The 56404-nt window shown below is 63.5% G+C and carries 61 protein-coding genes (2 of these 61 only partly in view); 20 read left to right on the top strand and 41 right to left on the bottom strand.

The features are described 5' to 3' along the window. Positions 1-586, bottom strand: partial view of a polyprenyl synthetase family protein gene (locus V3587_RS14715; protein ID WP_166811198.1) — the 5' portion only. Its footprint begins 464 nt before the window's first position; the window shows 586 of its 1050 coding nt (coding positions 1-586); its start codon is at positions 584-586; its stop codon lies off the left edge, out of view. Between the two features lie 104 nt (positions 587-690). Between V3587_RS14715 and V3587_RS14710 the strand changes: the two genes are divergently transcribed. Further along, positions 691-1953 carry a geranylgeranyl reductase family protein gene (locus tag V3587_RS14710; RefSeq protein ID WP_442973147.1) on the top strand — a complete coding sequence of 421 codons (1263 nt, stop codon included), beginning with the start codon at positions 691-693 and terminating at the stop codon, positions 1951-1953. Between the two features lie 55 nt (positions 1954-2008). On the opposite strand, the gene V3587_RS14705 is transcribed toward V3587_RS14710, so the two are convergent. The 4 genes from V3587_RS14705 to menD all read right to left on the bottom strand — a co-directional run bounded on the left by V3587_RS14705 (position 2009) and on the right by menD (position 6012). Then, entirely contained in the window at positions 2009-2707 is a 699-nt protein-coding gene (locus V3587_RS14705) for a demethylmenaquinone methyltransferase (RefSeq protein WP_283376727.1), read from the bottom strand. A gap of 37 nt (positions 2708-2744) precedes the next feature. Beyond that, positions 2745-3890, bottom strand: a complete 1146-nt coding sequence (locus V3587_RS14700) for a glycosyltransferase family 4 protein (protein WP_283376728.1) — start codon at positions 3888-3890, stop codon at positions 2745-2747. A 68-nt stretch (positions 3891-3958) separates the two neighbouring features. Beyond that, a complete protein-coding gene (locus V3587_RS14695) occupies positions 3959-4402 on the bottom strand; it encodes a DUF3592 domain-containing protein (RefSeq protein ID WP_124568219.1) in 444 nt (147 codons plus the stop codon). Further along, the gene (menD, locus tag V3587_RS14690; protein WP_235171664.1) at positions 4399-6012 is read right to left on the bottom strand and encodes a 2-succinyl-5-enolpyruvyl-6-hydroxy-3-cyclohexene-1-carboxylic-acid synthase; all 1614 of its coding nucleotides are present in this window, start codon (positions 6010-6012) and stop codon (positions 4399-4401) included. Before menD ends, V3587_RS14695 begins: the two co-directional genes overlap by 4 nt. 69 nt (positions 6013-6081) lie before the next feature. Here menD and V3587_RS14685 point away from each other — a divergent pair, with 69 nt between their 5' ends. Further along, the gene (locus tag V3587_RS14685) at positions 6082-6684 is read left to right on the top strand and encodes a flavin reductase family protein (protein WP_283376729.1); all 603 of its coding nucleotides are present in this window, start codon (positions 6082-6084) and stop codon (positions 6682-6684) included. A gap of 58 nt (positions 6685-6742) precedes the next feature. Then, complete coding sequence (locus V3587_RS14680) at positions 6743-7570, top strand: siderophore-interacting protein (protein WP_070796627.1); 828 nt, start codon at positions 6743-6745, stop codon at positions 7568-7570. 66 nt (positions 7571-7636) lie between these two features. On the opposite strand, the gene V3587_RS14675 is transcribed toward V3587_RS14680, so the two are convergent. Genes V3587_RS14675 through V3587_RS14665 form a run of 3 tightly spaced genes read right to left on the bottom strand, consistent with a single transcriptional unit; the run spans position 7637 to position 9773 of the window. After that, a complete protein-coding gene (locus tag V3587_RS14675; protein WP_003941973.1) occupies positions 7637-8083 on the bottom strand; it encodes a DUF6918 family protein in 447 nt (148 codons plus the stop codon). A 48-nt stretch (positions 8084-8131) separates the two neighbouring features. Then, the gene (locus tag V3587_RS14670; RefSeq protein WP_283376730.1) at positions 8132-9127 is read right to left on the bottom strand and encodes an o-succinylbenzoate synthase; all 996 of its coding nucleotides are present in this window, start codon (positions 9125-9127) and stop codon (positions 8132-8134) included. A 1-nt stretch (position 9128) separates the two neighbouring features. Further along, positions 9129-9773: a PaaI family thioesterase gene (locus tag V3587_RS14665; protein WP_095970475.1), complete on the bottom strand. Its 645-nt coding sequence runs from the start codon at positions 9771-9773 to the stop codon at positions 9129-9131. Positions 9774-9856: 83 nt separating this feature from the next. Here V3587_RS14665 and V3587_RS14660 point away from each other — a divergent pair, with 83 nt between their 5' ends. Beyond that, positions 9857-10750 (top strand): 1,4-dihydroxy-2-naphthoyl-CoA synthase, encoded by an 894-nt coding sequence (locus V3587_RS14660; protein ID WP_024487301.1) that lies wholly within the window; start codon positions 9857-9859, stop codon positions 10748-10750. 29 nt (positions 10751-10779) lie between these two features. Next, positions 10780-11169, top strand: a complete 390-nt coding sequence (locus V3587_RS14655) for a VOC family protein (RefSeq protein WP_283376731.1) — start codon at positions 10780-10782, stop codon at positions 11167-11169. 64 nt (positions 11170-11233) lie between these two features. Here V3587_RS14655 and V3587_RS14650 read toward each other — a convergent pair whose 3' ends face one another. Genes V3587_RS14650 through V3587_RS14630 form a run of 5 tightly spaced genes read right to left on the bottom strand, consistent with a single transcriptional unit; the run spans position 11234 to position 16830 of the window. After that, the gene (locus tag V3587_RS14650) at positions 11234-11593 is read right to left on the bottom strand and encodes a hypothetical protein (protein ID WP_003942018.1); all 360 of its coding nucleotides are present in this window, start codon (positions 11591-11593) and stop codon (positions 11234-11236) included. Positions 11594-11595: 2 nt separating this feature from the next. Continuing rightward, on the bottom strand, positions 11596-12354 hold the full coding sequence (locus V3587_RS14645; protein WP_283376732.1) for an ABC transporter ATP-binding protein: 759 nt from the start codon (positions 12352-12354) through the stop codon (positions 11596-11598). Next, the gene (locus tag V3587_RS14640; RefSeq protein WP_283376733.1) at positions 12351-13094 is read right to left on the bottom strand and encodes an ABC transporter ATP-binding protein; all 744 of its coding nucleotides are present in this window, start codon (positions 13092-13094) and stop codon (positions 12351-12353) included. Before V3587_RS14640 ends, V3587_RS14645 begins: the two co-directional genes overlap by 4 nt. Continuing rightward, a complete protein-coding gene (locus V3587_RS14635) occupies positions 13087-15345 on the bottom strand; it encodes an ABC transporter permease (protein WP_095970347.1) in 2259 nt (752 codons plus the stop codon). Before V3587_RS14635 ends, V3587_RS14640 begins: the two co-directional genes overlap by 8 nt. A 60-nt stretch (positions 15346-15405) precedes the next feature. Further along, positions 15406-16830 carry an ABC transporter substrate-binding protein gene (locus V3587_RS14630; protein WP_124568215.1) on the bottom strand — a complete coding sequence of 475 codons (1425 nt, stop codon included), beginning with the start codon at positions 16828-16830 and terminating at the stop codon, positions 15406-15408. Positions 16831-17114: 284 nt separating this feature from the next. On the opposite strand from V3587_RS14630, the gene V3587_RS14625 reads away from it, so the two are divergent. From V3587_RS14625 to menE, 5 genes are read left to right on the top strand one after another with little or no spacing between them, the layout of a single operon-like run. Further along, the gene (locus V3587_RS14625) at positions 17115-18314 is read left to right on the top strand and encodes an inorganic phosphate transporter (protein ID WP_095970349.1); all 1200 of its coding nucleotides are present in this window, start codon (positions 17115-17117) and stop codon (positions 18312-18314) included. 15 nt (positions 18315-18329) lie between these two features. Beyond that, on the top strand, positions 18330-18593 hold the full coding sequence (locus V3587_RS14620) for a hypothetical protein (protein WP_003942079.1): 264 nt from the start codon (positions 18330-18332) through the stop codon (positions 18591-18593). A 54-nt stretch (positions 18594-18647) separates the two neighbouring features. After that, complete coding sequence (locus V3587_RS14615; protein WP_283376734.1) at positions 18648-18983, top strand: DUF3349 domain-containing protein; 336 nt, start codon at positions 18648-18650, stop codon at positions 18981-18983. A gap of 4 nt (positions 18984-18987) precedes the next feature. Then, a complete protein-coding gene (locus V3587_RS14610) occupies positions 18988-19290 on the top strand; it encodes a DUF3349 domain-containing protein (protein ID WP_095970351.1) in 303 nt (100 codons plus the stop codon). Then, the gene (gene menE, locus V3587_RS14605) at positions 19287-20426 is read left to right on the top strand and encodes an o-succinylbenzoate--CoA ligase (RefSeq protein WP_095970352.1); all 1140 of its coding nucleotides are present in this window, start codon (positions 19287-19289) and stop codon (positions 20424-20426) included. The genes V3587_RS14610 and menE overlap by 4 nt, the downstream gene beginning before the upstream one ends. 54 nt (positions 20427-20480) lie before the next feature. Here the strand turns inward: menE and V3587_RS14600 are convergent, their stop codons facing one another. Next, entirely contained in the window at positions 20481-21374 is an 894-nt protein-coding gene (locus V3587_RS14600) for a hypothetical protein (RefSeq protein ID WP_283376735.1), read from the bottom strand. 154 nt (positions 21375-21528) lie between these two features. Between V3587_RS14600 and V3587_RS14595 the strand changes: the two genes are divergently transcribed. Further along, complete coding sequence (locus V3587_RS14595) at positions 21529-22536, top strand: ATP-binding cassette domain-containing protein (protein WP_095970353.1); 1008 nt, start codon at positions 21529-21531, stop codon at positions 22534-22536. After that, complete coding sequence (locus V3587_RS14590; protein WP_095970354.1) at positions 22533-23360, top strand: ABC transporter permease; 828 nt, start codon at positions 22533-22535, stop codon at positions 23358-23360. Before V3587_RS14595 ends, V3587_RS14590 begins: the two co-directional genes overlap by 4 nt. 21 nt (positions 23361-23381) lie before the next feature. Here the strand turns inward: V3587_RS14590 and V3587_RS14585 are convergent, their stop codons facing one another. Further along, a complete protein-coding gene (locus V3587_RS14585; RefSeq protein WP_283376736.1) occupies positions 23382-26630 on the bottom strand; it encodes a BTAD domain-containing putative transcriptional regulator in 3249 nt (1082 codons plus the stop codon). A gap of 49 nt (positions 26631-26679) precedes the next feature. Here V3587_RS14585 and V3587_RS14580 point away from each other — a divergent pair, with 49 nt between their 5' ends. Next, positions 26680-27549, top strand: a complete 870-nt coding sequence (locus tag V3587_RS14580) for a 1,4-dihydroxy-2-naphthoate polyprenyltransferase (RefSeq protein WP_166811182.1) — start codon at positions 26680-26682, stop codon at positions 27547-27549. A 12-nt stretch (positions 27550-27561) separates the two neighbouring features. On the opposite strand, the gene V3587_RS14575 is transcribed toward V3587_RS14580, so the two are convergent. The 4 genes from V3587_RS14575 to V3587_RS14560 are packed head-to-tail and all read right to left on the bottom strand — an operon-like array spanning position 27562 to position 29623. Beyond that, positions 27562-27942: a phage holin family protein gene (locus V3587_RS14575; protein ID WP_003941998.1), complete on the bottom strand. Its 381-nt coding sequence runs from the start codon at positions 27940-27942 to the stop codon at positions 27562-27564. A 49-nt stretch (positions 27943-27991) separates the two neighbouring features. After that, positions 27992-28573, bottom strand: coding sequence for a Clp protease N-terminal domain-containing protein (locus V3587_RS14570; RefSeq protein ID WP_283376737.1), 582 nt, complete (start codon positions 28571-28573; stop codon positions 27992-27994). 5 nt (positions 28574-28578) lie between these two features. Next, positions 28579-28830, bottom strand: coding sequence for an HTH domain-containing protein (locus V3587_RS14565; protein WP_095970357.1), 252 nt, complete (start codon positions 28828-28830; stop codon positions 28579-28581). Between the two features lie 55 nt (positions 28831-28885). Next, on the bottom strand, positions 28886-29623 hold the full coding sequence (locus V3587_RS14560; protein ID WP_283376738.1) for a 1-acyl-sn-glycerol-3-phosphate acyltransferase: 738 nt from the start codon (positions 29621-29623) through the stop codon (positions 28886-28888). Positions 29624-29745: 122 nt separating this feature from the next. Between V3587_RS14560 and V3587_RS14555 the strand changes: the two genes are divergently transcribed. Next, positions 29746-30384, top strand: a complete 639-nt coding sequence (locus tag V3587_RS14555; protein WP_283376739.1) for a GNAT family N-acetyltransferase — start codon at positions 29746-29748, stop codon at positions 30382-30384. Here V3587_RS14555 and V3587_RS14550 read toward each other — a convergent pair. After that, a complete protein-coding gene (locus tag V3587_RS14550) occupies positions 30282-31385 on the bottom strand; it encodes a PLP-dependent cysteine synthase family protein (RefSeq protein WP_166811174.1) in 1104 nt (367 codons plus the stop codon). The genes V3587_RS14555 and V3587_RS14550 overlap by 103 nt on opposite strands. Further along, the gene (locus V3587_RS14545) at positions 31382-31768 is read right to left on the bottom strand and encodes a DUF4229 domain-containing protein (protein WP_411742233.1); all 387 of its coding nucleotides are present in this window, start codon (positions 31766-31768) and stop codon (positions 31382-31384) included. Before V3587_RS14545 ends, V3587_RS14550 begins: the two co-directional genes overlap by 4 nt. 272 nt (positions 31769-32040) lie before the next feature. Between V3587_RS14545 and V3587_RS14540 the strand changes: the two genes are divergently transcribed. Together V3587_RS14540 and V3587_RS14535 are read left to right on the top strand one after the other, a co-directional pair. Further along, positions 32041-32253 (top strand): BldC family transcriptional regulator, encoded by a 213-nt coding sequence (locus tag V3587_RS14540; protein WP_003942029.1) that lies wholly within the window; start codon positions 32041-32043, stop codon positions 32251-32253. 164 nt (positions 32254-32417) lie between these two features. Next, a complete protein-coding gene (locus V3587_RS14535; protein WP_019744349.1) occupies positions 32418-32624 on the top strand; it encodes a hypothetical protein in 207 nt (68 codons plus the stop codon). Between the two features lie 40 nt (positions 32625-32664). Here the strand turns inward: V3587_RS14535 and V3587_RS14530 are convergent, their stop codons facing one another. From V3587_RS14530 to hemL, 7 genes are all read right to left on the bottom strand, one after another. Further along, positions 32665-34044 carry a MinD/ParA family ATP-binding protein gene (locus V3587_RS14530; protein ID WP_411742234.1) on the bottom strand — a complete coding sequence of 460 codons (1380 nt, stop codon included), beginning with the start codon at positions 34042-34044 and terminating at the stop codon, positions 32665-32667. Between the two features lie 466 nt (positions 34045-34510). Continuing rightward, positions 34511-35473, bottom strand: a complete 963-nt coding sequence (gene ccsB, locus V3587_RS14525; protein WP_050656206.1) for a c-type cytochrome biogenesis protein CcsB — start codon at positions 35471-35473, stop codon at positions 34511-34513. Beyond that, on the bottom strand, positions 35470-37134 hold the full coding sequence (resB, locus tag V3587_RS14520; protein WP_283376740.1) for a cytochrome c biogenesis protein ResB: 1665 nt from the start codon (positions 37132-37134) through the stop codon (positions 35470-35472). The genes ccsB and resB overlap by 4 nt, the downstream gene beginning before the upstream one ends. Continuing rightward, a complete protein-coding gene (locus V3587_RS14515; protein ID WP_095970363.1) occupies positions 37131-37979 on the bottom strand; it encodes a cytochrome c biogenesis CcdA family protein in 849 nt (282 codons plus the stop codon). Before V3587_RS14515 ends, resB begins: the two co-directional genes overlap by 4 nt. Positions 37980-37981: 2 nt before the next feature. Beyond that, the gene (locus V3587_RS14510) at positions 37982-38587 is read right to left on the bottom strand and encodes a TlpA disulfide reductase family protein (protein WP_124568204.1); all 606 of its coding nucleotides are present in this window, start codon (positions 38585-38587) and stop codon (positions 37982-37984) included. Beyond that, complete coding sequence (locus V3587_RS14505) at positions 38584-39243, bottom strand: histidine phosphatase family protein (RefSeq protein ID WP_003941868.1); 660 nt, start codon at positions 39241-39243, stop codon at positions 38584-38586. The genes V3587_RS14510 and V3587_RS14505 overlap by 4 nt, the downstream gene beginning before the upstream one ends. Before the next feature lie 67 nt (positions 39244-39310). Then, the gene (hemL, locus tag V3587_RS14500; protein WP_095970365.1) at positions 39311-40636 is read right to left on the bottom strand and encodes a glutamate-1-semialdehyde 2,1-aminomutase; all 1326 of its coding nucleotides are present in this window, start codon (positions 40634-40636) and stop codon (positions 39311-39313) included. Positions 40637-40746: 110 nt separating this feature from the next. Here hemL and V3587_RS14495 point away from each other — a divergent pair, with 110 nt between their 5' ends. After that, positions 40747-41094 carry a hypothetical protein gene (locus V3587_RS14495; protein WP_095970366.1) on the top strand — a complete coding sequence of 116 codons (348 nt, stop codon included), beginning with the start codon at positions 40747-40749 and terminating at the stop codon, positions 41092-41094. A gap of 60 nt (positions 41095-41154) precedes the next feature. Then, positions 41155-43086 carry an acyl-CoA dehydrogenase family protein gene (locus tag V3587_RS14490; RefSeq protein ID WP_283376741.1) on the top strand — a complete coding sequence of 644 codons (1932 nt, stop codon included), beginning with the start codon at positions 41155-41157 and terminating at the stop codon, positions 43084-43086. 40 nt (positions 43087-43126) lie between these two features. Here the strand turns inward: V3587_RS14490 and V3587_RS14485 are convergent, their stop codons facing one another. After that, entirely contained in the window at positions 43127-44143 is a 1017-nt protein-coding gene (locus tag V3587_RS14485) for an ABC transporter permease (RefSeq protein ID WP_166811170.1), read from the bottom strand. Between the two features lie 154 nt (positions 44144-44297). On the opposite strand from V3587_RS14485, the gene V3587_RS14480 reads away from it, so the two are divergent. Next, the gene (locus tag V3587_RS14480; protein WP_283376742.1) at positions 44298-44858 is read left to right on the top strand and encodes a TetR/AcrR family transcriptional regulator; all 561 of its coding nucleotides are present in this window, start codon (positions 44298-44300) and stop codon (positions 44856-44858) included. Here the strand turns inward: V3587_RS14480 and V3587_RS14475 are convergent. The 9 genes from V3587_RS14475 to V3587_RS14435 form a co-directional block, all read right to left on the bottom strand. Further along, positions 44849-45724, bottom strand: coding sequence for a TIGR03619 family F420-dependent LLM class oxidoreductase (locus tag V3587_RS14475; protein ID WP_283376743.1), 876 nt, complete (start codon positions 45722-45724; stop codon positions 44849-44851). The genes V3587_RS14480 and V3587_RS14475 overlap by 10 nt on opposite strands. Before the next feature lie 68 nt (positions 45725-45792). After that, positions 45793-47433 carry an ABC transporter substrate-binding protein gene (locus tag V3587_RS14470; protein ID WP_283376880.1) on the bottom strand — a complete coding sequence of 547 codons (1641 nt, stop codon included), beginning with the start codon at positions 47431-47433 and terminating at the stop codon, positions 45793-45795. A gap of 23 nt (positions 47434-47456) precedes the next feature. Continuing rightward, positions 47457-48518: a DUF1214 domain-containing protein gene (locus V3587_RS14465; protein ID WP_166811163.1), complete on the bottom strand. Its 1062-nt coding sequence runs from the start codon at positions 48516-48518 to the stop codon at positions 47457-47459. 39 nt (positions 48519-48557) lie between these two features. Next, the gene (locus V3587_RS14460) at positions 48558-49703 is read right to left on the bottom strand and encodes a sulfotransferase family protein (RefSeq protein ID WP_283376744.1); all 1146 of its coding nucleotides are present in this window, start codon (positions 49701-49703) and stop codon (positions 48558-48560) included. Between the two features lie 23 nt (positions 49704-49726). Beyond that, entirely contained in the window at positions 49727-50518 is a 792-nt protein-coding gene (locus tag V3587_RS14455; RefSeq protein WP_283376745.1) for an SDR family oxidoreductase, read from the bottom strand. After that, positions 50512-50871 carry a nuclear transport factor 2 family protein gene (locus V3587_RS14450; RefSeq protein ID WP_166811157.1) on the bottom strand — a complete coding sequence of 120 codons (360 nt, stop codon included), beginning with the start codon at positions 50869-50871 and terminating at the stop codon, positions 50512-50514. Before V3587_RS14450 ends, V3587_RS14455 begins: the two co-directional genes overlap by 7 nt. Positions 50872-50886: 15 nt before the next feature. Further along, on the bottom strand, positions 50887-52797 hold the full coding sequence (cysN, locus tag V3587_RS14445; RefSeq protein ID WP_235171643.1) for a sulfate adenylyltransferase subunit CysN: 1911 nt from the start codon (positions 52795-52797) through the stop codon (positions 50887-50889). Continuing rightward, a complete protein-coding gene (cysD, locus tag V3587_RS14440) occupies positions 52797-53702 on the bottom strand; it encodes a sulfate adenylyltransferase subunit CysD (RefSeq protein WP_124568194.1) in 906 nt (301 codons plus the stop codon). The genes cysN and cysD overlap by 1 nt, the downstream gene beginning before the upstream one ends. Next, positions 53699-54445, bottom strand: coding sequence for a 3'(2'),5'-bisphosphate nucleotidase CysQ (locus V3587_RS14435; protein WP_124568193.1), 747 nt, complete (start codon positions 54443-54445; stop codon positions 53699-53701). The genes cysD and V3587_RS14435 overlap by 4 nt, the downstream gene beginning before the upstream one ends. Positions 54446-54699: 254 nt before the next feature. On the opposite strand from V3587_RS14435, the gene V3587_RS14430 reads away from it, so the two are divergent. Then, positions 54700-55311, top strand: a complete 612-nt coding sequence (locus V3587_RS14430) for a TetR/AcrR family transcriptional regulator (RefSeq protein ID WP_200315951.1) — start codon at positions 54700-54702, stop codon at positions 55309-55311. Positions 55312-55323: 12 nt separating this feature from the next. Here the strand turns inward: V3587_RS14430 and V3587_RS14425 are convergent, their stop codons facing one another. The 3 genes in view from V3587_RS14425 to V3587_RS14415 are tightly spaced (at most 31 nt apart) and all read right to left on the bottom strand, a layout consistent with a single transcriptional unit that may run on beyond the window. Continuing rightward, the gene (locus V3587_RS14425; RefSeq protein WP_003942012.1) at positions 55324-55605 is read right to left on the bottom strand and encodes a metal-sensitive transcriptional regulator; all 282 of its coding nucleotides are present in this window, start codon (positions 55603-55605) and stop codon (positions 55324-55326) included. A 31-nt stretch (positions 55606-55636) separates the two neighbouring features. Continuing rightward, entirely contained in the window at positions 55637-55909 is a 273-nt protein-coding gene (locus V3587_RS14420) for a hypothetical protein (RefSeq protein ID WP_050656222.1), read from the bottom strand. Beyond that, positions 55902-56404, bottom strand: the 3' portion of a protein-coding gene (locus V3587_RS14415) for a hypothetical protein (RefSeq protein ID WP_124568190.1). The gene runs 13 nt beyond the window's last position; the window shows 503 of its 516 coding nt (coding positions 14-516); the start codon falls outside the window, past its right edge — the gene reads right to left on this strand; its stop codon occupies positions 55902-55904. Before V3587_RS14415 ends, V3587_RS14420 begins: the two co-directional genes overlap by 8 nt.

Below are 56404 nucleotides of genomic sequence, written 5' to 3'. Positions count from 1 at the left end.
TCTCCCACACGACCTTCAGGTAATGCTCGACCGGATCCTGCTCCTTCTTGACGCCGATCGTCTCGCGCATCTGGCCGGTGACCAGTTCGGCGAAGGTTTCGGCGATGATCCGAACGGCTTCGGGTCCGAGCGTCGAGACCAGGCGTGATGCGTGTGCGAACAGGTAGTCGCCGGCCAGGATCGCCACGCTGTTGCCCCAGCGAGCGTTTGCGCTGGGTGCCCCGCGCCGCATGGACGCCTCGTCCATGACGTCGTCGTGATAGAGCGTTGCAAGGTGAACGAGTTCGGTGACGGTCGCTGCGGTGATGATCGACGGATCGTTCGGCACCGGTCCGAGCTGCGCGGTCAGGATCGTGAACAACGGACGGAAGCGCTTTCCCCCGGCGCGCGCGAGGTGCAGCGCTGCCTCGGTGAGGAAGTCTTCTCCGTCGGACAGCTCGCTGACCAACAACTCCTCGACATCGGAGAGTCCACCACGCACTACTGCGGCGAGCTGTTCGTCGCCGAGGTCGATGCCTGCAACGACGGTGCTCGATGCGGTTGCGTCGGCAGCAGTCTTTTCGGTGCTCACGATGTCAGTACCCATTCCTGTCGTCAGTGACGGCTCGGTTCCCACGGTAGTGAACCTAGCGGTTCGCACTCGGGACGGCCTCGCCACGGTGGCGATCGCGGGCCTGGGAAGATGTGAGTGTGTCCGTAGAAGAGCAGTCCCCCGTCGTCGATTCGCTTCCGACCGAAACCGACATTGTGGTCATCGGCGCAGGTCCCGCGGGTTCTTCGGCCGCTGCATGGGCCGCCCGCAGCGGCCGAGACGTCGTGCTCGTAGACGCCGCCGTGTTCCCGCGAGACAAGACTTGTGGTGATGGACTCACTCCGCGCGCCGTAGCCGAACTGGATCTCCTCGGCCTCGGCGAGTGGGTTCGGTCACATACGACGAACAAGGGCCTGCGGTTGTCCGGTTTCGGACAAGAACTCGAACTCGAGTGGCCGGGGACGTCGTTCCCGCCGATCGGCAGTGCCATCCCCCGCACCGAACTCGACGACGCCATTCGCCGGTGCGCAGTCGAATCCGGCGCGGTCATGGTCGAGGGCACCAAAGCAGTGGACGTCGAACTCGACGGTGATCGAGTAGCCGCCGTCGTACTCGCCGGCCCCTCGGGACGCAGCGCCCTTCGTTGTCGGACGCTGATCATCGCCGACGGCGTTCGCTCGACGCTCGGCAAGAAGCTGGGACGGCAGTGGCACCGGGACACCGCGTACGGCGTCGCGGCACGCGCGTATGTCGCGACGCCGCGCAGCGCCGATCCGTGGATCACCTCGCATCTGGAACTGCGGGACGGCGAGGGCACGTTGCAGGCGGGGTACGGCTGGATCTTCCCGCTCGGCACCGGCGAGGTGAACATCGGCGTCGGGACACTGGCGACGTCGAAGCGTCCGGCACCAGGTGCCCTGCGACCCTTGCTCGACCTCTACACCGATCAGCGCCGAGGCGAGTGGCAGTGGAGCAGCGAAATACATTCCGTCGCTTCGGCTTTGCTACCCATGGGTGGAGCAGTTTCGAACATCGCCGGACGCAACTGGGCCGTGATCGGTGACGCCGCGGCGTGCGTGAACCCGCTCAACGGTGAGGGCATCGACTACGGCCTCGAAGGCGGACGTTTGGTGGTCGAACAGCTCGGCGCCGACGATCTGACGCAACTGTGGCCGAGCGTGCTTCGGGAGCATTACGGGCAGGCATTCTCGGTCGCGCGCCGGCTCGCAGGCCTGCTGACGGTTCCGCAGTTCCTGCCGGCGTCGGGTCCGATCGCGATGCGCTCACGGGCGCTGATGACGGTCGCCGTGCGGGTCATGGGGAACCTCGTCACCGATGCCGACGCCGATCTGACGGCGAAGGCCTGGCGCGCGTCGGGGGCCGCGTCGAGAAAGATCGACTCCCGACCGCTGTTCGGTTGAGCAAGTGCTGTGCGCCTTTATTAACCGCCGGGGGTTAATAAAGGCGCACAGCAGTTCAGGCAGTTGCGTAATGCAGCGCCACGATGCCGCCGGTGAGGTTGCGCCACTTGACGTTCTTCCACCCGGCTGCCTCGATCTTGCGGGCCAACTCTTCCTGGGTCGGCCAGGCACGGATCGATTCGGCGAGGTAGACGTAGGCGTCGGGGTTACTGCTGACAGTGCGTGCGACCCGCGGGAGCGCCTTCATGAGGTATTCCATGTAGACCGTGCGGAAGGGTCCGAAGACGGGCGTCGAGAACTCGCTGACGACGAGGCGTCCGCCCGGCTTGGTGACGCGGGCGATCTCGCGCAGTCCGGCCTCGAAGTCGGAGACGTTGCGCAGGCCGAAGGAGATCGTCGCGGCATCGAAGACGTTGTCGGCATAGGGCAGGTACATCGCGTCACCTGCGACCATCGGGACCTTGCGCGAGATTCCGGCCTTCAGCATTCCCTTGGAGAAGTCGGTGGCGACGCACCACGCACCGGAGCGTCCCAGTTCGACGGTCGAGACACCGGTTCCGGCGGCGAGGTCGAGTACCTTCTCGCCCGGCTTGAGGTCGAGGGCTTCGCGGGTGGCCTTGCGCCAACCCTTGTCCTGGCCGAAGGACAGCACGGTGTTGGTGAGGTCGTATCGCTCCGCGACGTCGTCGAACATCGACGCGACTTCGCGCGGTTGCTTCTCGAGAGTTGCTCGGGTTCCGTGTGTAGTGGCCACACCCGAAACGCTACCAACCCTCGGGCAGCGAGGGCGTTCAGGCTGCTCTGGCACCCGTTCGCCGCCCGAGGCCCTGCACGTCCTCGTAGTGGCGGAGCAACTCTTCGCAGATTGCCGGCCAGGTCCGGTGCAGCACCGAGCGCCTTGCCGCGGAGCCGAACTGCACCCGCAGATCCCGCTGACGAAGTGCGTCGACGGCGCTTGGCAGGAGTTCGGTGAACCTGTCGGTCGGCAGGAGGTAGCCGTTGCGGCAATGCGAGATCAGGTCACGCGGGCCGCCGGCGTCCGGTCCGACGACGGGGACACCGCTGGCGAGAGCTTCCTGGACCGCCTGGCAGAAGGTCTCGTGCTCGCCGGGGTGAACGAATACGTCCAGGCTCGCGTACGCATCGGCCAGGTCGGTACCGCCGAGTTGTCCGGTGAAGATCGCGTCCGGCATCAGTCGCTGCAGATTCTGCCGGTCCGGGCCGTCGCCGACGACGACGATCTGCACACTGGGATCGGCGGCCAGCACGGCCAGTCGCTCGACGTGTTTTTCGGGCGCGAGGCGACCGACGAAACCGACCACCAACCGGTCGCTGTCGCCGATCCAGGACTGCCGCAACGCCGAACTACGACGCGAAGGCGCGAATCGTTGTGCGTCGACGCCCCGGGCCCATCGGTGCACACGCGGAATGCCGTGCTCTTCGAGCGCGTCGACTGCCGACGTGGAGGGCGCGAGGGTCCTGTTGCAGCTCTTGTGGATTCGACGGGTCCACGCCCACGCGGCGCGGCTCGTGACGCCGAGCCCGTAGCTTTCGGCAAATCCGGCGACATCGGTTTGGTACACCGCGACGGAGGGGATTCCGAGCCTCTTGGCGACGGCCACTCCCCCGGCGCCGAGCAGGAACGGCGATGCCAGATGGACGACGTCGGGCGCGAAGGTCCGCACGGCTGTGGTCAATCGTGGTTGCGGCAGACCGACGGGAAGTGAACTGACTTTGGGCACCATGACGGCCGGCACCCGAACCACCTGCACGCCGTCGTGTTCGGTGGCGGCAGAGGTGACGGATCCGACGGTGTCTGGCGCAATGACCATGGCGTCGTGGCCAGTGCGATCGAGGTGTTCGAGCACGCGTAGTACCGAGTTGGTGACGCCGTTCATGTTGGGCAGGAATGACTCCGCAACGATGGCTACTCTCACATCGAGAACGGTGACAGGGCCAGGAAAAGTCCACGTCATGTTCGTGTGAAGTTCGGGCGAAGCGCGAACTAACTCGAGGCGACCGGCGCCGAACCTGCCGCCTGCGCTTCCCGCTTGCGCAGGTACCAGATCGACGGTCCGGCCAGGAGCCATGTCACGACGATCACGGATCCGGCCGGGATCAGCGCCACCGTCGCGTTGCGTCCCGCTACCCGGACCAAATCGGGGTCGACCTTGGAGTACTCGACTTCGATACGTTGTCCCACAGTCAGATTGGTGGGATAGAGCACGCCCAGTTCAGGGTTGTGATTCGCGCCGTCCGGAGTCACGAAGCTGATCGCCGACCGTAGCGAGCCCGCCGAGAGCACCTCGGCGGTTGCGGTCCCCATGTTCGATTCGATGGTCCGATCGTTGCGCCAGGCGCCGAGAACCAGGATCACCGCGAGCACCGAAATGCCGACCGCAACCACCAGTACGCCGATGCGGAGGCGACGCAGAACCGTTTGCGTCACAGCTGTGCCCGCACGGAAGCGTGGAGTTCGCGCAGTCCACTGCGATCCGTCGCGACCTCGAGAACCCGAATGCCGTTGGCCGGTTGCGCCAGCGTCGCGGCCAGGGCGTCGACGGTGACCGCTGCGTGCGGCACGCGGTAGGCCGCGCACAGCGCAGCGAGGTCCATGCCGTGGGGTGTTCCGAACACTCGCTCGAAGACGCCGGCGTACTGCGGGTCGCCTTGTTCGAGGAGCTCGAAGATACCGCCGCCGTCGTCGTTGGCTACGACGATGGTGAGGTCGCTCGGCCTCGGCTCACCGGTCCCGATCAGCAGCCCGGACGCGTCGTGCAGGAAGGTCAGGTCGCCCATGAGAGCGACGGTCCGTCCGCCCTCGTACGCCAATGCGGCACCGACCGCCGCCGAGACGGTGCCGTCGATACCTGCGACGCCGCGATTCGACAGCACCCGCACGGCGGGCTTGGGATAGCTCACGAGTGCCGCGTCGCGAACAGGGTTGGATGCGCCGAGCAGAAGCTGGTCGCCGTCCGCGAGAGCATCCATCACAGCAGCTGCCACGTGTAGGCCGGTGGCCTTGGGGTGGGCGTCGAGTTGTTTGCGGACGGCAGTTTCGGCGTGTTCGGTCAGCGCGGCGCAGCGAGCAATCCAGGCGGGATCGGGCGTCCCGGTGACCACTGCCCTGGTTCCGGTGGCGAGTACGTTGCCGGACACGTCGGGCCAGCGCGGCCCGGTTGTCAGCGCATAGACGTCGACGCTCGGGTCGGCCAGCACCTTCGAGACCTGACGATGCAACGTCGGGCGGCCGGTGATGATCGCCTGCTTGGGCTTGAGTTGCGAGAGCGCGAGTGGATGCAGTGCGATCCCGTGCATCGGAGCCGTCGGCTCGGCCACCGTCGGCAGGCCGGCCAGCTCGGGTCGAAGTGCGCTGCCGTGTCCGGAAATGACCACCGTATCTGCGGTGAGGTCCAGATCGACCGGAACATCGAGCGTCGCGTTCTGGGTGGTGGTCCAGGCTGCACCGCCGGGACGGCCTTCCGGAACCGGTCCCTGGACGTGCACGTCCGGCACCAGCGGCTCACGGAGTGGGATGTCGAAATGCACCGGACCTGCGTTTCCGGATCGGGTTCCGCGGGCAGCGGCGAGGACCCGGCAAACCGCCGAGCGCCATTGGCTGTTCTGCGTCGAATCGTCCTCGGCCAAGCCCAGGCTGATGGTTGCGCGGACCTGACTGCCGAAGAGCCCGAGTTGCTCGACGGTCTGGTTGGCTCCGGTGCCGAGCATCTCGTACGGCCGGTTAGCGCTCAGGACCACCAACGGCACTCGCGCGTAGTTGGCCTCGAGGACCGCAGGTCCGAGATTCGCGACCGCGGTCCCGGAGGTCATCACGATGGGGACCGGACGTTTACCGGCGATTGCCAGTCCGAGTGCCAGAAAGCCGGCCGTCCGCTCGTCGATCCGCATGTGCAGACGCAACCGGCCGTCGAGATCGGCAGCCTGGAGGGCAAATGCGAGGGGCGCGTTGCGAGAGCCTGGACACAGCACGACTTCACGCACGCCACCACGAACCAGTTCGTCGACGACGGCTGTGGCTTGTGCAGTGGACGGATTCACGCCTTCAAGAGTGTCAGATGTTCAGGTGCGGGCGTGCCGAGGGGCAGCGAGGGGCGGCATTATGTGTGGGTGCGCACACTCTTCGATCCAGCCGAGCTCGAACCCCGCCGGTTCTATCAGTTACTCACCGCTTCGGTGGTTCCCCGGCCGATTGCGTGGGTGTCCACGGTGTCGGGCGACGGCGTCGGCAATCTGGCTCCGTACAGCTTCTTCACCGTGGCCAGTTCGGCGCCGCCGATCGTGCAGTTCACGTCGGTCGGACGCAAGGACAGTCTGCGCAACATCGAAGCGACCGGCGAATTCGTGATCAACCTGGCGACCGCCGCACTCGCCGACGTGGTGAACGAGAGTTCCGCCTTCTACGACGCCGAGGCCGACGAATTTCTCGAGTTGAGCGTTCGTAGCGAGCCGAGCGAGCGGGTTCGCCCCGTCCGGGTCGCCGACTCCCCGATCGCCATCGAATGCACGCTCCACCAGGTCATCGAGGTCGGTAATTCCTTTGTCGTGATGGGAAACGTGGTCGCGGTCGCAGTACGTCCCGAGGCCGTCGCCGACGACGGGCTACCGGACTTCGCGGTAATCGCACCGATGAGCCGACTCGGCCGAGCGCAATGGGGTCTTCCGCCCGAAGTCGTCGAAAAGGACAGACCCACCACTCCACAGCGACCCTAAATCAGGTTAGGGTTACCTGATTAGGTACGAGTAACAGATAATCAGGGAGCAACCAGTCATGGCCAAGCGCGCCAAGTTCGTGAAACCGGCCTCACGCAGCATCGTGTCGGCGCAGGTCGTGGCGAACAAACGAATCAGCCCGAGCTTCATCCGGGTGACCATTGCCGGCGAAGAGCTGTCCACCATCGCACCGATGGGTGCCGATCAGTGGTTCCGCATGTTCATCCCGCAGGTCGGCCAGAGCGAACTCCGGTTGCCGAGCGCGGCAAGCAATCTCTGGTACGCGCAGTACCTGATGATGTCCAAGGACACGCGACCGGTCGTGCGCAACTACACGATTCGCGCCTACCGTGCTGCCGGAACCGGTCTCTTCGGCGAGACCACGGAGATCGACATCGACTTCGCCTATCACGGTGACATCGGCCCGGCATCCGCGTGGGCGGACACCGCGTCGACCGGCGACAATGTCGCCCTCCTCGACGAAGGCTGCATCTACAACCCCACACCCGAGGCCAAGTGGCAACTGCTCGTCGGCGACGAAAGCGCACTTCCGGCGATCATCGGCATTCTGGAAACCGCGCCGGCAGACCTGCGTGCCGAGGTCTTCGTCGAGATTCCGAACATCGAAGACAAGCAAGACATTCCGGAGCTGGCGAACGTCAACGTTCACTGGCTCGTTCGCGAGGACGAACATGCGACGCCAGGTGTTCTCACGCTCGAAACCGTCCGCGCTGCCGAACTGCCCGAGGGGCCGTCGTACACGTTTGTCGCCGGCGAACAGGCTCTCACCACGGGGCTGCGTCGACATCTCGTGAACGACCGAAAGTTCGCCAAAACCGACATCACCTTCACCGGTTTCTGGCGTCACGGACATTCGGCTCACTGACAAAAGCACCGACAACGACGAGTGGCCCGGGAGAAACTCCCAGGCCACTCGTTGTTTTACGTTCGCTTATGCAGCGTGCTTCTGGATCACATCGCCCAGACGCGGCAGAGCTGCAGTCACATGCTTCTTGGCCGAACCGCGCAGCTTCGAGTACATCGACTTGACGACAGCCTTGTCACTACCCTCGATGCGCTCGTCCGTCACCTCGAGGAGGGAATCGGCGACCGCGTCGCCGCGGGCACTGATGAAATCGGCGAAGCTGCCTTCACCGGAAGCCGAGAATTCCTGCCAGTACGGCTCGAGCTTTGCCACGAAAGCCGGCAGAAGCGCGGTGACGGCGTCCGGCACGATGGACGGGCTCACCTTCTTGACCGCGCCGTAGCCACCCTTGAGAGCCAGCCCTGAGGCCCCCGACTTATCCGAAACCTCTGCGTCGATCAAGGTCTGCACGTCCGCGACGACCGCGGGAACCCGTGATTCCTCGAGCAGGGTTTCGTTCAGAGCTGCAACCACTTTCGATCCCTTCATTCTTCACTGATGTTCATCAGGTCGCGCCCGAGACTATACGAAATTCGGCTGGTCTCTACTGCCGAGTATCCGATGGCAGCGCCTGGCGCGCTCCAACCACCAGTCGCGCCGGTCGGCGGGCGCCGCCAACGTCTCGAGCAGAACCGGATCAGGCACGACGGCACCGACGGACAAAGCGCCGTCGGCGGCTGCTTCGGTGACCGCGACATCCCGGACGAACAAGCCACCCGTGCCGAGACCACAGGCAAACGGAAGCGAGGGCAAGGCCGCCGCGGCCGCCAGTCCCGCGGACATCCCCACAGCCGTGTCCAGCGCACTCGAGACCACCACAGGTACCCCGTAGTCCGCCAGCTGCGCCGACAGCGCCACCACAGCACGCATCCCGCCCAGCGGCGGCACCTTCACGACAGCGACGTCCGCTCCCCCGGCTCGTACGACACGCAGCGGGTCCTCGGCACGGCGAATGCTCTCGTCGGCAGCGATCCGCACACCGGTCCCCGCCGCGCGGACCCTGACCAGTTCCTCGACGCTTGCACACGGTTGCTCGGCGTATTCGAGTTCACCGTCTTCGGTGATGGCACGCAAAGCCCTGATCGCCTCGTCCACGCTCCAACCGCCGTTGGCGTCGACGCGCACGTTCGGGATGTGCCGACGCACCTCGTTCACCCGGGCGACGTCCTGCGCCAACGTCTGTCCCTTCTCGGCGACCTTGACCTTGGCGGTCCGGGCCCCGGGGAAACGCTCCAACAATTGCGGAACGGCAGACGCGTCGATCGCCGGAACGGTGGCGTTGACTGGCACTGCTGGACGAAGCGCAGGTGGTGGCCCCAGCCACGCCGCCTCGATCCCGGCGAGCAACCACTGCGACGCCTCGCCGTCGTCGTACTCGACGAAGGGTGCGAATTCTCCCCACCCGGCCGGGCCACGAACGAGCAGAGCCTCACGAGTCGTGATGCCGCGAAAGCGAACTCGCATCGGCAGCGCGAGCACCACGGCGTCCGCGATCAGATCGTCGAACGAGGGGAACATGTCAGGGCTGTCCTGGAAGCAGTTCGATCATGAGCGCATCACCGTCGGCGAGGAGCTTGCCGTCGAGGTCGGTCAGGCGCGCGCTGACGAAGGTCTTGCGCCCCTCGACCCGATCCACCTTCCCTTCGATCACCAGTTGTGTGTTGAGCGGAGTGATCGCGCGGTAGTTGATGTGGAGGTAACCGGTCCGGGAGATCGGACGGCCACCCGCGTGGACCGTCATCCCGAAGATGTCGTCGAACAACAGGGGCAGTACACCGCCGTGAGCGGCGCCGTTGCCACCCAGGTGGTAGCGGCGGAAGACGCCGGTACTGCGGACTCCTTCGGTGTCGAACTTCTCGACCATCCACGGGAGCATGAGGAGGCTGCCGCGTCCGGGCAGTTGGATGTTGGAGCCCGCAGGTGACTTGCCCTCCGGCACCTCGTACGGCGTCAGCCGATCGGCAAGCTCTTCGGCTTGCGTGGCGATGTCAGCGAGTACGTCGTCGGGAACGTTGGTCGAGACCGCAAGGTCCTGCAACCTGCGCATAGCCTCGACGAAACGCCCGAAGTCCGGACCTGCGGGGGTGTGCCGGAACCGCGGAAATCCGCCCCGGTTCTCACCGTCTGTGACGATCTCCGTGCCATCTGCGGTTTGTTCGCTCATGACCTGCACGTTAGCGCGCCCGGGAACGTGTTCTACCTCAGGTATCCGTTAGACGCGCGACGCTTGCCTCTATCGTGGCTCAGGTGACCTTCAACCCGCAGCTCTGGCGCCCTGTCCCCGGATTCGAGAACCTCACCGACATCACGTACCACCGGCACGTCAGCCAAGGCACCGTTCGCGTCGCCTTCGACCGACCGGAAGTACGTAATGCGTTCCGCCCGCACACCGTCGACGAGTTGTACCGGGCCCTCGATCACGCACGTATGACCTCCGACGTAGGCGCAGTGCTCCTCACCGGCAACGGACCGAGCGAGAAGGACGGCGGCTGGGCGTTCTGCTCCGGCGGAGACCAGCGCATCCGTGGTCGCAGCGGTTACCAGTACGCCGAAGGCGAGACGGCGGACACCGTCGACAAAGCACGCGCCGGACGCCTGCACATCCTCGAGGTCCAGCGACTGATCCGCTTCATGCCGAAGGTAGTCATCTGTCTGGTCAACGGCTGGGCTGCGGGCGGCGGTCACAGCCTGCACGTGGTGTGCGACCTGACGCTCGCCAGCCGCGAGCACGCACGGTTCAAGCAGACCGACGCCGACGTCGGAAGCTTCGACGGCGGCTACGGCAGCGCCTATCTGGCAAAGATGGTGGGCCAGAAGTTCGCTCGCGAGATCTTCTTCCTGGGTGAGACGTACACCGCCGAGGAAATGCACCAGATGGGCGCCGTCAACAAGGTTGTCGACCACGCGGAACTCGAGAACGTCGCGATCGACTGGGCCGGCAAGATCAACGGCAAGTCGCCGCAGGCGCAGAGGATGCTCAAGTACGCATTCAACCTGCAGGACGACGGATTGGTCGGTCAGCAGCTGTTCGCCGGTGAGGCAACACGTTTGGCGTACATGACCGACGAGGCCGTCGAGGGTCGCGACTCGTTCCTCGAAAAGCGTGACCCCGACTGGTCACCATATCCCTGGTACTTCTGAGACAGTTGGTGTGAGACGGGAGGCCGGACGTGGAGATTCTGAGTAGCCGTACCATATTGCGCCCGAGCGAGTACGAACGAACGCTGAGCTTCTACCGAGACACCCTCGGTCTGGCGATCGCTCGTGAATACCCCGGCGGCACAGTCTTCTTCGCCGGCCAAGGGCTGATCGAAGTCGCCGCTCACGGTGGCACCGGCGAGGGTGGGTTTCGCGGCGCGATCTGGCTGCAGGTCCGTGATCTCACTGCGGTGCAGACCGAACTGGTTCTCGCCGGAGTCAAGATCGCCCGCGAGGCGAGGCAGGAACCGTGGGGTCTGCACGAGATGTGGATCGCCGACCCCGACGGGACGCCGATCGTGATGGTGCAGATTCCCGAGGATCATCCGTTCCGAAAAGATTCCCGGCCGCCGGCCGAATAGTCGAGCAGCGACAGATGCCCGCCACGAACTTCCGTGGCGGGCATCTGTCGGTTCTTCGCAGAGATCAGTTGCGCGTGCTCAGCGCCTGCGAGATCTGATCTGTCTGGGCCTGGCCCTCGAGCAGTTGGCGAACCAACCACAGCCGCAGCACCTTTGCCACCGATGCGGCCAGGAAGAGCGCAGCACCGACCACTGTCAGGGCGAGGAAAACCACGGTGAGAATCTGGTACGACACCAGATCCCGTAGGTCCGAGAGCGTCAGCGAAGAGATGTAGACGACGAAGGCGCCGACCACTCCGACGACCATGAGCACCAGGCCTGCGATGCGCGTCGCCGCGTCGCCGCCTGCCTGCTTCTTGTCCAGCTTCAACTCTGCGATGTTCTTCTTGAATTCCTCACGGCGATCTTCGGCGAGAGTAGTCATCGTCATCCTCCTAGATAACTGGTAGAAAGTTCGTTTTCGATGTCGTGTGGATCGCCGGTCTTCACGACGCGTCCCTGCAACATCAGTGCGGCCGAGGTCGCGATGGGGAGCACCGCTCGTGCGAACTGCTCGGCAACCAGAATGGAAATGCCTTCGGCTGCAAGCGAGCCGACGACGTCGTACATCTGCGAGACGATTCGAGGTGCGAGACCCATCGAAAGCTCGTCGAGCAGGAGCACCGTCGGGTGAGTGCCGAGTGCCCGAGACAGCGCCAGCATCTGCTGCTCGCCACCGGACATCGATCCCGCCAACTGACCACGCCGCTCCCCCAGGATCGGGAACCTGCCGTACGCAACCTCTTCGAGTTCGGCCAAGCCGACGCCCGTTCCGGTGGCGATCCACAGGTTTTCCCGCACAGTGAGGTTGGCGAAGATCCCGCGTCCCTCGGGGATGGAGCACACCCCCAGCCGAGCCAACTCCGAAGGCTCGACGCCGTTCACGACCTGGCCCGCGAGCCGGAACTCGCCGCGGGTGACCGGAAGGACACCCGAGCAGATCTTGAGCGTCGACGTCTTACCACCACCGTTGGGTCCGAGTAGCGCCACCACGGCGCCGGGTTCGAGAACCAGATCGACCCCGTGCAGAACCTCGATGGATCCGTAACCGGCACGGACACCGGAGAGTTCGAGCAGCGGTTCGGGGCGGTCGGCGCCGCGTAATCCCTCGTCGATTTTCACCGCGCCAATTTTCGCTGAAGTCATACTGCCTCCTCCTCGGTCCCGATGTAGGCCGCGATCACTTCCGGATCCGTCCGGATCTTCTCCGGATCACCCGAGGCGAGGACTGCGCCGTAGTCCAGTACGTGGATGGTCGAGCACACCTTCATCACCAGTGGAATGTCGTGCTCGACCAGACAGACTCCGAGTCCCCCCGCTGCCAGTTCGGTGAGCATCTCGGCAAAGACCTCGGTTTCCTGCTCGGTCTGACCCGAGGCCGGTTCGTCGAGCAGAAGCACTCGCGGGTCGGTCATGAGGGCTCGCGCAACTTCGACGACGCGAGCGCGTCCGGTGGGGATGTCTGCGACATCCTTGTCCGCGACATCCGTCAGCCCGGTCAGCTCCAGCAGACGATCGGTCTCGCTGTCCACGTCGATCTTGTTGCGGCCGTTCGCCTTGTGGATGTCGCCGGCGACGCGCAGATTGTCACGCACCGACAGCGAGACGAACAACTCGAGCCGCTGGAAGGTACGTGCCAGCCCGCGACCTGCCCGCTTGTGCGGGGGCAGCTTCGTCACGTCGACGCCGCCGAGAAACACCTGACCGGAGGTGGGTTTCTGCAGCCCGGTGATGGTGTTGAAGAGCGTCGTCTTGCCGGCGCCGTTCGGTCCGATCAGTCCGGTCACGGTTCCGGGTTGAACGGTGAGCGAAACGTCTTTGACCGCGACGTGCCCGCCGAAACGAACACTCACACCGCGTGTTTCGAGTAGTGGTGCATCAGACATGGGCGGTCAACTCCTTCCGCGAGCTGCCCTGGTACTGAGGAAGCCCCAGTTCGCGGTCGATCTCGTCACGGATCTCGGGGCTGTACGGGACGTCGATCCCGACGTCCTCGGGGACGACTGTTGCCTTGGCGGCCAGTTCTTCCGTGGTGAGAACCGCACGGGGCATCACCATCTCACCGATCACCGGCAGCATGAACACCACTGCGATCGTGATGGACGCGAACCACCAGTTGCCCAAAACGCCGGTCAGAGCAAGGACGTAGGTCAGCAGAACGACCGCGGCGCCGCCGATCAGAACCGGCTTGGCATCGGCGAGCCGTCGGTAGCCCTCGATCACGCTGTGCACGGTGCCACTGGGGTTCGCGCCGACACCGATACCGATCAGCGCCGGGCTCACCGCGGCGATGTTGCCGAAGAGCAGCCACATTCCCTCCAGCTCCGGTTGCGCCGAAGCCAGATTGGTGAACGAGACCATGATGACGGCAAAACCGATTCCGGCCATGAGCCCACCGAACAGTGCGCCGGTGACGTATCCGATACCCGCGACGACGGTCAGCATGAGCAGCGAGAGGCTGACCATGATGGCAAAGCTCTCACCCGAGACGGACCCCATGGCGCTCGACATCAGAATGCCGCCGAGTCCGGCGATCCCCGAAGAGATCATGAAGACGCTCAGCTTGAGCCGAACCAGGCTCTGACCGAGCATGGCCGAACCGGCCGGGCTGTCCTTCATCGCAGCGAGTCGGCGCCCGTAACCGCTGTTACGCAACGCGATGACGCCGACGCCGAGTACCGAGAACAGGGCGGTCACGGTCATCAGGAACACCGTCTCGTTGCTCAGATCGAGCGGGCCGATTTTCAGCGGCGGGAGGGCGATGTTGCCGTCCTTGAACAGCGAGTACTTCATGCCGAACATCTCGTGTTCGGTGGTGTCACGAAGAACCATGTTGGAGAGGAACACTCCGAAGGCCATGGTTGCAAGCGCAAGATACAGCCCTCTCAGCCGCAGCGCCGGCAGGGCGACGAGGCCGCCGATGACTGCGGTGACCAGGACTCCGACGACGATGCCCCACAGGTTGAGGTGCGCAGCCAACCCGGAACCGGAGATCCCGAAGTGAAAGGCCACGATTGTGGCGATAGCGCCGAAAGATACCGGCGCCAAGTTCAATTCACCCGCGTAACCGGTGAGGAGTGTGAGCGAGAGCGCGATGATCGCGAACGTCATTCCGATGGTCAGTGTCGTGACGGCGGACGTCACCATCAGCAGACGGATCAGGTACACGATGACGATCAGCGCCACGCCCCAGACGACGGCCTTGCGCACGCTCGGCACGTGGTAGCGCTCACGGGTACGAGTGACCGCACCGCGAAGCCGGTCCTGAGGTAGGACGATGAGCACGACGAACAGCGCGATCATCGGCAGGGAGACACGGAAATTCGACGTCCAACTCCAACTGGTCGGGAAGTACGCCAACACGTACGTACCGGCAAGGCCGAGAACCACGGCGCCGACAAACGTGCGCGGAATGCTGCGCAACCGGCCGAACATGGCCGCGGCAAACGCGTCGATCACCAAGAGCGTCAACATGTTCGCCTCGAGTGTGCCGCCGCTGATCGGGGTGATCAGGATGCCGGCCAGCACTGCGAGCGTCGAACCCATCGCCCAGGACAGTGCCGCGAGACGCTCCGGGTTGTGGCCGTTGAGGCGCAGTAGTTCCGGATCGTCGACGACGCCGCGCATCGCGACACCGGCGCGGGTGCGTGTGAAAAGAACACGCAGGCCGACTGCGATTGCGATCGCAACGAGGATGCAGATCAACTCGTGGTAGCGGATGCTCGCTCCGAACACCGTGATCTTGGACTGGTCGCCGAAGAACATCTGCATCGTTCGGGCGGTCTCGGGATGCCAGAACCAGTGCGAAATCGAGAGCATTCCGAGCAGGATCGACACCGTCACAACGATTTTTGTGACCTCGGCAGTATCGCGCAGGCCCTTCATGATCAGGACGTAGAGCCCGAGACCCATCAGTGGACCGACGAGGACCAGTGAAATCAGCAAGGCGACGACGGTGGGAAGTTCCCAGCCGTAGCGCAACTGCCAGTAGATGAACGCACCGAGCATTGCCTGTGCACCGTGCGCGAAGTTGAAGATGCCTGACGTGTTGTACGTGAGCACCAACCCGGAGGCGGCGATCGCGTACACCGACCCCAGGACCAGGCCCAGGATCGTGAAAGTGACAAAAGTGTTCATGGCTGAACCCTCGTTAGGGACTCGGGCGGCGGTTGGCGCGCGCCGCCCGAGTCGGAAGAATCAGGACTGCGGCTTGATGACGTTGGCGTTCTGGTACTTCGTCGACACGCGGTCAGCGCCGAGTTCGGTTCCCCAGGTGCTCTTGTCGGTCGCGACGAGGTACTTGGGGTCGCACTTGAATTCGCCCGCGGTGGACGGGAACGCCTGCGCGTAGGTATTGCCCTTCAGCGAGGTCATGAGGCCGCAGGTGGCCGGCATGTTCTTGCCGGGATCGGTGACGGCATGCAATCCGCCGCCGTCCCACTCGTGAATGTTCGAGAGTTCGTCGACCATGCACTGGCGCGTCAGATCGCTGCCGCACTCGTCCGCGGCGGCGGCCCACAACAGGAACGACGACGCCGCCTGCATCCCGAGGAGCGCCGTCTTGCCGCCCTGCTCGGAGACCAGATCCACGTACTTCTTCACTGCGGGCACCTTGTCCGCGTTCTCGAGCATCTGGAAGGTCATGCCCGCGTTGAGGTTGTCGAGCAGTCCGGTGTCCTTGTTCCAATCCGAGACGGTCGCCCCGTACCAGGTGGCTTCGCCGAAGAAGACGGGGTCGATCCCGACCTGGTCGAGGGCCTTCACGAAGTTCAGCTCCGACGGGCTCGCCGATCGTGACGTCCAGATACCCTTCGCGCCGCACTCCTTGTACTTCTCGGCAAACGGCACGTAGCTCGATTCGCCCTCGTAGTTGAGTGTGACGCCGCAATCCTTGAGCTTGAAGCCCGCGGCCTCGGCAATCGAACGAATCTTCGTGGTGGAGCTGATGATCGTGGGCATCGTGCTGTTGACGACGTCGAAGTCGTTCACGAGATCGGGGTGCATCTCGGCCATCTGGAACCACTGCGAACCGTTCGCGTAGTCGACGGGGAACGGAACTCCCTGGAAGGTCATGGGTCCGTTCGCGGCGTCCGGCGAGACGGTGAAGCCCGGTACGGACACCAGGTTGCAGGCGACACGCGTCTGCTCGGCGGTCTGATCCATGGCGAAGCCGTACCCGACCATCATGAACTGACTCGCGCACGCTTCCTGCATGACCGAGTTGGCCTGCGTCATCGCGGCGTCGTAGTCGGTACCGACGACCTTGCGGCCGTTGATGCCGCCCTGATCGTTGCACCAAGAGATGAGCGCGTTGACGGCATCGCTCATTTCCTTGTTCAGCCCCGGTGACTTCACGTACCCGCGGTCGTCACCGAACCCGATCTTGATCTCGGTGTCGCTGACGCCTTGATCGGTTGCGCCGGTGGCGTCGCCTTCGCCACACGGCGAATCGAGGGTGCCGAACTTCGCATCGGAGGTGCTCGACGCAAGGTCGGCGCCGACGCCGGATCCGCCGACAGCGACGGCGTAGGGATCGTCACCACGATTCGAAGCGCAGGCTGACGCCAGAACGGCGGTCGCGGCGAGTGCCACGATCAGCTTCGTGGACTTGTTGGGCTTCACGGTCGGAGCTCTCCTTCTCACTGACAGACACCGAGAAACAGGGGTGAAACCCCTGTTCCGGTGCGCTCGGTGTCCGTAGGTAATCAGCGTTTAAAACGGCCCGAATGTGCCTTCCCGGTGAGTGAGACCAAAAAGTGAGGTCCCACACAGGGTTCCGATTTCGTGGCGCTGAACACATCGCGAACGGCAGCGCCGCAGCCCACGCACGGGGACGTACTCCACGGAGCCCCTGTTCGCATCCCGTTCGCTGTACTTTTACGCGTTCGATACGCACAATTCACGTTGTGACCGCAGAGCTCGTAATCCTCCTGGTGGTAGTTGTCACCGCCCTCGCGTTCGATTTCACGAATGGTTTTCACGACACCGGTAACGCAATGGCCACCTCCATCGCGACCGGTGCACTCAAGCCCAAAGTTGCGGTCACACTTTCCGCGATCCTGAACCTGGTCGGTGCGTTCCTGTCCGTCGAGGTGGCAGCGACGGTGGCCAAAGGTGTCGTCAACCTCGGCGCGGTCAGCGGGCAGGATCTGCTGCTGATCGTGTTCGCCGGTCTTGTCGGCGGAATCATCTGGAACCTGGCGACCTGGCTTCTCGGATTGCCGTCGAGCTCCTCGCACGCACTGTTCGGCGGATTGATCGGCGCCGCAATCGCCTCCATCGGTATGGGCGGAGTCGAGTGGGGTGGAGTCCTGACCAAGGTCGTCGTCCCCGCAATCCTCGCGCCGGTCGTCGCGGCTCTGGTCGCAGGCGTCGGCACCAAGCTCGTGTACCGCATCACCGCATCCGTGAAGGAAGACGAGCGCGAGCGCGGTTTCCGTTTCGGACAGATCGGCACCGCCTCACTGATCTCACTTGCACACGGCACCAATGACGCCCAGAAGACGATGGGCGTCATCTTTTTGGCCCTCGTCGCTCACGGCACCATCACCGCCGAGACCGAGATGCCGTTCTGGGTGAAGTTCACCTGTGCCGTCGCGATCGCCCTCGGGACCTACCTCGGCGGTTGGCGCATCATCCGCACCCTGGGCAAGGGCCTCGTCGAGATCGCCGCTCCGCAGGGACTTGCTGCCGAAGCGTCGTCCGCCGCCATCATCCTCACGTCGAGTCACCTCGGACTCCCCTTGTCGACCACTCACGTCGCCACCGGCTCCATCCTCGGTACCGGCATCGGTCGCAAGGGCGCCGAGGTCCGCTGGGGCGTCGCGGGCCGGATGGCCGCTGCCTGGCTGATCACGTTGCCGTCGGCCGCGGTCGTCGGCGCCATCTGTTGGGCACTCGCGCATCTGATCGGCGGACTGGCCGGCGTGCTCGTCGTCTTCGCTGCACTCATCGCCTTCGCGATCTTCATGTACATACGCTCGCGTAAGGAACCCGTAGACGCGGCGAACGTGACTGCCGAATGGGACGAGAATTCAGATGCGGCAGTTGCCGAGATCCCGGCAGCCGAACCCACTCCGTCCACCGAAGCCACCCGCAACTCCTGAAAGGGGCGCAAGAGAATGCATCTACTGACCGATACCCTCGATTCGCTCTGGCAGGTAGTGGCAGTCGGACTGCTCTTCGGAGCGGGACTTCCGGCGATCTTCGCCTTCGGCCTCAAGTCGCTGAGCCTGCCGAACGCCGACGGCACCGAAGGACCGTCCACCCTGGGTAAAATGGGTGCGTACCTCTGTTTTGCGGTCGTGCTCGTCACGATCTTCGCCGGAATACTGTTGTTGATGAAGAACTTCTTGGCCAGCACGTTCGGAATACACGTCTTCTGAGTGGTCGTCGCGGTACACCACTGAAACCACCGAAACGAAAATGAGGCCGAGGATTTGAGCAAGTATTCATTGCGCAGCGTGCTCGACTGGCTGCGTGCCGGGTACCCCGAGGGCATCCCGGACAAGGATCATTTCGCGCTGCTCGCGGTTCTCCGTCGTCGCCTGACCGACGAGGAGATCGAGCAGGTCGTTTCGATGTCCATCGAGTCCGCACACGAGGTACCGGACCGGCACGTCGACTACGACACCATCCGCGCCATCATCGAGGGAATCCTCAACGAGGAGCCGTCCGAGGACGACGTCGATCGTGTCACCGAAAGACTGCGCGCAGGTGGATGGCCGGTTATCGAAGACGCGGACACCGACAACGAAGTTCGAGACGTGAGCTGACGTCATGGCCCTTCCGCCCTTCCTCACGTCGATAGTCGGCTGGTTGCGGGCCGGCTATCCCAACGGCGTCCCCGAACAGGACTACATCCCGCTGTTCGCGCTCCTCACCCGCAGACTCTCCGAATCCGAGGTCGACGCCGTCGCCGACGCGTTGATCGAGGACGGCGATCTGCCTATCGAGAAGACCGACATCCAGGTCCTCATCACGAAGATCACCAACGAGATGCCTCTCGAAACCGACGTCGACCGCGTGCGAAGCCATCTGGCTGACGGTGGTTGGCCGCTTGCCGGGCCGGACATCCGGTGAACGTTCTTCGCACGCTCGCGGTTCCGCAGGGCGAGGCGGTCTTCGAGGTATTGCCGCGCATCGCGCAGATCCTGGGCGGCGAGCACGACGCCGTGCTCCCCGTCCCGGCGGCCGACGCACGCGAGACAGCTCGCCTGAGCGACGCTCTGCTCCCCGATCAGCCCATCGACGACGGTATTTCGCTGGTAGTCGCCACGTCGGGAACCACCGGCACTCCCAAAGGGGCAATGCTCACCGCGGCTGCACTGCGAGCCAGCGGCGACGCGACCCACGAACGCCTCGGCGGCACCGGATCCTGGTTGCTGGTCCTGCCCCCGCACCACATCGCCGGTATGCAGGTTCTGTTGCGCAGTGTGCTCGCCGGAACACAGCCGGTGATCGTCGACGTCAGTGCGGGTTTCGACCCGGCAGCGCTTCCGGGCGCCGTCGCCGCGATGAGCGGACCGCGCCGCTACACCTCGTTGGTGCCGACGCAGTTGGTCAAGGCACTCGGTGATCGCGCTGCGGTCGAGGCGTTGGCTTCGCTCGACGCCGTTCTGCTCGGCGGCGCTGCGACGCCTGCGCCGGTGCTCGCGCAGGCCACCGAAGCGGGCATCACCGTCGTCCGCACCTATGGGATGAGCGAGACCTCCGGCGGCTGCGTGTACGACGGAATCCCGTTGTCCGGGGCAAGGATTCGCATCGACGACGGCCGGGTTCTACTGGGTGGACCGATGCTCGCGTCCGGGTATCGTGGGCTTCCCGACCACCCCGCGTTCGCCGAACCCGGATGGTTCCGGACCGACGACGCCGGATCAGTGGTCGACGGAGTTCTGCGCATCAGCGGCCGGTTGGACGAGGCAATCTCCACCGGCGGACTGACCGTCGTACCGCAGGTCGTCGAGGCCGCGCTGGCCGATCACCCCGCCGTTCGCGAGTGCGCGGTGATCGGCATCGAAGACCGGCGACTCGGGCAGCGGGTGGTGGCCGTCGTCGTAGCCGAGGGCGAAGCTCCGACGCTCGAGGAGTTGCGCACACATGCTCAGCGGACACTCGACGTGACCGCAGCGCCGCGCGAGTTGTTCGTCGTGGACGCGCTCCCCCTCCGTGGCCCGGGCAAGCTCGATCGCGCCGCCCTGGTTGCTCGGTTCAGCTAGCAGCCGCAGCACGTTTCTTCAGCCGCAGGCCTGATCAGGGGTGCGGCTGCACAATCAGCGCGCGGCTCCGCGGAGGCAAGCCCGCTCGAACCTTTCCCGGACGCGTTCGAAGTCGCGCAGATCCGCCCATACCCACCGGAACACCTCGAACCCCGCGTCCCGAATCGCGTCCTCGCGCAGTTTCTCGCGCTCCACCGCCCTACCCGGATCGTCGCCGCGGTACTTGACCATCCCGTCGAACTCGCCCACCACACCGTGCTCTTTCCAGAAGAAGTCGACCCTTCCGACAAACCGTCCACCGTGACGGATCTCGTGCTGCAAAGTCGGCTTCAGCCAACCGTGGTCGCGCATCCGTACGCGGCTGATGGACTCCCCGGGACTCTCGGCACCCGGTTCGACGGACTCGGCCACGACCCGCGCCCGGCTCATCCCCAGCCGTCCGCGCGCATGATCGAGCGAGGCGTCGACGTCCTCACGTCTCATCCCGCGTCGCAGGGCGCAATCACCGATCACCACGGCGTTCTCGAACGACGTCGTCCGCGCGAGGTCTACGAACGTTCGCGCCAACGACGTGGTTGCGACACCGTCGATCAGCACGACTTCCTCGGGCGGGACCACCGCCGGGTGAAGATGCAAGGTCTGGCTCTTCCGCCCACCCGAGGGTCGGCTACGCGTCATGTGTACGGTGTCCAATCGCAATCCGCCGCAATCCAAACCGTGCATGACGGCTGCCGAAGCATGGCTCACGATTGCGCCGGGTCCACAGGTTTCGGCGGCTGCCATGACAGCGCAGCGATGGCGTGCTCTCGCATCGAGTTCGCGGAAGTAATCGGCCCGCATGTAGATCCCCGCCGCAATTCGGTGCAGCTCACCTCGCTTGACCGCTCGTTGCAACTGTTCGTCGCTGGTGCCGTCGCGGTGTGCCTGTGCCCGCGTGAGAATTTCCATGCAGCGAGCCTGATGCCACCGCGCCCGCGGACCGACGAGCAAGATCCGTCTGGGGAGTGTTTGCCGGTTGTGGAGCACCGACCTCGCGCGCTGTGCAAGTAACCGCAAGTTCCACGCAAGGTCCATGCAAGATCGATCTGCCAAGCTTCATCCCATGAACCACACAGCTTCGCCTCTTGCCATCGAGGCCGACGGACTCGTCAAGAAGTTCGGCGAGCACCGCGCGGTCGACGGCGTCAGCCTGACCGTCCCCACCGGCTCGGTGTTCGGCGTCCTCGGGCCGAACGGTGCCGGCAAGACCACCACCGTCCGCATGCTCGCGACCCTCCTACGCCCCGACGGCGGTGAGGCACGCATCTTCGGCCACGACGTCAGCCGTGAACCCACCGCGGTCCGTTCCCTGATCGGCGTCACCGGGCAGTACGCCTCCGTCGACGAGGACCTCACTGCAACCGAAAACCTCGTGATCTTCTCGCGACTACTCGGTCTGAGCCGCCGCGACGCACGCAGCAAGTCCCTCGAACTCCTCGAGGAGTTCGACCTGGTCGAGGCCGCGACCAAACCGCTGAAGAACTTCTCCGGCGGTATGCGTCGACGCCTGGATCTGGCGGCCAGCCTGATCGCTCGCCCGCCGCTGCTGTTCCTCGACGAGCCCACCACCGGCCTCGATCCGCGCACCCGCGCCCAGATGTGGGTGACCATCCGGCGACTCGTCGCAGAGGGTTCGACGGTGTTGCTCACCACGCAGTACCTCGACGAGGCCGATCAGTTGGCCGATCGCATCGCGGTGATCGACCGCGGCCGCGTGATCGCCAACGGCACCGCCGACGAACTCAAGGCGTCGGTCGGGATCTCTTCGCTACAGCTCAAGTTGGTCGATCGTGATCGAACCGAGGAAGCTCGCTCGCTCATCGCCGCTGCGCTGAGCGTCGAGGTGGGTGTCACGCCCGAGGTAGGTCGGATCACCGCCCCGCTGAGCGACCCGTCGATCACCGCGGACCTGTTGATCCGCCTGCGCGAGCAAGGTATCGCCGTCGACGAGATCAACGTACAGAAACCCAGCCTGGACGAAGTGTTCCTGACCATCACCGGGCACCAGCCCGAAGACGGTGGACGCAACGACGCCCAGTCCGACAACGACTCCGATCGGAGCGTCGCATGACAACCACCCTCACCAAACCCCGGTCGCCGATTGCGCAGCCGGACTCTGCGCCCCGCCGGATCAGTCTGCAGCAGAGCTTCGCGAACACGTTCACGATGGCGTACCGCGGAATTCTCAAGATAAAGCACAACCCCGAGCAACTGTTCGACGTCGTCATCCAGCCGATCATCTTCACGTTGATGTTCACCTACATCTTCGGCGGCGCGATCGCCGGTGACGTGACGGCCTACCTGCCGACGATCATCCCCGGCATTCTCGTTCAGACCGTCATCACCGGTTCCATCGTCACGGGCACCCAGCTTCGTGAAGACATGGACAAGGGTGTGTTCGACCGCTTCAAGTCCCTTCCAATCGCGCGCATCGCCCCGCTGTCCGGTGCATTGCTCGCCGACGTCGTGCGTTACGGCATCGCCACGACGATCACGTTCATCGTCGGTTTCGCGATGGGATACCGCCCGGCAGGCGGCGTGGTCGGCATCCTGTCCGCTGCGATCCTGGTCATGGTGTGTGCGTTCTCCATCAGCTGGATCTTCGCCCTCATGGGCGTGCTGATGAACAAAGCGTCCACGGTGCAGGGCGTTTCGATGCTCGTGCTGTTCCCGCTGACATTCCTGTCGAATGCGTTCGTCGATCCTGCCACCATGCCGAGTTGGCTTCAGAAGTTCGTCAACGTCAATCCGGTCTCGCACTTGGTGACCGCGGTTCGCGAGCTGGCCAACGACGGCCATTTCGGCATCCACGTGGTCTGGTCACTGGTCGGCGCCGCGGTGATCGTTGCCGTCATGGCACCTCTGACCGTCCGGATGTACATGCGCAAGACGTAAGTCCCGCAACATCGTCCAGCTCTAATCCAGCACCGGTCCGCGAAGCGCAGCCAACACTGCTTCGCGGACCGCTCTGCGCGAGTAGCCCGACACCTTCTCGGTTTCCACAGACCACCTGTCGGATCCGACCACACCGACAGCGAAGTCGGACAGGCGCGCATGGTGGAGCGAGACGAAGTCCTGTCTCCCCGGCATTTTCAACGACAGTGCCATCAGTTCGACCCCGCGGTCGATGTTGCCCGTCACAAGATCGAACGACCCGATCGCCGACGCCAACGAGCCCGCGAGCGGCAGGTCCGCGTAACCGTTGGGATCGAGCTTGAGAGCACTCGACTCCTTCATCTGCAGAACGCGACCCGCCACGAGTTCGTGCCGGCCGTGAACCGCGTGAGCGCACACGGCCGCGGCACCGAGCAGAACGACGAAGGGATCACCGAAGATGTTCTCGATCGCAGAACCCAACAGCTCCAGCGCTTCTCGATACCGAGCCAGGCCGTCCTCGATACGGCCGTCCGCGAGATCCGCCTCGGCGATACTCGCCATGAGCGCCGCGCGCCGTTGATCGGTTTCGATGGCTCCGGTCCCACCCGAGTGGGCCAAGGCCGGGCGTGCCCGATCGAGAAGTACCCGACCACCAGCGGTGTCACCGGCCGCGATCATCGCTCCGGCTTGAAAGCAGATGAGCTGCATCGCCTCGTCACGCGCACCGAGACGTTCCATCGACGCCGCCGCGATCGCGTAGAACTCGATGGCCTCGCCGTAGCGGGCGGATTGGCTGTGAACCGACCCGACATGTTGGGCCGCCATCGCCAGACCCCACTCGTCACCGATGCTGGTGGCGTAGTCGAACAACGCCTCGCCGTCCAGCAATGCACCGCGCAGATCCCCGATGTTCTCCCGCATGTTCGAACGCGCCGACAGCGCCGCCATTCGGGTCTCGGGATCGGAACTGCGAACGCCTTCGGCCACCAACCGCGCAAGTTTGTGGTTGGCGATCCCACTCGTGGTCAGCTTGATGAGAAATGCGAACAACGGACCGAGATCATCGCGCTCGCGCAACAGCTTTCGAAGGCGGACCCGCGCACGGGCATGGTTTCGATCGGCCTCCCCGAAGAAGAGATGCATCGCCACCAGGATGAACGTCGCGCCGACCAGTTCCGCATTCACGTCGCGCAGATCGTTGTCCGCGGTCGCCCCCACGATCTTCGACGCCCAATTCGAGATTTCCGAGTTCGATCCTCGTACGGCCCACAGAATCGCGAGGACGGGAAAGACGTTGGCCACCGTAACCGCGTCGCCGCGCTCCACGGCCCAGCGAAGAACAGCGAGAAGGTTGTCGTGCTCGGCGTCCAAGTCGGCAATCAGGCGAAGCTGGTCCGTTCGTGATCGCACGACGGCGTCCTCGGCGATCGCGATCGCCCAGTCGTCTAGGCGCCGAATCACTTCCGGCCCCTCCCCGGACGCGGCGAGTTGCTCCTCGCCGTATTCACGGACCGTCTCGAGCATGTAGTACCGAAGATCGCCCTGTCCGTCGCTGACGGAAAGAAGCGACTGATTGACCAGAGCTCCGACGGCGCCCGCCACATCGGTCAGCTCGCCCCACCCTGCAACTGCCTGCGCCGAAGAAAGCGTGAAGCCTGCCGGGAATCGGCACAGCCGACGCAGCGCGATCTGATCCCCGCTGCCCAGCAGATTCCAACTCCAGTCGATCACCGCGTGCAGCGTCCGATGCCGGTCCGGAGACGTCGGATCGTCGGAGCGCAACAACGCGAACCGATCTCGCAGTCTCGAACCGATTTCGTCGACGCTCATCGTGCGGACCCGAGCGGCAGCGAGCTCGATCGCCAGCGGGAGTCCGTCGAGCGTCGTACACAGCTTGACGACCGCGTCGACGTCCAGATGAACGGACGGCCGCACCGCGCGGGCTCTCGCCGAGAAGAGTTCGACTGCCGACCCGGTTCCGTCGTCGATCGCCAACGGCGGCAACGGGTACACCGCCTCGGCACTGATCATGAGCGGCGAACGACTGGTGGTCAGTACCGTCAGCTGACGACCGGCCGCGATCATCTCGGCCACGATCTCCGAACACGCGCCGATCACGTGCTCGCAGTTGTCGAGGATGAGCAACATCGGACCGGCCGACAGCGCCTCTTTGAGTCGCTCTCGCGCCGAATGCGTCCGGCCGACGGTCAATTTGCCTGGCGCCAGATCGGATTCGCTGATTCCGAGGGTGCCGCCGATGGCCGCGATCACGTCTTCGCTGCTGCGCAACGACGCCAGCTCCACGAGTACCACCGAGACGCCAGGCCGGTTCACGGATGCGCGCAGGCCCAATTCGTGTGCGAGACGGGTTTTTCCGGCACCGCCGGGTCCGAGAATCGTGACGACGCGAGAGCGGGCGAGTAAGGATTCGATCTGGTCGATGTCGCCATCGCGACCGAGCAAGGTGTTGGGGGCAGCGCGTAGACCGATCGCACGCGCAGCCCGTGGTGTAGCTGCCGGCGCGCCCAGAAGTTCTGCGTTCAGAGTCACCAGTGCAGGTGACGGATCAGCGCCCAGACGGTTGGCGAGGTGGTTTCGAAACTCCGCGAACACCTCGAGTGCCTCGTTGACGCGGCCGGCTCCGGCGAGCGCGCGCATCAGTGCTTCGGCTGCGGTGTCGTCGAATGGACTGGCCAGGTGTCGTCCTCGCACCAGTGGAATGGCTGCCGCGTACTCCCCCGACGTGAGCAACGCGTCGATCTGCGCCGACTCCAGTTCGTCGTGCACGCGGCCCGCGTCGAGCGCGAGGCGATCTGCAACGTCGCCGACGACGTCGCTTCCGGGGGTACCGCGCCACAGGCGCAGCGCGTCGGTCGTGACGGCAAGCGCCTCGGACGCGTCGGCGCCGCCCGAGCGCAACCGACGGGCCGCGTCCGCTGCCCTGGCCAGGTCGACACGCTCCCGAGCGAGAGTGAGCCGGTATCCGGCCGCCGTCACCTCGAGGGCCCCGTCCGGGAGTGCAGATCGCAGGCGCGAGACCTGAGTGTGGAGCGCGTTCATCGGTGAGCGCGGCGGCTCCAGCCCCCAGACGTCGTCGATCAGGCTCTGCGCGGTACGTGGCTCACCGGGATTGCGAGCCAGCGCCACCAGGAGAGTTCGAGCTCGCGGCCCAGGGAGGGGCACCAGACGATCGCCCACTTTGGTCGAAACGGGTCCGAGCAAGGCAATGTCTGCCAGGTCTGCGCCCGACTGCGCGTACCTGGCGCGCTCACTCACGTCTCGAGTCATGTGCTGATCCACCGCGTTCGATCGTATTGCACAGTGCAAAGATCGTCGTATGGCAACAGCTGCTCAATGGATCGAAGGCGCGAGGCCGCGCACACTCCCGAACGCGATTGCGCCCGTGCTGGTCGGCACCGGAGCCGCGGCGTCACTGGACCTCGCAGTGTGGTGGAAGGCGCTCCTGGCACTGATCGTCTCCTTGGCCTTGATCGTCGGGGTGAATTTCGCGAACGACTACTCCGACGGAATCCGCGGAACGGACGACGACCGCGTCGGGCCACTGCGCTTGGTCGGATCGAAGTTGGTCAGTCCCGGAGCGGTGAAGGCCGCCGCGATCAGCTGCTTCGCCGTTGCCGCGGTAGCCGGTTTCGTTCTTGCGGCGACCACGGCCTGGTGGCTGGTCGCGGTCGGAGTGTTCTGCATCATCGGTGCGTGGTTCTACACCGGCGGCACGAAGCCGTACGGATACAGCGGGTTCGGCGAGATCGCCGTGTTCATCTTCTTCGGGTTGATCGCAGTGCTGGGAACTCAGTTCGTGCAGGCCGAGCGGGTGGACCTGGCCGGACTGGCCGGAGCGATCGCCATCGGTTCGTTCTCGAGCGCAGTGCTTGTCGCCAACAATCTTCGGGACATCCCGACCGACACCGAGTCCGGAAAGATCACTCTTGCAGTCCGACTCGGCGACGCGAAGACCCGCACGCTGCACGTGATCCTGCTGGCCGTCCCGTTCGTCGCGACCCTGCTGCTGATCCTGCGTACTCCGTGGGCATTGCTCGGATTGCTCGCGTTGCCACTCGCAATCCGAGCCAACGCCCCGCTGCGTTCAGGGGGCCAGGGAATGGCTCTGATCCCCGCGTTGCGCGACACCGGACTCGCCATGCTCGTCTGGGGCGCCGCGACCGCAGTTGCGCTCAGTCTCGCCTGAACTTCGCCGTACTCAACGGTTGTCGGGGACGAACGCGCTGAGCAGAAAGTTCACGATCGAGATGATCAGCGCGCCCCAGACTGCCGTCCAGAAGCCGTCGACCGTCAAGCCGTAGGACGTTCCGGACGAGATCCACGCCGTCAGCATCAGCATCAGGGCGTTGATCACGAGTGTGAACAGTCCGAGAGTCAGGATGAGCAGCGGTAGCGAGAGAAGCTGCACTACCGGCTTGATGAAGGCGTTGACCACCGTGAAGATCAAGGCGATCACCGCGATCACGAGCACCGTGCCCCAGGTGCCGTTGTCGTGGTTGGCGATCGTGATGCCGGTGACCCACGCCGACGCCAGCCAGATGGCTATGCCGTTGATGATGAGACGTGCCAGAAATGTCATGTCTGAATGCTGGCACATCCCGCCCCGTGCATGCGGAGCCGTGCCGAATCTAGGCGGCGCGATTCATCTTCGCTTCCAATCGCTCACGGATCACCGACATGGTGACCTGCGTTTCGAGGGCCTGACGGGTGGGCCCGTCGGCGACACGCAGGATGCCGAGCAGGATGTGTTCGGCACCGATTCGATTGTCCTTGTGCGCGAGCGCTTCACGGAGCGAGAGTTCCAACACCTTCTTGGAGTCCTTCTCGAATCGCGATCGAGGAAACCCGAATCGGCCTTTCCGCGAAGTATCGACACCGTCCGGCACAGGAGTCTCGTCAAGCACACCTTCACCGAACGACTGCTCCAGACTCTCCCGCACCGCATCGAGATCGATGCCGATCGACTTGAGTATCTCGGCGTCGTCGTCGAGGTTGTGCGAGTCACCGCCCTTCGAGTCACCGCCCTTCGAGCCGGCGCCGGCGCGGCGGATCGCGTCGAGGGTGACACCCGACTCGGTGAGCACCTCGGTGGCGATGCCCCGATCAGCGGTGAGCAGGGCGGTCAGAAGTTCCGTCGGCGTGACAGGACCGGATCCGGCGACAGCATCGACGACTACTCCCCTCGCCTGCGCGGAGAACCTTTCGAACATGGCACTTACCTGCCCTTCTCGCGCAGTGAACGCAGCATCGATTCCGACTGCGCGGACGCATATTTCTTGTGGACGGCTTGACGGCTGACCTCGAGAGCTTCCGCGATCGCCTGCCAGGACCATCCGTGCCGGCGCGCATTGGCGACTTGAATGGCCTCGAGTTTGTCGAGAAGACGTCGCAGCGCTCGAACGGCACGCAATCCCTCGGTGGGATCCGGGCTGCCGGCGGCAGCGGCTAGAGAGGTTGCTTCGGTCATGTTTGTCAATTTAGGTTGACAGACGGAATATGTCAACCAAAATTGACAACATGCCTCAGTATCCTGCAACTGCCCCGTTCACTGCCACCTGCAGATCAGCCTGCACAGTTCGGGCGATATCCATCGGCTTGTCCGGAAGTTCGGTGACCGGCATTCCGACAAAGACACTCGCCGCCTTGACGTCATTGGCAATCGGGCCGTAGTTGATGCCGATCGACACCAGAGCCGGCGAGCACCCCAACTTCTCGGCCCGGGCCACGATGTGGCCGATTCCGCTGTTGACATGCTGCAACTGCGTCGGATCTTCGGTATTGCACGTCCCCTCGGGGAAAATCGCCAGACAATCCCCATTGCCCAGACGCTCCGCCGCGACGTCCATCATCACTCGGCCGGCATCCGAAACAGCGCGAAGGCCGTAGTTCTTGCTGCGAAAAACCGGGATACTGCCCATCATGTCGATCTTCTTGCGCTGCGAGGGATCAACGAAGAGTTCGTCTTTGGCGAGGACCCGGGTCCGTCCGATCACTCGGCGCAACGGAGTGCGCCACGCGGTCGCAGCGAGCGTGAACTGGTCACTCTCCGTCAGATGATTGACCGCCACGACCAATTGCGTCTTGCGCTCGAGCAGGGTCATCAGCGCAGCCTCCGCCCCCGGCGCGTATCGCACTCGCGGGCGGTACTTCAGCGCCAAGGCGGCGTAGGCGAGCTTCGCCACAAACCGGTTCTGCTGATGACTGCGGTAGTACTCGTACACCGCTTCGTAATTGTCGAGTGAAACTTCAGGATTGCCCATGATCCGCCCTCGCTGGAGAAGTGCCCCTTGGACAAACGATACACAACCTACGGTTGCGTAGGTTTGTGTTTCACACGGCCTAGCGCTGGGCGAAACTCCGCTCTCGAGGTAAAACGGTTTCTGTGATCCGCTCGGCCATATCCACCGACCTACCCGCACTGCAACAGATCGAGATCGCCGCGGGCGAACCGTTCCGAGACATCGGGATGGACGCCATCGCAGACGATCCACCGCCCACGCTCGACGAGTTGAACGATTTCCTCGCGGCCGAGCACATCTGGGTTCAGACCGACGCTAACGACGTACCCGTGGCGTACGCGCTCGTCGAAATCGTGGACGGCGGCGCACACATCGAGCAGGTTTCCGTTCACCCCGATCATGCCCGCCAAGGCCTCGGAGCCCAGCTGATCGACGCCGTCACCGAATGGGCGGCGGACCATCACCACGATCTCGTGACTCTGACGACGTTCGTCGACGTCCCGTGGAACGCGCCGTACTACGAGCGACTCGGGTTCGTGCGCCTGGCCGAGAACAGACTCTCCCCCGGCCTGATCCGCATCAGAACCGACGAGCAATCGTCCGGGCTGGATGCCTGGCCACGCGTGACGATGAGCCGCCCCGCCCGTGGTCACGTGTCAGCAGCGCAGAAGTACGCGGCTCAGGAATTAGCCGTCCACACACCCGACCGTACGAACTCGTCCAGCACGGCTGTCGGACCGAGCAGGTCGATCCCTTCCGACGCCACCCATTCGTCGTTGTAGTACGTGCCCGAATAACGCTCTCCGCCGTCGCACAGCAGCGTGACGACGCTGCCGCTGCGTCCGGCCGCCATCATCTCCGCGATCAACGCAAAGGCGCCCCACAGATTCGTACCCGTCGAGCCGCCGACTTTGCGCCCCAGGGCGGCGCTGGCGTGCCGTGCGGCCGCGATCGAGCCTGCATCAGGGACCTTGATCATTCGGTCGACCACCTGACCGACAAACGACGGTTCGACGCGCGGACGGCCGATGCCCTCGATCCGGGAACCCCGAGTACCGACGATCGACGGATCGCCGGCCCGCCACGCGTCGAAGAACACGGAGTGCTCCGGGTCCACGACGCACAGTCCGGTGTCGAATTTCCGGTAGCGAAGGAAGCGGCCGATCGTGGCGCCGGTTCCGCCGGTCCCGGCTCCGACGACGACCCAGTCGGGAATCGGGTTTTCCTCGTGCTCGAGCTGAGTGAAGATGGATTCGGCAATGTTGTTGTTTCCCCGCCAGTCCGTTGCGCGCTCGGCATGGGTGAACTGGTCCATGTAGTGGCCGTTCGACTCACTCGCGAGCCGATGCGATTCCGAGTAGATCGAGGACGGATCGCTCACGAAATGACAACGTCCACCCTGCGCCTCGATCAAGGCGATCTTGGCGGGACTCGTACTCGCGGGCATCACCGCGACAAAATCCAGGCCGAGCAACTTCGCGAAATACGCCTCGCTGACAGCCGTCGAACCGGACGACGCCTCGATGACGGTGGTCTCTTCGGTAACCCAGCCGTTGCAGATCGCGTACAGGAAAAGCGACCGCGCGAGTCGATGCTTGAGACTCCCCGTGATGTGGGTCGACTCGTCCTTCAGATAGAGCTGGACGGTCCAGTTACTCGGTAGCGGATACCGCAGCAGGTGAGTGTCCGCGCTGCGTTGCGCGTCGGCTTCGATCAACCGCACCGCGTTGTCGACCCACTGGCGTGACGTCCGACGGTCGACGTCGAGCGACCCCGTGGTCACCGCCCGTCCCCGCGCAGCTTGGAGCGAAGATCGTCACGATCGGACCGGCGCTGGGCGTCGACGGCCGCGATGCCCGCATTGACACGCTTGCGGAGTTTCGCGAAGAGCAGCAGCGACAGTGGCAGCGCGATCAGAACTGCGAACAGTGCCGCGACGATCAGGGGAACGTCAGTGCCGGCGAGCTTTCCACCGCCGATGATGACGGCACCGATCACGACGACCAAGAGCAGTCGAGCGATCGAGTACAGCACCACGTCGCGGGCCAGTTGACCCTTGGTCACCGGCCCGGCAGTCGACTTTGCCTGCGCAGAGTTTGCGGAGGGTTTACTGGCTTTGACCGGCTCAGAAGGAACATTTTCGGGGTTTTCAGACAACTGGCTCACCCTCTCAGGTTACCCATTCCGAATGCGGGTGGGATCAAGCCCGCTATATCCATTTTGTCCTTTACTTAAACATTACTTTGTCTTGAAAGATCGACTACCCGGCTATATCTGTGCAAACATTGCGCTACCACTCAGAAAACGGTCGAATGTGAGCGAAGGACTTCGAAACAAACTCGACGCAGGTTTTTGGCAACTGCTCGACACACCGGTTCGGTATCACTGTTCAGAGTCACTGCTCGTCAACGTTCGACATCAACATGGAGGACCTCACAATGAGCGCACCAACCTTCAATACCGCCGCAGACGCACTCATGACGCCAGGACAGGTAGCGGCATTGTTTCATGTCGATCCCAAGACCGTGACCCGCTGGGCACACGCAGGACGTCTGGGCTCGCTTCGCACGCCAGGGGGACATCGTCGATTCCGTGAGACCGAGGTCATGCAGCTTCTGCGCTCACTGACCACCGAAGCGGACAACAACTGAGCAACTTCAGCTCACTTCGAAGTACTTGTAGCACCCGACAGATCTTGCAGCACCCGACAGATACAGCACTGACGCACTGAACCGAAACCCTTCTCCACACCGCTTCTGGTGAAGCGGGCCGGAGACTGAGTAGGCTCGACCTCAGTTCCCTGAGGAGGTGCGCCGTGTTGTATCTGTTGGCGTTGGTGGGTTTGGTGACATTGATCGTTCTGATGTGGAAGGCATTCGGGCCCGATCCGTCGACGCGTACCCCGGTGAGCGGCGTGCGCGGGCCGGACGACGATCCCGAATTCCTGTGGAATGTGAACCAGCAAACACGACGCAAGCGCACGGAAGGTCCGGACGTACCGCCGACTGACACGTCGACGTAGCGTCCGGGCTCACCCGGCTACCGCTTACCGCCCCGGAAAGTTACCGCCCTGGAAAGCCGAACGGGGAGGTCGGAAAGTCCTGCGCAACCACGGCGGCCAATTCCAACACCGCTTGGCGGGTGCCTGGACGCATCCGGTCCAGATCGATTTCGGCACCTTCTTCCAGATGCGGATCGAACGGAATAAGTCTCACCGCTCGACAGCGCTGCTCGAAATGCTCGACGACCCGTGGCAGATCAACCTTGCCCGAGCGAGGGCGTACCGCATTGATGACGGCTACGGACGTGGCGACCAACCTGCTGTAACCGTGAGCATCGAGCCAGTCCAGTGTTGCGGAGGCGCTACGTGCACCGTCGACGGATCCGGAACTGACGACGATCAACGAGTCCGCACCTTCGAGAATGGCCTGCATCGCCGAGTGCATCAATCCGGTACCGCAGTCCGTCAAAACGATGCTGTAGAACTTTTCGAGCATGTCGACAGTACGCGTGTAGTCCCCGCCGCTGAAGGCCTCTGAAACTGCTGGATCACTGTCGGATGCAAGCACTTCGAGCCGGTGGCGATTTTGTGATGTGTAACCACGGACGTCGCTGTACTTCTCGATGCTGTTCTCGTCGCGCAGCAGGTTCCGCACTGTTGCCGGAGTCTCGAGCGGGATCTTCTGGCTCAAGGTTCCTCTGTCGGGGTTTGCATCGACTGCGACGACGCGATCACCGCGAATCGACGCGAACATCGATCCCAACGTCGCGGTGGTCGTGGTCTTACCGACGCCACCTTTGAGACTGAGAACCGCAACCTTGTAGCAGCCCTGCAGGGGCTGGTTGATCTGGCGCGTCAACTCGACGACATGCTGATCCTTTGCACCGTTTCCAAGGTTCACCGATCGGCCGGACATCGTGTACAACGCCTTGCGCCAACCACCGGCCGGGGCGGGTCGGACGGGCTTGACGAGCAGCGCGGCCGAAAGGTCTTGTGCCGTCATGGGGAGAGCCTGCTCAGGGAGATTGCCGGGAGCGGAGTTGAATCCGCTCTGCTGCATCTGAGGGTGAACCGGCGCCGCCGGAGCAACTGGCAGCCCCTGTCCGTTCGGTATCGCCTGCCCGTTTTGCAGCGGTTGACCGTATTGCAGGGTGTGGCCGTTCTGCACCGGCGCAGCGCCGGGGTGGCCGAACTGCCGAATCTCGGGGTTGGGTGGCTGAACGGCAGGCGAAGAAAGTGCCTGTGGTTGCTGGGGTGGTCCCGCGGACGGTCGCGCGGCCGGAGCGGGCTGGTTCTGGAGGGGCGGCGCGCTCTGGACGGGCTGTGGGTGCTGGACGGGCTGTGGGTGCTGGACGGGCTGTGGGTGCTGAAAGGACTGTGGAGCGCCAGTTCGCGAATCCGGAACCGACCCTGCACGATTCGTGGGTTCATAGGTCTGCATCGGCATCGCTGGCGAGGTCGAGAACTGGCCGTTGACGGGGCCTGGTTGTGCTTCCGGATATTGGATGACCGGGGTCTTGGGGCCTGGCGCAGGAGCTGCCGGCGTCGTCAGCGGTGGCTGAGCGGCGGGTGCACTGGGCCCCGGGCCGGCGACCTGCTGGAGCGGACCGGAGTCGACCGGGGCCACGAAGAGACTACGAACATCGCTGGGAACCGAGTCGGATGACGTCTCGGGTGCGGATGTGCGCAACTCGCGCCGCGTCGGCTCGGCAGGGCGCACCGGCTCCCACAATCCTGCTCCGGCGTCCTCGATCTTGTCGGCCATCTCGCCGTTCCCCCTCGTCGATCCGACAGCTACCAAGCAGCTAGTAACTCACCGAGCTGCATCGTAACTGTTGCCGCCCCTGACCTACCTACCGGTAATACCTACAGACCGGTCGGCAGCCACCCACGGTACCTCGAGAGGATCAGTTGAGTCCCGCGTAGGAGTGCAGGCCGGACACGACCATGTTGATGATGAAGAGGTTGAACAACATCGCGACGAATCCGGCGATGTTGATCCAGGCCGCCTTCGTCTCCCGCCAACCGGACGTTGCTCGCGCATGGAGGTAAGCGGCGTAAATCACCCAGGCGATGAAGGACATCGTCTCCTTGGGATCCCAACCCCAGAAGCGTCCCCACGCAGCTTCCGCCCAGATGGCACCGAGGATCACACCGGCGCCGAACAGCGGAAAGGCAATGATCGTGCTCTTGTAGGCCAAGCGGTCGAGGGTCTGGGCGTCCGGCAGTCGCTCCGCGATCCGGCCACCGATGCTCGAGCCTTCGTCACCGGGCGGGAACTTCAGTCGCAGCAGGAACAAGAGGGAAGCGATACCGCCGATCATGAAAATGCCGGAGCCGACGCTGACGATCGTCACGTGAATCGGCAGCCAGTACGAGCGCAGCGCCGGAACCACGGGAGCCGCGTCGGCGTAGAGAACCGTGCCGGCGAGGAACATCAGAATCAGGACGGGAACCAGCAGGAAGACCCACATCGGACGGTACGCCGGCTTGATCAGCAGGACGTGCCCGACCAGCAACGACGCCGCACACGCCATCGCCACGAATTCGTACATGTTGCCGAGCGGGAACCGTTCCGTCGCAAATCCGCGGAGCACGATCGACGCGATGATCAGAACCGTTCCGACAACCAGGACAGCTCGACCCATTCCGCCGAACCGCTCCGAGAGCGACTTGGTCGGAGTCTCCGCGACCCTGCCCGGCACGGAAGCGTCGACTCCGCCGGCCGAGACCAGTTCCTTGTCCTGAACCGCCTTGGCTCTGGCCGACGCGTACTGCACGATAAGCAGCACGAACGCCAGAACGAGCACGGTGAAGGCGGACTTGAAGGCCCAGTCGCTGTACTGCGCGAGTGTCTCGTTGGTTGTCATCGGGCGTTCTCCTGCGCGTGCGGTTGGTTCACCGCGGTGGTCGGATTGCTTTTCAGCAAGCGGTCGGCGAGGCGGTCGAACTCGTCGCCCCAGCCTGCGTGGTCGGTGCGGGCAAGCCCACCAAGTTCTACTACAGTACGTCGTTCGTCATCGGGATAGATACGTGCCCAGACGCGGCGACGCTTGATCACGAGCGAGACGAGCAGACCCGCCATCATCGTCAACGCCGAAACCAACACCCACACCTGAGCGGGATCGTGGGACACCTGAAGGTTCACGAAGTCGACGGCACCATCGAATCGCACCTGGGTGCCGTCGGCAAGCGTCGCGCTCTCCCCTGGGAAGAGATTGACTCGATCCTGCTTGACCAGTCGACCCTGATTGATCAGTTCGGTGTTGAGTTCGAACAGCGATTGCGGGTTGCCGGTGTCGAGTCCGGTATCGCCCTTGTAGATGTCGATGGCGACTGCCGGGTCGTTCATCGCCGGGTAGCTCGACGACAGAAGGTTGCCGTGGAACAGAGCGGTGGGCGCGAACAATCCTTCGATGGCAATCTGATTCTTCCGACGCTCGTCCGCATCGGGATACATGCCGCCCGGCGGGTCGAAACGCATCGCGCCACTGCTCAGGAACGTCGTGGCGTCGTCGGGACGCCACTGGAGCGTCTCGGTGCGGGTCTCGCCGTTCGGGAACGTGACGGTGAATGTCGGCGCGTATCCGTGTCCCTGCAGGTACACACGATCGCCGGCGATCCGCAGCGGGTGGTTCACCTGGATGGTCGTGTCCCGCCAGGTATCGGACTCGAGGTCGTCGCCTGCCTGATACGAGATGTCCGAGGTGAACATCTCGGCCTGACCAGTCTCGAGGTAGTCGGCCTGGAAATTCTTCACACGAACACACAGCGGGGTCATGCCGGTGCCGTCGAGGCTCAAACCGGCGACGAAGGAGTCGAACACGGCCGGCGAGGTGGTGCAGAAGCCAGGTCCGTCGTTGGCGATGACGATGCGGTTGCCCTCGTAGCCGAACAACTTGCCCGCGGCGATCGCGATCAACAATCCGACCAACGACAGGTGGAACACGAGGTTGCCGAATTCGCGGAGGTATCCCTTTTCCGCCGAGATGGTGATCTCGCCTTCACGGCGCGATTTCGTATCGCCGCGACGCGTTTCGACGCGCCACCCACGCAGTTCTTTCGACACCCGGGCAGCGAGTTCGTCGGGAGTCTCGCCGTCGACGACGCTCTTGGTGTGGTGCGGCAGGCGAGCAAGATTGCGCGGCGCATTCACCGGACGGGTACGCAGCGCCTTCGCGTGCTCCACGCAACGCGGCAGGATGCAGCCGACCAGCGAGATGAAGAGCAATGCGTAGATCGCGGTGAACCAGAAGCTGCTGAACACGTCGAACAGTTCGAGGCGGTCCATCCACGGGCCGAGCGTCGGACGCGCGGCGATGTAGTCGGCGACCTTGCCCTCGTTGAGGGTTCGCTGTGGCAGCAAAGCGCCGGGAATAGCGGCCAGCGCGAGGAGGAACAGCAGAACCAGCGCGGTCCGCATCGAGGTGAGTCCGCGCCAGGTGTTGCGCCCGAGTGCAACGACTCGACCGATCACCGACTGCTTCGGGAGCACGGGGTTCGGGTTGTCGTTATTGTCGTCAGCTGTCATATCGGCAGCGTCACCTCCGAGATAAATGCGTCGCGAACCCAGCCGACGAACTGGTCCCACGCGCCTGTGACGAGGGCGATTCCCACTGCCACCAACATGATTCCGCCGAAAATTTGAATGGTGCGTGCATTACGACGCAACCAGCCGACGCCGGTCAGCGCTCGCGCCGATCCCAGCGCCAAGATGATGAACGGCAGGCCGAGTCCGATGCAGTACGCGACGATCAACGTGACACCACGCGCAGCGGTCATCCCGTCGGTTCCCGCGGCTACGGACATCACGCCTGCCAGCGTCGGTCCGAGGCACGGCGTCCAGCCCAGCGCGAACACTCCCCCGAGCAACGGGGCGCCCACCAGTGACGAGACACGACGGGGTTCGAAACGAACGTCTTTCTGGAGGGCGGGGATCAGTCCGATGAACACGAGGCCCATCGCGATCGTGATCACGCCGCCGACACGCATCAGAACCTCGCGGTTGACGAGCAGAGTCGAGATGACACCGAACACCGACGCAGTCGCGAGAACGAAGACGACGGTGAAGCCGGCGACGAACAGTCCGGCCGCACCGGCCACCCTCAGGCGACTGCTGCGGGTGATCGTTCGCGTCTTCGCCTCTTCGGCGGTGATCGCGGGAGCGTCGGCACCGACGACGCCGGCGAGGTAGGACAGGTAGCCGGGAACGAGCGGCACGACGCACGGTGAAGCGAACGACACCAGACCGGCGAGCACGCAGGCGCCGAGGGCCAGCAGAAGCGGACCCGAAGACGCCGCGTTCTGAAATGCCTCGCCCACACCGGCACTCAGTGTTTCGCTGCCGGCCAGCAGCGTGGTGGTCGTGGTTGTCATGTCTACTGCGCGTCTTCCTGAGCTATTCGCTGGACGACGGGCAGCAAATCCTCGGCGAGAAGTTCTTGGAGGAACACCGCGGCGACGCGGTGTTGGCGGTCCAGGACGATCGTCGTCGGAATGACCGACGTGGGGTAGCCCTTACCGAGGGCGATCAGCGAACGCATCGACGGGTCGTAGATCGACGGGTACGAGACCTTGTTGTCGACCACGAAGTCCTGCGCCTTGTTCTTGGTGTCGTCGCGGACGTTGATGCCGAGGAACTGTACGCCCGAATCCTTGGTCTGCTCGTAGACCTGTTCCAGGTCGTCGGCTTCGGCCCGGCACGGTCCGCACCACTGACCCCAGACGTTGAGGACGACGACTTTGCCCTCGAAGTCGTCGACGCCGACCTTCTGGCCCTCGTTCATCAGGTCTGGCCCGGAGAGCTTGCCGATGGTGCCTCGGTCGGACGGCGGATCGTAGAAGATCTTGGTTTGTCCGCCCGGTGAGACGAAGTCGAAAGTTCCGCCCTGTGCGACGGCATCGTCGCCGGTCGCGCAGGACGAGAGAAGAAGCATCGCGGACGCAGCGACTGCGAGTGCTGCGGCGATGCGGCGCGAAATCATGCTCCTGTCACTCTCGGGTCGGAGGCGCCGGCGGGTTCGGAGTAGACGATGTCAACCAGGGTGTCGCCCTCGTAGACCAGTGAAGTCAACGAGGCCAGGCCGCACTGACGATGACGAGGGTCGTGCCAGAGTCGCTCGCCCTGCAGGAATCGGCGCAGGGTCCAGACCGGAAGCTGATGGCTGACGACGACGGCTTCGTGTCCGACTGCCGCGACGCGTGCGGCGTTGACGGCTGCGAGCATGCGATGCGCGATCTGCAGGTAGGGCTCGCCCCAGGACGGGGTGAACGGGTCACGCAGTTTCCACCAGTGACGCGGACGTGAGAGCGCACCGTCCCCGACGGCAACCTTGAGACCTTCGAACTCGTTGCCTGCCTCGATGAGGTTTTCGTCCGTGACGATGTCGAGCTTGTGTGCCTCGGCGATCGGCGTTGCAGTTTCCTGTGCTCGCTGCAGCGGCGACGCGACCACGTGCGTGATGTCGTGATCGGCGAGCACTGACGCGACCGCACGCGCCTGGGCTTCGCCCGCCACCGACAACCGGAAGCCCGGGAGCCGTCCGTAGAGGATCCCGCGCGGGTTGTGAACTTCGCCGTGGCGAAGGACGTGGACGATGGTGCGGGTGGACGTGTGGTCGGGGTGATCGGCGTCGGTCACAGTCGAGGGTCCTCGCTGAAGAAGATGGATGTCGGAAGCGTGCGGTTGTTGCTCGAGCTTGAACGTGTCAGGACTTGACGGCAGCGGCTGCGGCCTTGGCAGCGTGGGGCATGGCGTCGGCGATGATCGAGAATGCTCGATCATCGAGTGCTGCGGAGACGAACCACGCTTCGAACGCGCTCGGCGGCGGGTACACGCCGCGGGAGAGCAGTGCGTGGAAGAACGCGGGGAATCGCCAGGTCTGCGCGGCTTTGGCTTCGTCGTAGTTGGTCACGGTGTTCTCGGTGAAGAACACGCTCACCAAGGTGCCTGCGTACTGCACTCGGTGCTCGACGCCTTCGGCGGTGAGTGCTTGGGTCATGAGGTCGCCGAGGGCGGTCGCGTTCCGACCGAGCTTGGCGTACACCTCGGCGTCGGCGGCGCGCAGACTTGCGAGTCCGGCGGCGACAGCTACGGGGTTACCCGAAAGGGTGCCGGCCTGGTAGACGGGACCGTCTGGCGCGAGGTGGCCCATGATGTCGGCGCGGCCGCCGAATGCTGCGGCGGGCAGGCCGCCGCTCATGACCTTGCCGAAGGTGTAGAGGTCGCCGGCGACGTTGTCGATGCCGTACCAACCCGAGGCGCTGACGCGGAATCCCGTCATCACCTCGTCCATGATCAGGAGCGCGCCGTGCTCACGGGTGAGACGACGCAGACCCTCGTTGAAACCGGGAAGCGGCGCGACGGCGCCCATGTTTCCGGCGGCAGCTTCGGTGATGACGCACGCGATGGCGCCCGGATTGGCGGCGAACGCCGCGGCCACTGCATCGAGATCGTTGTAGCGGACGACGATGGTGTCTTCGGCTTGAGCGCCGGTCACACCAGGAGAGGTCGGCAGCCCGAACGTCGCGAGGCCCGATCCGGCATCGGCGAGAAGGGCGTCGACGTGGCCGTGGTAGCAACCGGAGAACTTGATGATCTTGGTGCGTCCGGTGAATCCGCGGGCGAGGCGGACTGCGCTCATCGTGGCTTCGGTTCCGGAGTTGACCAGGCGAACCTTTTCCACGGGCGCGACGCGGGCGACGATTTCCTCGGCGAGGGCAACTTCGCCTTCGGTCGGCGCACCGAAGGAGAGACCACCGAGGGCTGCTTCGCGAACGGCTTCGACGACTGCCGGGTGAGCGTGCCCGAGAATCATCGGACCCCAGGACGACACCAGGTCGACGTAATCGTTTCCGTCGACGTCGGTGAGGGTGTAACCGGACGCCTCGCGGATGAACCGCGGTGTTCCGCCGACCGAACCGAACGCGCGGACGGGCGAGTTGACGCCACCCGGAATCACGTTGCCGGCACGTTCGAAGAGCCGAGCGGAGTTCGTTGCATGCACGTCGGGATCACCGGAAGACACAGTCACGGCTTCCAGTGTCCCAGTTCTGTCGAATCTGACAACGACAGGGTGTAGGACTTCGGTGCTCGAGGCGAGTTTTCCGGTCGAACCGGGCCCCGCGTGAGACGATTTCCGGCATGAAGCGACTGTTGACGACGCTGATGGTCTCGGCTGCGATTCTTCTCACATCGTGTGGTTCGGACGCTTCGAACGACGACAAGGCGACAACGTCGTCGCCGCCGAGCGCCACCGACTCGGCTCGAACCACCGCGGCAGCGAGCACCGACCCGGCGTTTCTCGGAGGGTGTTCAGCGGTGTCCGTCTACGTTCAGCAGCGTGTTCAGAGCGGCGAGACGTCGACGCAGACAGCGGGCGCCGACTTCCTGAAGATCGTCGAGAACGACCCTTCGTACCAGGCTATGTCCGAGAGCGAGAAGGAACTCTTCCGCCAAGGAATCGAAGCGGGTGCCGCGGGCTCCTGCTGAATGTGAGGGTTGGGATCGAACCGGGTTGCCCGCGGTGCGCTACGCGCTATCGTCGGTTCCATGGCCACCACAGCGGACCACCTCAGGACAACACTCGACGGACGCTGGCGGGAGGTGCGTGAGCGCGTTCGCGGCGAATTGAACGACGAACGTTTTGCTCCGCACTACACACCCAACACCGCCATTGCGCGCTCCAAGGCTCTCGAACAGATGCGCGTCCTCGCCGATCTCGGCTACGCCGCAAACGGTTTCGCGGTCTCTCACGGCGGAACGGGCGACGCGGGTGGCGCCGTCACCAGCATCGAGATGCTCGCGATGTCCGACCTCTCACTGATGGTCAAGGCCGGTGTCCAGTGGGGTCTGTTCGGCGGCGCCATCGAAAACCTCGGCACCGAGCGTCACCACCAGGCATACGTCAAGCCGCTGATCGATCTGGACCTGCTCGGTTGCTTTGCGATGACCGAAACCGGTCACGGCAGCGACGTCCAGGAACTCGAAACCACGGCAACCTACGACGTCGAGACGGGTGAGTTCGTCGTCAACTCCCCCACTCCGTCCTCTCGCAAGGACTACATCGGCGGCGCTGCCCAGCACGCGACCGTCGCGGCAGTGTTCGCACAGCTGATCACCGGGGGCGAAAGTCAGGGCGTCCACTGCTTTGTCGTGCCGATTCGTGACGACGCCGGCAACGACCTCCCCGGTGTCACGACGTCCGACTGCGGGCTCAAGGGTGGACTACCCGGAGTCGACAACGGCCGCATCGTCTTCAACCAGGTCCGCATCCCGCGTGAGAATCTGCTCAACCGTTACGCCGACGTCGCCGAGGACGGCACGTACAGTTCGGCGATCGAGAACCCGAACCGTCGTTTCTTCACGATGGTCGGCACGTTGGTTCGCGGACGTGTGACCGTCGGTGGTTCGGCGGCAGCGGCCGCCCGCGTCGGATTGGCCATTGCCGGTCGATATGCCCTGCAGCGCAGACAGTTCAGTGCTCCGAAGAGCGACGACGAGGTCCTGATCATGGACTACCTCGTCCACCAGAAGCGTCTGCTGCCGTTGATCGCCCGCTCGTATGCTCTGCAGTTCGCACAGAACGAGCTTGTTGCCGCGATGCACGACATCCAGAGCAGCGACGACCCGGATCCGCAGGAGCAGCGCGAACTCGAGGGTCGCGCCGCCGGACTCAAGGCCGCCAACACGTGGCATGCCACTCGGGCCATCCAGGAGGCACGCGAAGCCTGCGGTGGCGCAGGCTATCTCGCCGAGAACCGCCTCACCGCACTCAAGGCTGACACCGACGTCTTCACCACGTTCGAGGGTGACAACCACGTTCTGACTCAGTTGGTTGCCAAGGAACTACTCACCTCCTACGCCGACGAAGTCCGCGGCATGAGCCCGGTCGACTGGATGCGCTTCGCCGCTACGACGGTCTCCGACGTGGTCAAGAAGCGCACGGCAGCGCAGCAGATCCTGCAGACGATCGTCGACACCCGCCAGGACAACGAAGAGGACGGCAGCCTCTTCAACCGCGGCACCCAGATGAAGATGTTCGAAGATCGCGAAGAGTACCTACTCTCCACTGCGGCAAGGCGATTGCAGGCAGCACAGAAGCGCGAGGAAAACCCGTTCGACGCGTTCAACTTCGTACAGGACCACGTGCTCAAAGCCGCTCAGGCGCACATCGAGCGCGTCATCCTGGAAGCATTCGTCGCGGGCATCGACTCGTGTGAGGACGAGACCGCGAAGGAACTCTTCGGCGAGGTGTGCGATCTCTACGCACTGTCCGTCATCGAGGAGGACAAGGCCTGGTTCATGGAGCACCGGCACCTGTCGGTGGAGCGTTCGAAGGCCGTGACGCGCGGAATCAACGAGCGGTGCCGCACCCTGCGTCCGCACGTCGAGACGCTGATCGACGGCTTCGGCATTCCGGAGATCCTGCTGGGGTCGGCGATGCTGGACGGGCCGGGCACCGACGCGGTACGGCTGAAGTAAACAGTTCGGGTGGGGTCGGCAATCGCCGGCCCCACCACGCTCAGTGCGCTGCTGCCTTCTTCGACTGCCGAGAGGCGAGCAGTCCGGTCAGGCCGAGTGCCGCGACCAGCCAGATCCCCAGAACGAGCAGGTGCGGTCCGGCGCCGTTCCCACCGAAGTAGATGACGGAGCGGATGGGCTCCATGGCCGCTGATCCGAGCCAGAACGAATGGATGTGCTGCCAGAATCCGGGCAGAAACGACACCGGGATGGCACCGCCCGAACTCGGGAAGTTGATGAAGACGAGCACCGTCAGCACCGCGAAGATCGCGGCCTGCCCGAGCAGTCGATTGAGCAGGATGCTCACCGCACCGACGGTGAACGTGTAGAGCATCGAGATCCCCAGCAGTTGCACGATCTGACCGACCGACGCCCCGAAGGCGTGCATGAAGATGCTGGTGATTCCGAAGGCGATGAGCGGGGTGAGTACCGCCGCACCGGCCAGGATCGAATACTGCTCTCGCAGCCGCATTCTCGGCGCAACCTGACTGAGCACCGTGATGGTCAGGTAGCCACCGAGGGTGCAGACGATCAAGAAGTAGAAGAGCCCGACGGTCGAGGAGTCGCGCGCCGTGACGGGCGCCGAGTCGATCACCGTGACCTGCTGCCCCGTCTGCTCCGCGACGGAATGCGCCAAGCTGCTCACCACGGAAACCGTCGAGGCGCCCGCGCCGGTGGCGATATGTGCGGTCACGGTGTCACCGATCTCGATGGCGCCGATCGCGTCGCGGTTGTCGATCCGAGAGAGTGCGTCGGCGGCGTTGGCGGTGGCAACGATGTCGAACTTGTCACCCGACGACGCCTGGATTCCGTCGATCAGCGGGGCCGTGACGGACGACGGACCGACCACCACGATCGGGGCCTGATTCGGCGTCGGCGAGTGGAACGCGCTGACGTAACACAGGCAGAACATGATGACGAAGAACAACGGAAATGCGAGTCCACTGCCCACCATCTTCCAATTGGTCGGCGGATCGACAACCTCTTCGCTGGGAACCCGGACGTCGGTATCTGTCATATTCCACGCTCTCTTCACTCACCACATCTAGCTGTCAACACCGTTGACAGACTCAACAGTCAACACCGTTGACACGTTATAGTCAACACCGTTGACACGTTATAGTCAACGCCGTTGACAACGAAGTCGGCACGCGAGCACAGAGGTCGATGTCGTGACACCCACGAAGCACACGCCAGAGCAGGGACAGCCCTCGACGTCCGAGGCGATTCGCACCGCAGCATTCCGACTATTCGGTGAGCACGGGTTCGGTGGCACGTCGGTTCGCGCCATCGCCAAAGTTGCCGGAATCGATCCGGCCCTGGTCATCCGGCATTTCGGGTCGAAAGAAGCGCTGTTCCTGGAAACCACGCCGGTTGCGGACTACTTCGAAGGCCAGTTCGACGGCCCACTCGACACCCTCGGTGAGCGGATCGCAGCATTCGTCCTGGGCAAGGCCGACGCCCGGATGCTGTCGGTGTACACAGCGCTCATGCGGGCGTCGGACAGTCCACGGATCCGGGAGCGACTGCGCGAGATGACCGGTACGTTTGCCACCAATCTCGCCGCTCGCCTCGACGGCGAAGACGCGTACACCCGAGCACTCCTGGTCTCCGCCCAGGTGTCCGGCTTGTTGAGCGTCCTCAGCGACGAGAGCATCCCCCAGTCGGCAGATCGCGACGAGTTGGCAAAACTCTACGGCCGGGCGATGCAGACGCTGATCGATCAGTACTGAGCGATGACCTCGTCGGCAAACCGTCGAATCGAGTCGAGTCGCGCCTGACGATCACCGACATCAACTCCGTAGCGATACCACGGCAACACTCTGATTTCCGTGACTCCGAGAGTCTCGAGTTCCCGATATCCGTCCAGATCGCGAACATCCGTCGGCGAGACGTTGATGCCGAAGGGGGCATCGGCACGACCGTACTCGTCCCGCAATTCCGTGAGACGATCGATGGCGGAGGCCAATTCGGCCTTGGTCATGTTCACCGACATCCAACCGTCAGCCAACCTGGCTGCGCGCCGCAATCCCGGTTCGCTGTGCCCACCGATGTAGATCGGAACAGGAATCTCCGGAGCAGGACTGATCATCAGCGCGCCGAAATCGTAGTGCTTGCCATGGAATTCGACCCATTCGGGTCCACGTCCCGCACACACGGCCTTGATGATCTCGATGGCTTCGTCGGTACGCGCACCGCGGGTTCGCATCTCGGTACCGGTGAAGGTGAATTCCTCGGGAATCCAGGACAAACCGACGCCGAGAGCGACGCGGTTCCGCGACATCACCGCCATGGTCGATACCTGCTTGGCCGTCAACAGCGGATCACGCAGTGGGAGTTTGAACACGTTGGTGTAAAACCGAATTCGCGACGTGACGGCCGCCATTGCGGCCATGGCAATGAAGGGATCGGGCATCGGCGTCTCGGGCGACCACATCCGCTTCCCGTCAGCGGTGTACGGATACGGCGCCGACACCCGCTCCGGATAGAACACGGAATCCGGCATCGCGATTCCGTCGAAACCCACCTCTTCTGCGACCTGCGCCAACTCGCACAACTCCAGGGCGCCGATCATCGCGCCCGCCAAGGACCACTTCATCGTTCCACCATTTCGCCGCTACACCATTTCGTCAATCGCACGTCGAAAACCCTTCCATCTGCAGGAACTCACGCCGGCGACATCCAAGCATCGCCGAAGAACATGATGTCGGTGATAGTGCGTACGACGCCGTGAATGTTGCCGTCCCAAGCAGTCAACACCGATGCGGGACCCCAGATCACGTAAGGCACAGTCACATTGGCGTACTCCTGCACCCTGCTGATCGCCTCACGGACAGCATCGTCCGTCGATGCAGTCTGCACAGCCGTGATCAGCGCGTCCATCTCCGGGTCCGCGAAGCCGGACGGGTTGTTCTTCGAATCACTGGCCATACTGTTGTACACATTGAGGTACGGCGCTTCTTCTCCGACCGGAGCGCCACCTCTGGTCATGTCGAAATCGTGGTCCCTGTATACCCGTCGAACCAGATCGGTCACATCGGTGGCGTAGTCGATGGTGACGTCGAAACCGATCGCGTTCAGCGACGCCTGAACCGTCAGTGCCGTCGCTTGTTGGCTCGGCTCCGAGGTGGTGAGATAACGGAGTTTCCCGTCGTACCCGTCGGACTTCGCTTGATCGAGCAGCGCCTTTGCCTTCGCCGGGTCGAACGGAATGCCTGCGGTGTTGTTGTACCAACGTGATGTCCGCGGGACCAGTTCGGAACTGGCGGTGCCCAATCCGTTGTTCGCACGGGTATTGACTGCCGCCGGATCCACCCCGGAGGCGATCGCCTGACGAATACGCACATCGGCCCCGGGCTTGCCCTCGCGATTGTTGATCGTGCCGATCCCGTTCTGTCCGGTCGGACTGAGGTAACCCGAGTATCCGTCGTCGAGAGCTTGTTTGATGACGGCCTCGTCTCGCAGAATGTACGTCATGTCGATCTGACCACTCTTCAGCGATTCGTACTGAGACTGTGCGCCCGAAGTAGGAACAAACCGCAGTGTGTCCAGTGAAGGCTCACCGCCCTGATAATCCGTGCGTGCGGCGAGTACCAGTTCTTCGTGCGGCGCGAACTTGGCCAAGGTGAACGGGCCCGCCCCGATCGGCGTGAACGCTCCGTCCCCGGTTCCTGAAACAGACCCTGCCTCTCCCCCTGAACTTCGCGCAACGATCATTCCGGGGCCGAGCGACAACAGCGCCGGGAATTGATGCCAGGGACGCTCGAGGACGAATTCGACAGTGGTGGCGTCGGGCGTCTCGATCCGATCCACGATGTTGAGCCAGGTCTGCGATACATCGCCTTTGCCTGCCACGAATCGATCGATACTCCACTTCACTGCTTCCGCGTCGAGCGGGCTCCCGTCACTGAAGGTGAGACCATCAGCCAAAGTGACGGTGTACGAGGTGAAGTCGCTGTTGTTCGACAGAGTCTTCGCGAGTTGCGGTACGAAGCCCCCGCTTGTGGAATCGCTGCGTACCAGCGTGTCGTAAATTGCGGCCATTTCGGTTCCGCCGGTCGAACCGGCGGCTTGCGTTCTGGCGGGGTCCAACGAGGAAGGGAACGAATAGGACCCGAAGGTGAGAACACCTCCGTCGACCCGTTCCCCAGTATCCCGAGCTCCCACGAAACCCGCTGCGCCACTACTGCTCGGTGAATCCGATCCCGCGGTGCCCCCACTACTGGAGGCACACCCGGTCAACCACAATGCACCGGCAAGCCCGAGCGCGACAAAGCGAGGTACGAACCGAACCTTTCTGGTGTACATACGTTCCCAATCTCGTCCGCTGATCAGATCTTGACTACCGTCGACGTCGGGATCGGATGCGAGTCCGCCTTGATCCAGCGCAGCGCCCATGTCCCCTCGGTGTGCGAATCGGTGTCGATCCAGTTGCCGTAGCCGGGATCCTTCGCCGCCACGACGATCGTCATGGTGCCGTCGTCGTTGAGCTTCGCGGTGTGATTGTTGATGTAGATGTTCGTGCGGTTGTAGTCGAGAGACTCGACCCAGAAGTTCTGCAGCACGAAGTTGAAGTACTCGCAGTTCGGGACCTCGGTCTCGATGACCCACGCCTCGTCCTCGGCGAGCTTCCAGTAACCGTGGAAGTAGAAGATCGTCGGATCACCGCCGGCGTCCTGGAAGTAGTCCTGTCCCCAGTCGAAGATCTCGTTGGCGCGGGGCTGGAATTTGCGCGACCACTCCAGGAAGGTCTCCGCCATCCCTTTCACGATCCCGACGGACTTGGTGAGGCGCTCGCCGATCTCTTCCGGAGTCAGCGGGACGAACTCCCCGTCCGGGTTCAGGCATTCGATGGTCAGATCACCGACGACCTCGTTGCGCCGATCCTTGTGGGTTTGCCGAACGGAGATGAGGTTACTTTCGGGCGCCAAAGGCAGCCAGGCACCCTCGGCGGGCTTGTCCACACTCGCGATGAACTCGAAACGGCCGTTCTCGTCGACCTCGAGGTCGTGGATATGCAGATCGCCGGTCTGCAGCATGGTGCCGTCGATGTGGTACCGATTTACGCGCGAGCCGAAGGTGATCAGCGGGACGGTGCCTCGGGTGCCGATGATCCGGTAGTTGTACTTACCGGAGATGTTGGCACGCATGTAGACGTTGTCCGGGTTGTCGGCACCGATCTTCGTCATCATGTTCGGGTTCGGAGCGGACGAGAACTGCGGCCACCGTGGATCGGTGTACTCGACACAGTTGATCGTGCCGTACCGAAGCAACCGGCTCAGGTAGCGAACGCCCTCGGCTCGAGTCAGCGGATCCTGAGGGACGATCTCGTCTTCCAGGACCTTTCCGACCTCGAGCAGATCTGCGCAAAACTTTTCCCAAACAGCGTTCATGTAAATCTCCTTGTTGTAGTGGGGCTAGGTCTGGGTCGATCAGGGTGTGGTGGCGAACTTCGCTTCGACGTCGGCAGCGCTCACGCCGAACTCCTCGAGCGAATAGCGGTGAGACGGACGACGGTGCTCGGCCAGGCTCGCCTGATGCGACGCCTCCACCGCGGCGCGGGCGTCGTCTGTGAAGGGCAGATCGAATTGTGCGTAGATCTTCTCGACTGTGCCGACCGCGTCGGAGATGAAGTCCTTGTAGTCGACGTCGATGAACTGATCCGGGTTGTAGCGGCTACGGGCACTGTTGAAGTTCGCATTCCCTCTTGCCCACAGGTCCAGTTGCGTGCGCCCGATGGCCGGACGGTCGAAGGCTTTCGACATGTCGTGTCCGCCCTGCTCGGCAAGGCTGAAGGTGGACGCCATCGACGTCAACGGGTCCCGGAAGGTCCGGACGAACAGCGCATCCGGATAAACCGACATGATCGCGTCGATCGCGAAGACATGACTCGGGCTTTTGAGCACCCACCGTCGGTCCTGGTCGTGCAGCCCGATCAACTGCAGGTTCTTCTTGTGCCGCGCATATGTTTCGGTCCAGTCCTGCTTCGCCAGCCACCGGGTGTAGCTCGGTACGTACGCCACGGTCTCGAACGCGGTCGAGAGCATCGTCTGCTGCAGCAGACGCCAACATTCCTCGACTTCCTCCGCCCCCATGAAATGCACCTTCATCAGGTCCGCCTCGTTGCGCTGGCGCGCACGATAGAAAGTGTCGGAGCGAACGTAGTCTGCGTTCTCCGACCACTTGTCGCGCTCGGGGCGCGGCTGCGGCGTCTCGGCGAGCCACATCTCGGCGCCCTGATGCGCTGGGTCGGCACCGAGCAAGCGGTGCAGCGCGGTGCTGCCGGTGCGGGTCAACCCAACCACGAAGATCGGGCGCTCGATCGGAACGTCCACGTGCTCTGGATATTTCGCAAATCCGGCCTCACTGGTCAGGCGACCCGCGAGCGCTCCGATGATCATCTTGCGAGCGATCACCTTGCCGTGCGGAGTGAGGTCGGCCTCGTTCTGGAACGACTCGAGGAGAACTCGAAGCCCTTCGAGATAGCTGTCGCTGCCGAAGTTTTCGTACCCGGTCTCCTCACGCGCGACCTGGTGCAAGTCGTCGACGGAACCGATGCCGTCGTAATCCTGTGTCATCTGTAATTCCTTGTGGGGTGGGTTCAGTGGTGGGTGTGACCGCAGTTGACGTCGAGACATTGCCCCGCGATGGCCCTGGCCGAATCGGACAGGAGGAAGACCACAGCATTGGCAATGTCGTCCGGCTCCGGTAGCCGGCGTAGATCGGTGCCCGCCGCGATTTCGTCGTAAATGGCCTTGGGGTCGACTCCTGCTGCCGCTGCCTTCTTCTCGAACATGTTCTTCACCGATTCCGCCCAGATATAGCCGGGAGCAACCGAATTGACTCGAACGCCTTTGGGGCCGAGATCGATCGACAAACTGCGTGCCATTGCCAGGAGCCCGGATTTCATGATGCGGTAGGCCCCGAAACCGGGAAGTTGGTTGCGCAGCACCATGGACGTGACCATCACGACAGACCCGTGCGACTCGATCAATGCCGGAGCAAATTCCCTGGTCACGTTCAACGCCGCGAGCAAGTTGATGTCGATGCCCGACTGGATGGACGCCACGTCGGCGTCCAGGAGTGGCACCTGCGCGGGTTGAACAAACGCATTGTTCACCAGGCAATGCACCGCACCGAACTCAGCGACAGTTGTCTCCGCCAACGAAGCGATCGAATCGACGTCGGTGAGGTTCGTCGGTACGGCCAACGCAATTCCGCCGCGGTCTCGGATCTCCCTTGCCACTGATTCCAAGCGCTCGGGTGTGCGGGCAGCCAGAACAACTTTCGCTCCGGACGCCGCACTCTGCAGCGCAATCGAACGACCCAGCGCCGGGCCCACTCCCGAGACGACGACAACCTTGCCTGCCAACAGGCCCGGATGGGTCAGCACTGTGCCTGCGGATCGAGAACAACACTGAGAGAAACGATCTTGCAGTCATCGTCGAACTCGAACAGGTCGGTGGCGGCGAAGTCGGGCATCCCGACCCGCTGAACCCGAAGCTGCATGGCTGCGTACTTTCCCGTCACCGAAATCGGCCCGAGCAGGCTGACGGTGAAGTCGACCTGGGCGCACGCCGTGTCGAATGCGCGAATCTCGTCGATCCCGCGGTAAGTCGTGACACCCAGCGGCTCATGTTGAACTGCGTCGGGCGCAAACAACGCAACCAGGCCGTCGACGTCGTGACTTGCGAGACAATTGACGTAATCTTCTACAGCAGAAACTATTTCAGCCCTGTCAGGCATGGATGCTCCTCGAGTTCAGACGGATCGAGAAATGGTTCCGCGGGCGCGGAGATAGTCGATGATCGCGATCGCAGCGTCCTCGGTCGTCGTGACACTGGTGTCGATGTGGATATCGGGGTGCTGAGGTGGTTCGTACGGCGAATCGATGCCGGTGAAGTTCACCAATTCCCCACGTCGAGCTTTCTTGTACAGCCCCTTGGGATCTCGCTCCTCTGCGACGGCAAGAGCGGTGTCGACGAAGATTTCGACGAACTGTTGGTCGCCGATCAATTCACGAGCGGCATGACGCTCGGCCTCGAACGGTGAAATGAAGGACGCGAGCACGATCAGGCCGGCATCCGCCATCAGGCGGGTGACTTCCGTGACGCGGCGGATGTTCTCGACGCGGTCGGCTTCGGTGAATCCGAGGTCTCGATTCAGCCCGTGACGGACGTTGTCTCCGTCGAGGAGGTAGGTGTGCGCGCCGAGTGCGTGCAGTTGACGCTCGACATCGTTGGCGATGGTCGACTTTCCCGAACCGGAGAGGCCCGTGAACCACAGAACTGCGGGTTGGTGACCCTTGAGCCTGGTGTGCGCGGCCTCGTCGACGTCGACGGATTGCCAGTGAATGTTGTCCGATCGACGCAGCGAGTGCGTGATCATGCCCGCACCGACAGTGCTGTTGGTCAGGCGGTCGATGAGGATGAAGCTACCGGTGTCACGGTTGCCGACGTACGGGTCGAACGGGACGGGCCGATCGAAACTGAGGTTGCACACTCCGATTTCGTTGAGCGCGAGAGTAGTCGTTGCAGTCTTCTCGAGAGTGTTGACGTTGATCTTGTGTTTGGGTTTCGTGATGCGCGCAGTGACGGTGACGGTACCGATCTGGCACAGGAACGGCCGCTCAGGCAGCATAAGAGCCTCACCCATCCAGACGATGCAGGCCTCGAACTGATCGGCGACGGCCGGCGGGTTGTCGCCGATGGACAGCACATCACCGCGGCTGATGTCGATCTCGTCGGCGAGCGTGATGGTGACCGAGCGGCCCGCGCCGGCAACGTCGAGGTCGCCACCCATGGTCACGATGCGCTCGACCGTGGACGTCTTTCCACTGGGGAGTACGCGGATGGGATCTCCGGGAGATACGGTGCCGGAGACGATCTGGCCGGAGAATCCCCGGAAGTCGAGGTCCGGTCGGTTGACCCACTGCACCGGCATCCGGAACGGAGCCGCAGCGGCAGCATCGTCGATGTCCACGCTTTCGAGATGTTCGATCAGGCTGGGTCCGGAGTACCACGGGGTATTCGCGCTGCGCTCGGTGAGATTGTCACCCATGTATGCCGACATCGGAATGGCGACGAACCCGTCGAGACCGATCTCGTGAGCGAACTCTGCGTAATCCGCGGTGATGGCATCGAAGACCTCTTGCGAGTAGTCGACGAGGTCTAGCTTGTTCACGGCCAGCACCACGTGCTTGATCCCGAGCAAGGACACGAGATACGAGTGCCGACGGGTCTGAGTCAGTATGCCCTTGCGGGAATCGACAAGGATCACAGCAAGATCGGCCGTCGATGCGCCCGTCACCATGTTCCGGGTGTACTGCTCATGCCCCGGAGTATCAGCGACGACGAACTTGCGTCGCTCGGTCGTGAAGTAGCGGTAGGCGACGTCGATCGTGATGCCCTGCTCACGTTCGGCGGCGAGACCGTCGACCAGGAGAGCGAAATCGAGCCCCTCCCCCTGCGTTCCGCTCTTGCGCGAATCGGCTTCGAGCGCCGTGAGCTGGTCGTCGAAGACGAGTTTCGATTCGTAGAGCAGACGGCCGATCAAGGTGCTCTTGCCGTCGTCGACGCTGCCGCAGGTGATGAATCGCAGCATGCTCTTGTTCGCATGACGTTCGAGGTACGCCTCGATGTCGTCAGCGATCAATTCAGAGGAAACAGTCATCAGAAGTACCCCTCTTGCTTCTTCTTTTCCATCGACGCACTCGAGTCGTGGTCGATGACCCGTCCCTGGCGTTCGGAAGTGGTGGTGAGCAACATTTCCGAGATGATCTCGGTCAGACTCGTTGCGGCCGATTCGACGGCACCGGTCAGCGGGTAACAGCCGAGGGTGCGGAAACGAACGCTCTTGAGTTCCGGAGTCTCGCCCGGCAGCAACGGCATCCGGTCGTCGTCGACCATGATCAGCGCACCGTCCCGCTCGACGACGGGCCGCTTGTCGGCAAAATACAGCGGAACGATCGGAATCTCTTCCTGGCGTATGTATTCCCACACATCCAGCTCGGTCCAGTTCGAGAGCGGGAAGACGCGCAGGCTTTCGCCCGGCGCTTTGCGGACGTTGTACATCCGCCACAACTCTGGTCGCTGCTGCTTGGGATCCCAGCGGTGCGCAGCTGATCGGATCGAGAAGATCCGTTCCTTGGCACGGGATTTTTCTTCGTCGCGCCGGGCACCACCGAACGCCGCGTCGAATTTGTAGTGATCGAGGGCTTGTTTGAGACCTTCTGTTTTCCACATGTCGGTATGGACAGCGCTGCCGTGAGTGAACGGGTTGATCCCCTGCTTCACGCAGTCCGGATTGGTGTGGACGATGAGATCGAGATCGCCTGCAGCAGCGGTACTGTCACGAAGTTTGTACATCTCGCGAAACTTCCACGTGGTGTCGACGTGCAACAGCGGAAACGGCAGCTTCGACGGATAGAAGGCCTTGCGCGCCAGATGCAGCATCACCGCGGAATCTTTGCCCACCGAGTACAGCATCACCGGGTTCTCACTCTGCGAGGCAGCTTCACGCATGATGTGAATACTCTCGGCTTCGAGTCGTTCGAGGTGCGTCAGTGTCGCGGTCATCGGCCCAGTTCCTCCAGTGCTTTCGGGGCGAGTTCGGGCAAGCAGATGAGGAGATCCGGCAACCACGGTTTTTCCTGGTTGTAGCAAAGCTCACTGCCGTCGATACGTGAAACATGCAGTCCTGCAGCACGTGCGACGGCAACGGGCGCCGCCGAATCCCACTCGTACTGTCCGCCCGCATGCGCATAGATGTCTGCGTCACCCGAGACGACCGCCATTGCTTTGGCTCCGGCGGATCCCATTTCGATCAACTCCGCGCCCATGGAGTCGGCCATGCGCATGACCGGTTCCGGACGCCGCGTCCGCGATACGACGACACGAACCGGCGTCGCGGAATCCCGCCCGGTTCGATCATCACCGCTGCAATAGGTGACGCCGAGGGCAGGCATTGCGACCGCACCTGTTGTGAGGACGCCGTTTTCGGTCAGTGCAACATGCACGGCCCAGTCCGATCGGCCGGCCTCGCCGTACTCACGGGTGCCGTCGAGAGGGTCGACGATCCACACCCGATCCGCAGCCAGCCTCGCGAGGTCGTCAACACCTTCCTCCGACAGCACTGCATCCGCAGGGAAGCGTCGGGCAAGTTCGGCGACGATGAATTCATGACTGAGTCGATCGGCCGCGTTCTTGAAAGTCGCGGCATCACCGTCGTTTTCGCCGAGGGATTTGCGGTGTTCGAGCAGAAGTTCTCCAGCCGCGGTGGCGATGTCGATCGCCGCGCGTTCATCGTTAGTGCGTGTCATAGGTACTCCACAACTGTGTAGACCTCCCGATCGATACGGGAAGAAAGGTCAGGCCGACCGCAGAGTGTCCAGCGCGATGCACTGGTCTCGATGTGGTCTGCGCCATACCGTAACACCAGAATGAACGATGTTCATTCTATTTCGAACAATGTTCATTCTATGATCTGTATCACATTTCATTCTGGGTGGCGTTCAACAACGAACGGTGTTCGATGTGAATTGAGGATGCCGACCACCGCGACTACGGTGATCAAATGAGCAGTACCAGCAGCAAGTCGATCTACGGCGACGCCGAAGTGCGTCGACGCCGAACGCTCGACGCGGCGATTTCGCTTCTGGACGAGGGCGGCTACTCCGCGCTCACCATCCGCGCGGTCGCCAAACGAGCCGGCACCAGCACCGGACTGATCTACCAGTACTTCGTCGACAAGCAGGACATCTTCGCCGCCCTCCTCAGCGAGAGTCAGCTGGAAATGGCCGATTTCGTGAACTCGCTCCCCCGCGAGCAGGGGCTGAGCGCATTACTCGAGTCCGTGATCTCCGAGTTTGCTCGGCACTGGGCACGGGTGGGCCGACTCACCACCACCTGGCGCGACATCGAAGGCATGGCCGGCTCCGACCGAGAGAGCATGCGGGAACTTCACGCATCCGTAGCGGTCTTCAACTCGGCGTTGGTTCGAGCGCTCACGGAATCTGCTGCAGCCGAAGGAAACCGGTTGATCGACGACCCCGCGCTTGTCCATGTGGTGCTCTCCGGGCTCAAAGGCCTGTCGGACACCATCGTCATCAACGTCGCCAAAGAGATCACACCCGAGCATTTCGTGAACTTCTCCGCCCGGGCGCTCGCGCGGTCCATCACGCAGTGACGGACCGGCACCTTACGAACGAACGAGACGAGCGATGGCCGCCTGAGCTTCCTTGATCTTGACGTCCGCTTCCGGACCACCCTGCTTGGCAGCTTCGACGACGCAACCAGCAAGGTGGGCGTCGAGAAGCTTCAGGGATACGGACTGCAACGCGCTCGTCGCGGCGGACACCTGGGTGAGCACGTCGATGCAGTACCGGTCGTCTGCGACCATGCGCGAGATTCCGGCTACCTGACCTTCGATACGACGAAGGCGCTTGAGCAGATCGTCCTGCTCGGGGCTGTAACTACTCATACCGCAACTATACCCCCTACCCGTATGAGGGCTACCGGGATGCGACGAAGCCCACCCGGACGCGGCGCACGACATCGATGGCCATCAGCCCCGCCACCAGAATCGACAGCCCGGCACCCGAGATCCAGAGCCCGTCGTAGTGTGTGCTCTCGAACGGCGGAGCGCCCTCCAGTATCGGCCCGAAGTCGGACGTCGTGGTACCCGCTCGCCAGCACACCACCGCCAGAATCGTGGCGGCGACGATCCCGAGGACACCGATCCACGTCTTCACGTCGACGAATGGAGACGGCTGCGGCTCACTCATCGGCAGACCCGTCCGGTTCTACACCAACCGTGACAACCTGGCTCAACGCCTCGCGAAGTGCCCGATCGTCCTTCGCCCACGCACGCACCAATCCTCCGGTGGTCAGACGCAAGCCGATCCCGTGCCGTCGCCGGGGCACTCCGGACAACTCACCGAGCGCGCGAGCCGTTTCCCACGGCTCCATTTCGTCCTCGTAGGCGGCGTCGTCGGACTCCGGGAACACCTCGGCGATCTCGGTGATCGGTACCTCTTCGGTTCCCTGACGCAACGTGGTCGCGGTCAGAAGCACGCTCGCATGCCGGCGCGCGGCAATCACCTGCACGTACACCAATCCGGTGAGGATCACGGCGAACATCGCCAGACCGAACCAGTGCACCACCGGGCCGGTGAACAGTTCGATGACCAGGGCGATCAGGCAGAAGATCGGACCGAACGCGATGGCCCACCACCGAGAACCCGGTTCGTAGTACAGAACGTCCGGGCCGCTTTCGGGAG

This window comes from Rhodococcus sp. IEGM 1306 (assembly GCF_036541985.1).
GTDB classification, from domain to species: Bacteria; Actinomycetota; Actinomycetes; order Mycobacteriales; family Mycobacteriaceae; genus Rhodococcus_F; species Rhodococcus_F qingshengii.
Note: the sequence above shows the minus strand (reverse complement) of the source record. Positions and strands in the feature narration are given on the sequence as shown.

What these genes read in the sequence shown, in the direction of transcription:
- V3587_RS14680 (WP_070796627.1), top strand. Translation starts at nt 6,743, where the DNA reads ATGGCCAAGCGCGCCAAGTTCGTGAAACCGGCCTCACGCAGCATCGTG.
- V3587_RS14670 (WP_283376730.1), bottom strand. Translation starts at nt 9,127, where the DNA reads ATGTTCCCCTCGTTCGACGATCTGATCGCGGACGCCGTGGTGCTCGCG.
- V3587_RS14665 (WP_095970475.1), bottom strand. Translation starts at nt 9,773, where the DNA reads ATGAGCGAACAAACCGCAGATGGCACGGAGATCGTCACAGACGGTGAG.
- V3587_RS14650 (WP_003942018.1), bottom strand. Translation starts at nt 11,593, where the DNA reads ATGACTACTCTCGCCGAAGATCGCCGTGAGGAATTCAAGAAGAACATC.
- V3587_RS14645 (WP_283376732.1), bottom strand. Translation starts at nt 12,354, where the DNA reads ATGACTTCAGCGAAAATTGGCGCGGTGAAAATCGACGAGGGATTACGC.
- V3587_RS14640 (WP_283376733.1), bottom strand. Translation starts at nt 13,094, where the DNA reads ATGTCTGATGCACCACTACTCGAAACACGCGGTGTGAGTGTTCGTTTC.
- V3587_RS14635 (WP_095970347.1), bottom strand. Translation starts at nt 15,345, where the DNA reads ATGAACACTTTTGTCACTTTCACGATCCTGGGCCTGGTCCTGGGGTCG.
- V3587_RS14620 (WP_003942079.1), top strand. Translation starts at nt 18,330, where the DNA reads ATGCATCTACTGACCGATACCCTCGATTCGCTCTGGCAGGTAGTGGCA.
- V3587_RS14610 (WP_095970351.1), top strand. Translation starts at nt 18,988, where the DNA reads ATGGCCCTTCCGCCCTTCCTCACGTCGATAGTCGGCTGGTTGCGGGCC.
- V3587_RS14600 (WP_283376735.1), bottom strand. Translation starts at nt 21,374, where the DNA reads ATGGAAATTCTCACGCGGGCACAGGCACACCGCGACGGCACCAGCGAC.
- V3587_RS14595 (WP_095970353.1), top strand. Translation starts at nt 21,529, where the DNA reads ATGAACCACACAGCTTCGCCTCTTGCCATCGAGGCCGACGGACTCGTC.
- V3587_RS14590 (WP_095970354.1), top strand. Translation starts at nt 22,533, where the DNA reads ATGACAACCACCCTCACCAAACCCCGGTCGCCGATTGCGCAGCCGGAC.
- V3587_RS14585 (WP_283376736.1), bottom strand. Translation starts at nt 26,630, where the DNA reads ATGACTCGAGACGTGAGTGAGCGCGCCAGGTACGCGCAGTCGGGCGCA.
- V3587_RS14580 (WP_166811182.1), top strand. Translation starts at nt 26,680, where the DNA reads ATGGCAACAGCTGCTCAATGGATCGAAGGCGCGAGGCCGCGCACACTC.
- V3587_RS14575 (WP_003941998.1), bottom strand. Translation starts at nt 27,942, where the DNA reads ATGACATTTCTGGCACGTCTCATCATCAACGGCATAGCCATCTGGCTG.
- V3587_RS14570 (WP_283376737.1), bottom strand. Translation starts at nt 28,573, where the DNA reads ATGTTCGAAAGGTTCTCCGCGCAGGCGAGGGGAGTAGTCGTCGATGCT.
- V3587_RS14565 (WP_095970357.1), bottom strand. Translation starts at nt 28,830, where the DNA reads ATGACCGAAGCAACCTCTCTAGCCGCTGCCGCCGGCAGCCCGGATCCC.
- V3587_RS14560 (WP_283376738.1), bottom strand. Translation starts at nt 29,623, where the DNA reads ATGGGCAATCCTGAAGTTTCACTCGACAATTACGAAGCGGTGTACGAG.
- V3587_RS14540 (WP_003942029.1), top strand. Translation starts at nt 32,041, where the DNA reads ATGAGCGCACCAACCTTCAATACCGCCGCAGACGCACTCATGACGCCA.
- V3587_RS14530 (WP_411742234.1), bottom strand. Translation starts at nt 34,044, where the DNA reads ATGCAGACCTATGAACCCACGAATCGTGCAGGGTCGGTTCCGGATTCG.
- ccsB (WP_050656206.1), bottom strand. Translation starts at nt 35,473, where the DNA reads ATGACAACCAACGAGACACTCGCGCAGTACAGCGACTGGGCCTTCAAG.
- resB (WP_283376740.1), bottom strand. Translation starts at nt 37,134, where the DNA reads ATGACAGCTGACGACAATAACGACAACCCGAACCCCGTGCTCCCGAAG.
- V3587_RS14515 (WP_095970363.1), bottom strand. Translation starts at nt 37,979, where the DNA reads ATGACAACCACGACCACCACGCTGCTGGCCGGCAGCGAAACACTGAGT.
- V3587_RS14510 (WP_124568204.1), bottom strand. Translation starts at nt 38,587, where the DNA reads ATGATTTCGCGCCGCATCGCCGCAGCACTCGCAGTCGCTGCGTCCGCG.
- V3587_RS14495 (WP_095970366.1), top strand. Translation starts at nt 40,747, where the DNA reads ATGAAGCGACTGTTGACGACGCTGATGGTCTCGGCTGCGATTCTTCTC.
- V3587_RS14490 (WP_283376741.1), top strand. Translation starts at nt 41,155, where the DNA reads ATGGCCACCACAGCGGACCACCTCAGGACAACACTCGACGGACGCTGG.
- V3587_RS14485 (WP_166811170.1), bottom strand. Translation starts at nt 44,143, where the DNA reads ATGACAGATACCGACGTCCGGGTTCCCAGCGAAGAGGTTGTCGATCCG.
- V3587_RS14475 (WP_283376743.1), bottom strand. Translation starts at nt 45,724, where the DNA reads ATGAAGTGGTCCTTGGCGGGCGCGATGATCGGCGCCCTGGAGTTGTGC.
- V3587_RS14470 (WP_283376880.1), bottom strand. Translation starts at nt 47,433, where the DNA reads ATGTACACCAGAAAGGTTCGGTTCGTACCTCGCTTTGTCGCGCTCGGG.
- V3587_RS14465 (WP_166811163.1), bottom strand. Translation starts at nt 48,518, where the DNA reads ATGAACGCTGTTTGGGAAAAGTTTTGCGCAGATCTGCTCGAGGTCGGA.
- V3587_RS14460 (WP_283376744.1), bottom strand. Translation starts at nt 49,703, where the DNA reads ATGACACAGGATTACGACGGCATCGGTTCCGTCGACGACTTGCACCAG.
- V3587_RS14450 (WP_166811157.1), bottom strand. Translation starts at nt 50,871, where the DNA reads ATGCCTGACAGGGCTGAAATAGTTTCTGCTGTAGAAGATTACGTCAAT.
- cysN (WP_235171643.1), bottom strand. Translation starts at nt 52,797, where the DNA reads ATGACTGTTTCCTCTGAATTGATCGCTGACGACATCGAGGCGTACCTC.
- cysD (WP_124568194.1), bottom strand. Translation starts at nt 53,702, where the DNA reads ATGACCGCGACACTGACGCACCTCGAACGACTCGAAGCCGAGAGTATT.
- V3587_RS14435 (WP_124568193.1), bottom strand. Translation starts at nt 54,445, where the DNA reads ATGACACGCACTAACGATGAACGCGCGGCGATCGACATCGCCACCGCG.
- V3587_RS14430 (WP_200315951.1), top strand. Translation starts at nt 54,700, where the DNA reads ATGAGCAGTACCAGCAGCAAGTCGATCTACGGCGACGCCGAAGTGCGT.
- V3587_RS14425 (WP_003942012.1), bottom strand. Translation starts at nt 55,605, where the DNA reads ATGAGTAGTTACAGCCCCGAGCAGGACGATCTGCTCAAGCGCCTTCGT.
- V3587_RS14420 (WP_050656222.1), bottom strand. Translation starts at nt 55,909, where the DNA reads ATGAGTGAGCCGCAGCCGTCTCCATTCGTCGACGTGAAGACGTGGATC.